Genomic DNA, 56482 nt, shown 5'->3' on the forward strand with positions numbered 1-56482 from the left:
TCAGGTAGCTGGCCATCGGCGACTTCTCCGACCACTTCCAGGTGGTCCACCCGGCCGTGCTGGCCTTGCCGCCGGGAACGCCGTTGCTGACCGCGGTGAGACCGTCGGGAACGGTGATCTCGAAGTCGTACGCGGCCTTGTCGGACGGGTGGTCGTTGACCGGGAACCAGGTGCTGGCCGACTCGGGCTGCCCCAGCGCGATGGCGCCGTCGGGGGTGTGCAGGAATCCACCCGTACCGAGGGTCTCGTTCCGCAGCGGCTTCGGCACGCCCTCGTAGGCGATCTCGGCGACGAACCCGTTGCCGTTGACCAGGCCGGAGGCGGGCTTGATCACCAGCTCGTTCCGCTCCCGGCGGTGTGTGGCCGGCGCACCGTTCACGGTGACCGCGGTGACGGTGAGGCCGGCGAGGTCGAGGTTGAACGTCGACAGGTCCGCCGTCGCGGTGGCCTGCACGCTCGTCGTACCTGTCAGTCGGTCCTTCGCCGGGTCGTAACGCACCTTGACCACGTACCGCGCGACGTCGTAGCCGCCGTTGCCGTAGCTCGGGAAGTAGGCGTCGCCGGCCCCCGGCGCGCCCGCGGTGAACGTCCGCGACGGCGACGGCGACGCGCTCGGTGACGGCGCGGCCCCGGTGCCGGTCGAGTCGCATCCGGACAGTACGAGTGCCCCGGTCGCCAGCAGAGCCGCGCCCATCCGCAGTCTGCGCCGCGTCACCCGCATCCCACACCCTCCCCGTGACGGCCTACGCCGCTCCCCGCGAGCGGGCCGGTCCCCGCCGTCCCCGGGCGGCAGCATATCGACAGGCCATCACCGCCCCGTCACGGCAGTGTGGGCGCCGAACCACCCACCAACCAGGCGTCGAAGAGCGGCCGGAGCTGCCGACCCGCCACCCGCTCGGCAAGCGCGACGAGGTCCGCGGTGGTCGCGTTGGCCGCCGCCCGCTCGGTGGTCCAGGTCCGCAGGATGCGGAAGAACACGTCGTCACCGACGGTCCGGCGCAACGCGTGCACGGCGAGCGCCCCACGCTTGTAGACGGCGGTGCCGAACATCCGCTCCCGGCCCGGCTCGACCGACGGCTGCGACCAGTCGGTCGCCGCGTACTGAAGCTCGAAGTTGCGCTGGGCGGTCCGGCCGCCGTCGTGTTCCTCCCACAGCCACTCGGCGTAGCTGGCGAAGCCCTCGTTCAGCCAGATGTCGCTCCACCTGCCCACCGACACGCTGTCGCCGAACCACTGGTGTGCCAACTCGTGCGCCACGACGCTCGGGTTGGGCCGGTCGCCAGGAAAGAACGCCGGCCCGTAGACCGGGCGGGACTGGGTTTCCAGCGCGTAGGAGATCCGGTCGTCGGCGACCACGATCCCGCCGTACGAGTCGAACGGGTACGGGCCGAAGCGACTGGCCAGGAAGTCGGCGATCGCACCGGTGCGGGCCAGGGAGCTGGCCGCGCCGCCGGTCGGGGGCAGGCTCGCCGCCACCGCGGTGACCATCGGCCGGCCGGCGTGCGTGCCGGTGACCACCCGGTAGTCGCCGATCACAAGCGTGGTCAGGTAGCTGGCCATCGGGGTGCGCTCCGACCAGTGCCAGGTGGTCCAGCCGTCGGCGCTGGTCTTCGGCCCGGGCACTCCGTTGCTCAGCGCGGCCAGGCCGTCCGGGACGGTCACCGCCAGGTCGTAGCTGGCCTTGTCCGACGGGTGGTCGTTGACCGGGAACCAGGTGGCCGCCGAGTCGGGTTGGCCGAGCGCGACCGCGCCGTCGGCGGTGTGCAGGAAGCCGCCGCTGCCCAACGACCCGTCCACGACGGCGGTGGGCACGCCCGCGTAGTCGACGGTCACGGTGAACTGCTGGCCACGCGGGAGGCCGTCGCGCGGGGTCACCACCAACTCGCCGTCGTCGCGGCGGTGGTCGGCCCGCGCGTCGCCCACCCGGACGGCGTTGACGGTCAGGCCGGCCAGGTCCAGATTGAACCGGGACAGGTCCTGGGTGGCCGCGGCGGTGATGACGGCTCGACCGGTCAGCCGATCGGTCGACGGGTCGTAGCGGACGTCCAGGCCGTAGTGGGTGACGTCGTAGCCACCGTTGCCGCGCCCCGGCACGTACGGGTCACCGGCGTCGGCCGCGCCGGGCCGGAAACCGTCCCGCTGCTCGCCCGTACAACCGGCCAACACCAGCCCGATGACGCAGGTCAGCGCGGTGGCCAGCCGGGTGCCGGCGCGCGTCCGTCCGGTCCGGACCATGCTGACTCCTCCCGCCCGGGGTCCCGATCAGGACGAGCGTAGCCAGCGGCGCCGACCGGGCGACCAGCCTTTGTTGGATTCCCGGCGCAACGCACCGAAGGCCGACCCCGCATCACGCCGGGCCGGCCTTCCGGCGTCTGACGAATCGGTCAGCGGTCGAGGACCAGGCCGACCTTCTGGAACTCCTTCAGATCGCGGTAACCGCACTTGGCCATCGCCCGACGCAACCCACCGAACAGGTTGAGCTGGCCGTCGGCCTCGTCCGCCGGACCGAAGAGCAGCTCCTCCATCGACCCGAGCGGGTCACCGGCCACCTCGAACGCGCCCCGGGGCAGCGACGGGTGACTCGCCGCCGAGTGCCACCAGGCGCCACCGGCGGGCGCCTCCTCGCAGAGCGACAGCGGCTCACCGAGCATCACCGCGTCCGCGCCGCAGCCGAGCGCCTTGGCGATGTCGCCGGACGTCTGGATGTCACCGTCGGCGATCAGGTGCACGTACCGGCCGCCGGTCTCGTCGAGGTAGTCGCGACGGGCCGCCGCGGCGTCGGCGATCGCGGAGGCCATCGGCACCCGGATGCCGAGCACCGACTCGGTCGTCGACCACTCGTCGCCACCGATGCCCACGATCACCCCGGCCGCGCCGGTACGCATCAGGTGCAGCGCGGTCTTGTAGTCCGTGCAGCCACCGACGATCACCGGCAGGTCGAGGTCGGCGATGAACTCCTTGAGGTTCAACGGCTCGTCGGTGGTCGACACGTGCTCGGCCGAGACGATGGTGCCCTGGATGACCAGGATGTCCACCCCGGCGTCCAGGATCACCGGGGCCAGCGCCAGCGTGTGCTGCGGAGAGACCCGCACCGCCACCGTGCCACCACCGGCACGCAGCTCACGCACCCGCTCGGCGATCAGGTCCGGACGGATCGGCTCCGCGTACACCTCCTGGAGCCGCTTGGTGGCGCGGGCCTCCTCGTCGAGGCCGGCCAGCTCGTCCAGCACCTTCGTCGGGTTCTCGTAGCGGGTCCACAGACCCTCGACGTTGAGCACGCCGAGACCGCCGAGCTGACCGAGCCGCACCGCCGACGACGGGCTCATGGTGGCGTCGGAGGGGTGGCCGACACACGGAATGCCGAACGGGTACGCGTCGAGCTGCCAGGAGGTCGACACGTCGTCGACGTCCCGGGTGCGGCGGCTCGGCACGATGGCGATGTCGTCCAGGTGGTAGCCGCGCTGCGCGGTCTTGCCCAGCCCGATCTCGACCACGTCACGCATGGGGGACTCCAGGAGGTTGGGGGTGTTGGATCAGCGGGTGTGGTAGTTGGGCGCCTCGACGGTCATCTGGATGTCGTGCGGGTGGCTCTCCTTCAGCCCGGCCGCGGTGATCCGGATGAGCTGGCCTCGGCGGTGCAGATCGGGGATGTTCTCCGCACCGGCGTATCCCATGGCAAGTCGCAACCCGCCGACCAACTGGTGCGCCACCCGGGAGAGCGGCCCCCGGTAGGGCACCTGGCCTTCCACGCCCTCCGGGACCAGCTTGTCGTCGCTGAGCACGTCCTGCTGGAAGTAGCGGTCCTTGCTGTACGACTTGGCCTGGCCCCGGGACTGCATCGCGCCGAGCGACCCCATCCCGCGGTACGTCTTGAACTGCTTGCCGTTGACGAAGATCAGCTCGCCGGGGCTCTCCTCGCAGCCGGCCAGCAGGCTGCCGAGCATCACCGTGTCGGCGCCGGCCACCAGGGCCTTGGCGATGTCGCCGGAATACTGGATGCCGCCGTCGCCGATCACCGGCACGCCGGCCGGGCGGGCGGCCCGAGCCGCCTCCATGATCGCGGTCACCTGCGGCACGCCGACCCCGGCGACGATCCGGGTGGTGCAGATCGCGCCCGGTCCCACGCCCACCTTGACGCCGTCGGCACCGGCGTCGACGAGCGCCTTCGCGCCCGCGTACGTGGCGACGTTGCCGCCCATGATGTCGACCGCGACGTCGGCCTTGAGCCGGCGGACCATGTCCAGCACGGCCCGCTGGTGACCGTGCGCGGTGTCCACGATCAGCACGTCGACGCCGGCGTCGACGAGAGCGCGGGCCCGCTTGTACGCGTCCTCACCCACACCGATGGCGGCGGCGACCCGGAGGCGGCCGGCGTCGTCCTTGCTGGCGTCCGGGTACTGCTCGCTCTTGGTGAAGTCCTTGACGGTGATCAGGCCACGCAGCCGGCCCGAGTCGTCGACGATCGGCAGCTTCTCGACCTTGTGCTGGCGCAGCAGCGCCAGAGCGTCGTCCTTGCTCACGCCGACCCGGGCGGTGATCAGCGGGGTGTGGGTCATGATCTCGCGGACCGGAGTGTTCGGCTCCGAGACGAACCGCATGTCGCGGTTGGTGACGATGCCGACCAACTGACCGTCGCCGTCGACCACCGGAACGCCGGAGATGCGGTAGCGCCCGCACAGCTCGTCGACCTCGCGCAGCGTGTCGTCCGGGCTGGCGGTCACCGGGTTGGTGATCATGCCGGACTCGGACCGCTTGACCAGGTCGACCTGGAGCGCCTGGTCCTCCAGGGAGAGGTTGCGGTGCAACACGCCGATGCCGCCCTGGCGGGCCATGGCGATCGCCATCCGGGCCTCGGTCACCGTGTCCATCGCGCTGGACAGCAGCGGAATGGACAGCTCGATGTTGCGGGTGAGCTTCGTCCGGGTGTTGACCCGGCTGGGCACCACGTCCGACTCGCCCGGCTGCAACAGCACGTCGTCGAAGGTGAGGCCGAGCGGAACCACCCGCGCGGAGCCGGCCGGCAGCTCGGGCAGGTGGCCGCCCAGGTCGGCGTGCTCGCCGCCGGCCGGAAGATCGGTGCTGGGCGAATTTTCCACGATTGCTCCCCTGAGCTGCTCGGATGGGCTTCAGCGAGGTGGCGCGGGCGGGCACCGGAGCGCGCCACGGTGCCGGCACGTCGCCTCATCGTACCCAGTGAGCTGGGCGACCCGTCCGTGGCAGGCCGGGCCGGCGCAAGGCCGGGGGGCGGACGTTCGCGCCGCGTTGGGTCTACGGTGAGGGGGTGCACGACGAGCCCATCGACCCGTTCAACGGCGACCCGGCCGATCCGACCGCGGGTCTGGATGACCCGGGCGATGACGCGACGCCGGATCCGCTGACCGACGTCGAGCGGCAGGATGTGCTGGAAGACCTCGCCGACCTGGAGATATACCAGGCTCTGCTGGCCCCGATCGGGGTTCGCGGCCTGGTGATCGAATGCGAGGACTGCCGGGAGCCGCACTACTTCGACTGGGACCTGCTCCGCGGCAACCTCCGGCACCTGCTCAACTCCGGTCGGCCCCGGGTGCACGAGCCCGCGTACGACCCCGACCCTGATCACTACGTGACCTGGGACTACGCCCGGGGGTACGCCGACGGGGTGCACGACACCCTGACCGAGGGCACCGACGACGAGCCGGGCACCCCCACCGCCACGGAGTGACCGCGGCGATCGCGGAGTGACCGCGGCCCGCCTCAGGCGACCAGGCCGGCTCGGAAACCCGCTGCCACCGCGTGCGCCCGGTCCCGAGCGCCAAGCTTGCGGAACAACCGGCGGGCGTGCGTCTTGACGGTGTCCTCAGACACGAACAGCTCCCGACCGATCTCCGCGTTGCTCTTGCCCTCGGCCATGCCGAGCAGCACCTGAAGCTCGCGCTCGGTGAGGCCGATCGACGCCCGACTGGGCCGGGCGTTCGGAGCGGATCGGGCCGGATCGGCCTGGTCCGCCGACGACTCGCCGTTCGCCGCCTCGGCCTCGTCGTCACCCCGCTGCACCGGCACCGACGGCACACCCGCCTGCCCCTCGCCGGGCGTGGCCGCCCAGCCGGGATCGCCGGAACCACGCGGTGACGGCCCCGAGCGACCGGAGCCACCCACTGCCGCGGCGTCCCGGGCCGGATCGGTGATCCGCTGCCGCGACGCCCGTCCGGGCGCGGTGAGCAGCAGCAACGCCTTCGCCACCGCGCTGGTCAGGTCGTGGTCGACATTCTGGATAAGGCCCCGGGCCCCGGCGCTGATGGTTGCCGCCGCCGCCTCGGACTCCTCGGTGCCGAGCAACAGCACCGCGGCCTGCGGCGCGCGGGCCAGCACCCGCCGGACGAAGCCGGCGCTGTCCGGCCGGGTGAGGGCCGTGTCGGCCAGCACCACGTCAGCCGGTCGCTCGGCGAGCCGCAGCATCACCTCAGGATCGGAGACGGCGGTACGAACGATTGCGGACAACCCCAGGCGCGCGGCAGCAGAAGTAAGGTGCTGGGCCGCGAGTGGTGTCCGAACGCACACAAGAACGGTACGCACTGTGGTCTCCTCTCCGCCAACGAGCAGACCATGACGGGGTCGGCTGGGGAGGGGGTTCCCGGCAATCCTTCGAACTTTTCCGACAGTTGGGGCAAAAGCCGCAATTTCTAGGACGTTTTCGATCACAGACGTGTGAGCCGTCAACAGTCCGGGTACCGGGAGGTCCAGGCCGGGAACGGTGCGCCTGCGCGGCCCGCCGCCCGGATGCCGGCCACATGGATTCTCGCGGAGCCGCGCGGGAGGAGGGGTGCTGATGTCGAACGTACGTAGACTGCCCGGACCCATCGTCGATCTCTGGGACTGGCAGCGACTCGGTGCCTGCCGAGGCCGGGACAGCGCCCAGTTCTTCCACCCCGACGGCGAACGAGGCTCCTCCCGACTGCGCCGCGAGTCGGCCGCCAAGGCAGTCTGTCGCGCCTGCCCGGTCCGAGCGGAGTGCGCCGCGCACGCCCTGTCGGTCCGCGAGCCCTACGGCGTCTGGGGCGGCTTCAGCGAGTCGGAGCGACTCCGACTGCTCGCCGTCGGCTGGGAGGACCTGGCCGACCGCCGGCACGCCCGAGTCGACGTCGCACGACTGGAAGCCCGACTGGGCCGCCCACACAAGTCGACAGTCCCGGCCCAACGCCACGTCGCCTGACCCCACACGTCCCGAACCGCGCCTCCGCCCCGGAGGCGCGGTTTCGTGTCGCGCGGTCAAATCCCACGAGCCACACGCCGGTCCGTGCCGGTGCTCGACCACCGGCGTCGTCGTGCTCGACCACCGGCGCCGTCGCGCTCGTCGCGCTCGACCACCGATGCCGTCGTGCTCGACCACCGGCGCCGTCGTGCTCGACCACCGATGCCGTCGTGCTCGACCACCGGCGCCGTCGCGCTCCACCGGCACCCTGTCGTGACCGACCGCCGGTATCGTCGTGATCAACTCGGGGTCAATGACATCGGGGCATCCCGCCCACCCGGACAGCCCGATGTCAATGACACCGAGTGGATCAAGCCGAGCGCGCGACTCAAGAAGAGGCAAGCGGCAATAAGAGGCTTGGGATGTTTTGTCCGGTCTGGGAGGTTCAGGAGCAGGGTAGAGCTTAGGCTCTGCGTGTATGGGGCGTTCATCCTGTGACCGGTCGCACCCGTGGGTCGGAATCGTGGCCAGGCCAGGGTCGTTACACACTCTGACGATCGCAGCACGACGTGCCGCCCTGTCCCACAGGGTTGGGATGCTGGCCCAGCAGGTTGGAATGCCGACCCGCGCCCGGTCGTTACAGATGGACCCGGCACCACAAGCCCCGCTTGTAGGCGCCGACCCCGACGCCGTGAGCCCCTCTCGGCGCGGTCGTTAAAGACTCCGCCGAGCACCCCACCCCCATCGGGTGCCACGCGATGGGCCACCCCCGGAATGACCCCGGCCCCTCGGTCGTTACAGATGGACCCGGCGCCACGAGCCCTCGCTTGTAGGTCGCCGCCCTCCGGGCGCCGTGAGTCTCCGGGCTTGCCGGTCGCGTACCCCCAAGACTTTCCCCTTTTTGAACGTGCAGCGCCGGACGAGGTGCTCACACCCGTGCCGCCGACCCCCGTTTGGTGGCTGGGTGTTCCTACCCCCGAAGGAGCTACCCCCATGAACACGATCATGCGTAAGAGCGTGCTGTCCGTTGCTGGTCTCGCGTTCGCCGGTGGTGTGTTCGCCGGTCCGATCGCCGCCCACGCCAACCCGGTGGATGCCAAGCCGGTCGCGGTGGCCGTGCAGACCGCTGCGCCGAAGCCGCAGGGCGACCAGTCGCACATCTCCCTGAACGATGAGCAGACCGCGAACGTCAAGGCGATCATCGCCGCGACGAAGAAGGCCGGCCTGCCCGAGCGCGCCGCGGTCATCTCGATCGCGACGAGCCTGCAGGAGTCGAAGCTGGACAACCTGGGCCACCTCGGCGACGCCAACGACCACGACTCGCTGGGCCTGTTCCAACAGCGCCCCAGCTCGGGTTGGGGTACGCCGGAGCAGATCACCAACCCGGAGTACTCCACCACCGCGTTCCTCAAGGGCCTGCGTCAGGTTGACGGCTGGCAGGACATGGCGCTGACCGACGCCGCGCAGACCGTCCAGGTCTCCGCCTACCCCGACGCCTACGCCCAGTGGGAGCAGCAGGCCACCGACCTCGTCAACCAGCACTGGAACAGCTGACCACCGCACGACCACACCACCGCACGACCGCACCGCACCACCGCACGGCACCACCGCACCGCACCATCGCACGGCACCACCGCACGGCCGCACCGCAGCACGACCACATGACACCGACCGCTGGCCGGCGCCCCGTAACTCGGGGTGCCGGCCAGCGGCGTTTCCGGGTCTGGCCGGCATGACGAATGGCGACGCGCCCGCTGCCCGGCACTACCCCGCCCGATTGGCGACTGCGAGGAGATCTTGGACAGTTTCCGTTACGGCGGCGGGCCGGCGTAACGGAAACTGTCCAAGATCTCCGGTAATGCGCGGGCGCCATGCGCGCGAAGCGCGAAGGCGGCGCGCGAAGCCCGGCGCACGGGGCGCAGGGCGCGGGGCGCGAGGCCCGGCGCGCGAAGCCCGGCGCACGGGGCGCAGGGCGCGGGGCGCGGGGCGCGAAGCCCGGCCCGCAGCGCGCGGGGCACGAAGCCCGGCCCGCAGCGCGCGGGGCACGAAGCCCGGCCCACGCGGCACGAAGCCCGGCCCGCGAAGCCCGGCCCGCGGCGCGCGGGGCGACTCAGCGGTCAGAAGAGGACCACGGCAAGGGAGCGGCTGGGGCGGCCGGCGTCGGGCGGCCCGCACGTTCGCGCAGGGGACGGGTGAAGGCGGATGGTTCCGAGCTGGTGCCGTTGGCGCACCGAGGTTCGTCGAGCCGCCCACGTCGCCCTGATGAGGTGACAAACGACCTCAGCGAGTGACCCCGGGCCGGCCGGAGCGGTGGCGCTGAGGCGTCCGACGGGCGGCGTTTGTGGCGAGCGCCCCGGCGACAAGCGCGGTCAGCACCCCGATCAGTTGGATCAATTGTCCGGTCGCCACGTCGGCCCCGTGCCGCCCGAGCAGGTTGTCCACCCCGGTCGGGCTGATCGCGAACCCGACGGCCACGAACAGACCCAGCAGTGCGCCCACCGCCGGCGCCAAGCGCCACGGTGCGAGCGCGACGAAGAGGGCGCCAGCCAACAGGATGATCATCCCCGGCGGTACGGCGACGGGAAACTCGACCCCGGCGGCCCACAGCACGCCGATGCCCGCGGCGCCGACGACGAGGCCGGCGATGGTGAAGGTCCGTGCGGTAACAGTCATGGCTTCACCCTGTCCCGGTACGGCCCGGTCCGCGTCCGCCCGGCGACGTCATCGGGGGTACGGCAGCCTGCGTACTCCGGTCGCCCACGGCGTACCGCGCCCGAGGAACGACCCCGGCCGCTCAGCGAACGGTGACGGTGACGGTGTGCCAGCCGGTTGCGCCGTCCGGTGCGACGTCCTGCGTACGCTCGGTCTGGGTTTGGCCGGTCGCGTCCGTCGCGCGGACCTGGAGTCGGTGCTCGCCCGGCGTGGCGTCCCAACGCCAGGACCACTGCACCCAGGTGTCCACCGACACGGTCGGGGCCAGCTCCGCCTGCTGCCAGCCTCCGCCGTCGACGCGTACCTCGACCCGGCTGATGCCCCGGTGCTGCGCCCAGGCCACGCCGGCGACGGTGACCGGGCCGGCGGTCAGCCGGTTTCGTCCCCGGGGCGCGTCGATCCGCGACTGGGTCTTGATCGGCCCCTGGGCGGACCAGCCGCGGGGCACCCAGTACGCGTCGAAGTCGGCGAACCTGGTCAGTTCCAGCTCGGTCACCCACTTGCACGCCGACACGTAACCGTAGAGTCCGGGCACCACCATCCGGACCGGGAAGCCGTGCTCGACCGGCAGTGGCTCACCGTTCATGCCGACGGCCAGCAGCGCGTCCCGCCCGTCGCGCAGCGCCGCGGTGGGGGTGCCGCAGGTCCAGCCGTCGACCGACCGGCCGACGACCTGGTCGGCATCGTCGTCCGGGTCGACCTCGTCCAGCAACTCCCGAAGGGGTACGCCGAGCCAGCGGGCGTTGCCGATCAGGTCCCCGCCCACCTCGTTGGAGACGCAGGCCAGCGTGACGTACCGCTCGACGAGCGGACGGGCCAGCAGGTCCGCGTAGCTGTAGGTGCGCTCGGTGCCGACCCGCCCGTGGATACGCAGCCGCCAGGTGTCCGGATCCACCTGGGGCACCACAAGCGCGGTGTCGATCCGGTAGAACCCGAAGTTCGGGGTGACGTACGGCGCGAGCTGTGCCACCGCGAGGTCCGCGCCGGCCGGCACGGCCGGTGCGGGGGCGACCGGCGCGGGTAGGCGGATCGCCTCCCGGGCGGCGGACACTCCGCGCCGGCCGGAGAGCCAGCGCCCACCGAGACCGGCCACCACGGCCGTGCCGAGCAGCACCCCGCTCCCGGTGAGGAACCGTCGCCGCGACTCGGGGTCAACGTCGGCACGCCCGACCGGCGCGTTCGCCGTCACGGATAGCCCGCCCGGAGGCACCGGGGCGGCGGGCGCCACCGGACCAACCGGCGAACCACCAGGTGACACCGGGGCGGCAGGCGAGACCGGCGCAGCGGGCGACACGGTCGGCGTGGGTGGTGACCAGGGCCAGGGGTTCAGCTCGAACGGGCCGGCGATGAACAACCACAGCACCAGGGCGCCGAGGCCGGCACCGACGAGCGACGGCAGCGCGTCGGCCGCGTCCGCACCGGGGCGGGTCACGGCGGCGGCCACGCCGATGGCGCCGAACGCGGCGATGCCGGCAAGGCCGAATGCCAGCCGGCGGACCGCCAGCATGCCGAACAGTGCGGCGAACGCTCCCAGCAGCAGGCCGGTGCCGACCAGCAGTGCGATCTTGTCGGCGGTGCCGAAGAGGTCGATGGCGAGTTGCTTCAGCGACTCGGGGACGGCGTCGACGACCACCCCGCCGACCGCGACCAGAGGCGCCGACCGGGGGCCGGTCAGCACTGCCACCGGCTCGGCGATTCCGATCGCGACGGCGGCGGCCGTCACTCCGGCCAGCGCGGCGTAGCGCCGCGACGTGGTGCTCATCGGCCCAGTGTGCGCGATCATCCTGCCCGGTAGCCAACTACGTCAGCGTTCGGTAATGATCAGCGCAGACGAACGGGGCGCACCGTCGTACGACGGTGCGCCCCGCAACGGGTGTCGCTCTACCGGATCAGAAGCCCGGGCCGTGCTGGTGGCCGTGACCGTGGCCGTGGCCGCCGCCGGCGGCCGGCTCGGCCTGCTCCGGCTTCTCCACCACGAGGCTCTCCGTGGTGAGCAGCAGGCCGGCGATCGAGGCGGCGTTGGTGACCGCGTTGCGGGTCACCTTCACCGGGTCGATGATGCCGGCCTTGACCAGGTCGACGTACTCGCCCTTGGCGGCGTCGAGGCCGTTGCCCCACTTCAGGTCGGCGACCTTCTGCGTCACGACGTAGCCGTCGTGACCGGCGTTCTGCGCGATCCAGCGCAGCGGCTCGACGAGCGCCTTGCGCACGACCGAGACACCGATCTTCTCGTCACCGGTGAAGCCCAGGTCGTCGTCGAGCACCGAGCGGATCTGCACCAGGGCGGCGCCGCCGCCGGGGACGGTGCCCTCCTCGACCGCAGCCTTGGTCGCCGCGATGGCGTCCTCGATGCGGTGCTTGCGCTCCTTCATCTCGACCTCGGTGGCCGCGCCCGCCTTGATGACGGCGATGCCACCGGAGAGCTTCGCCAGCCGCTCGGCCAGCTTCTCCCGGTCCCAGTCGGAGTCGGAGGCCTCGATCTCCTTGCGGATCTGGGAAACCCGGTCGGCGAGGTCGGCCTTCTGGCCGCCGCCGTCGACGATCGTGGTGTTCTCCTTGTCGACCACGACGCGCCGAGCGGTGCCGAGCACCTCGAGGCCGACCTGGTCGATCTTGTAGCCCAGCTCCGGGGCGACCAGCTCGGCGCCCGTGGAGATCGCGATGTCCTGGAGCATCGCCTTGCGCCGGTCACCGAAGCCCGGGGCCTTGACCGCGCAGACCTTGAGGGTCTTGCGCAGCGAGTTGACCACCAGGGTGGAGAGCGCCTGGCCGTCCACGTCCTCAGCGATGATCAGCAGGGGCTTGCTGTTCTGCAGGACCTTCTCCAGCAGCGGCAGCAGCTCTTCGATCGCCGAGATCTTCTGGGTGGTGACCAGGATGTACGCGTCCTCGAGGACGGACTCCTGGCTCTCCAGGTCGGTGACGAAGTTCGGCGAGATGAAGCCCTTGTCGAACTGGAGACCCTCGGTCACGTCCAGCTCGGTGGTGAGCATGGAGCCTTCCTCGACGGTGATGACACCGTCGCGGCCGACCCGCTCCATCGCCTCGGCGATCAGGTCGCCGATCGTGGCGTCCTGCGCGGAGATCGTCGCCACGTTCGCGATCGACTCCTTGCTGGTGACCTCGGCTGCCTTGCCGAGCAGCGCCTCGGAAACCTTGGTGGCCGCCGCGTCGATGCCCCGCTTGAGGCCGGCCGGGTTGGTCCCGGCGGTCACGTTGCGCAGGCCCTCGCGAACCATCGCCTGGGCCAGCACGGTCGCGGTGGTGGTCCCGTCGCCGGCGACGTCGTTGGTCTTGGTCGCCACCTCCTTGACCAGCTGCGCGCCAAGGTTCTCGTACGGGTTGGTGAGCTCGATCTCCTTGGCGATGGTCACACCATCGTTGGTGATCGTCGGCGCACCGAATTTCTTGTCCAGGACGACGTTGCGCCCGCGCGGGCCGAGGGTGACCTTGACCACGTCCGCGAGGGCGTTGACACCGTGCTCCAGCAGGTGCCGGGCGTCGTCCGAGAAGCTCAGGATCTTCGCCATTAATGTCCCTTCGAAGCGCCATTGCCCCGGCCCGGCGAGCCGGACCGGGGCAGTGGCACTGATCGGTTGCTTACTTCTCGATGACCGCGAGGACGTCGCGGGCGGAGAGCACCAGGTACTCCTCGCCGGCGTACTTGACCTCGGTGCCGCCGTACTTCGAGTAAAGGACGGTGTCGCCGACCTGCACGTCAACCGGAACCCGGTTGCCGTTGTCGTCGACGCGCCCCGGGCCCACAGCGAGGACAGTGCCCTCCTGCGGCTTCTCCTTGGCGGTGTCGGGGATCACGATGCCCGACGCCGTGGTGGTCTCAGCCTCGTTCGCCTGGACCACGATGCGGTCCTCGAGCGGCTTGATCGCAACCTTGGTCGCGGTAGTCACGGGCATACCCTCCTGGGGTACTGGTTTCGTTGCTGGCCGGCGGGGCCAACCAGCGTCAATCTGCCTCATGCCACCGGGCGGGACCGTCGTCGCGGGTGCCGGTCCGCCTGGCGTGCGCACCCGGGTCGCGAGACCCGGAAGCTGGCACCCTCAGGGTGAGAGTGCTAATCGCAGGTTATTCCGTGGCTAGCACTCCGTCAAGGAGAGTGCCAGCGAGTCGCGCCCCGCCAGCCCGGATTTCCGGGTCCACCCGGACAATGACCGGGTGGATCTCGATCAGCTGGCGGCGCTGCGTACCCCCGAGGGGTCGGCCGCGCTCACGGCGGCGGCCGGGCTGGCCGGCGGTGATCCGCTGGCCGCGGCGTCGGCGCTGCGCGCGGCCGGGGTGCCACCGACGTTGGCCGCGGCGGCGCTCACCCAGGCCGAGCTGCGGCACCGCGCGGTCGGCAAGTTCGGCCCGGCCGCCGCCGGGATGTTCCTCACCCGCCCCGGGCTGGAGCAGGCCACCCGCCGGGTGGTCGCCGATCGTCGGGCCGCCCGGCTGTCCGCGGCCGGCGTCCGCACCCTGGCCGACCTGGGCTGCGGCCTCGGCGCGGACGCGCTGGCCGCCGCCCGCGCCGGCATCCGGGTGTACGGGGTGGAGGCCGACCCGGTGACCGCCGCGATGGCTGCCGCCAACGCCGCGGCGGCCGGGCTGGCCGAGTTGTTCACCGTCGAGTGCGGCGATGCCACCGCGTTCGACGTCTCCCGCGTCGACGGGGTCTTCTGCGATCCGGCCCGCCGCACGACCGGCACCGGTCGACGGATCTTCGACCCGCGCGCCTACTCGCCGCCGTGGGACTTCGTCACCGGGCTGGCCGAGCGGGTGCCGCGCACGGTGGTGAAGGTGGCCCCGGGCCTGGACCACGCGCTCATTCCGGCCGGCGCGGAGGCGGAGTGGGTAGGCGTGGACGGCGACCTGGTGGAGGCCGCGCTCTGGTGCGGTGAGCTGGCGGAGGTGCCCCGCCGCGCCACGCTCTACCGCGCGGAGACCCAGCGCCACCAGCTCACCGGCTCGGGTGCCGACGAGGCCCCGGTCGGGCCGCCCCGGCGTTACCTGTACGACCCGGACCCGGCGGTCATCCGCGCGCACCTCGTCGCCGAGTTGGCCGCCGAACTGGACGCCACCCTCGGCGACCCGAGCATCGCCTACCTCTACGCGGACCTGCCGACCCGCACCCCGTACGCGCGCTGCCTGGAGATCACCGACGTGCTGCCGTTCTCGCTCAAGCGCCTGCGGGCGTTGCTGCGCGAGCGCCGGGTGGGCCGGGTGGAGATCCTCAAGCGGGGTTCGGCGCTCACCCCGGAGCAGCTCCGACGGGACCTGCGGCTTTCCGGCGACGCGGCGGCGAGCCTGGTGCTCACCCGGGTCGCGGGCGCACCGACCGTGCTGATCGGTCGGCCGGTCGACTAGGCCTGCGTCAAGCCCTCGGTCGGCATGTCCACTAACGTCGCCGGTGTGGCAGGACAGGGCACACCGGCGACGGCACTGTTGGTCAAGCGCGGGGTCGCGCATCGCACGCATCCCTATCGGGTGTCGCCGGACGCCCCGAACTACGGCGCGCTGGTCGCGGTGGCGCTGGGCGTGGCACCGGAGCGCGTCTTCAAGTCGTTGGTGACCGCTGTCGACGGCACGCTCACCGTGGCGGTCGTCCCGGTCACCGGCGAGCTGGATCTCAAGGCGCTCGCGGCGGCGGTCGGTGGGAAGCGGGCGGCGCTTGCCGACCGGGCGGTCGCCGAGCGGGCCACCGGATACGTACGCGGTGGGATCAGCCCGCTCGGGCAGCGGAAGAGGTTGCCCACGGTGCTCGACGACTCCGCGTCGGACTTCCCGACGATCTATGTCTCGGCTGGTCGACGCGGCCTGCAACTCGAGTTGGCCGCGGCGGATCTGGTGGCGTTGACGGACGCCCGCACCGCGCCGCTCCAGGCCCGCTGACGACAGTCGTTACGTCGACGCCCCGGTGGGATACCCACGGAGTAACAGTCGCGTTGCTGAATTGTTATCGCCCCCAACAAACTAGGCACCTGCGCGGTCTTGTGGAGCCGGTGTGACGCGAAATACGTTGCCGGACACAACAAAACAACACCTCCCCCACCACGAAAGGACCCTGCACATGCGTAAGGGGATCCTCACCATCGCCGCCGTGGGCCTGCTGACGACCGGCGGGCTGACCGCCTGTAGCGACGACTCCGGCACCGGCTCGACCGACTCCAAAAAGACTCCCAAGATCGGCGTGATCCTTCCGGACAGCAAGTCCTCCCCCCGCTGGGAGACGGCCGACCGCCGCTTCCTGGAGGAGGCGTTCAAGGCCGCCAACGTCAAGTACGACATCCAGAACGCCCAGAACGACAAGGCCGCCTTCCAGACCATCGCCGACCAGATGATCACCAGCGGCGTCACCGCCCTGATGATCGTCAACCTGGACTCCGGCACCGGCAAGGCCGTGCTCGACAAGGCCAAGTCGCAGGGCGTCGCCACCATCGACTACGACCGGCTCACCCTCGGCGGCTCCGCCCAGTACTACGTCAGCTTCGACAACGAGACCGTCGGCAAGCTCCAGGGCGAGGGTCTGGCGAAGTGCCTGACCGAGAAGAACGCCAAGAACCCGGTCGTGGCGTACCTGAACGGCTCCCCCACCGACAACAACGCCACCCTGTTCAAGGCGGGCTACGACTCGGTGCTCAAGCCGAAGTTCGACTCCAAGGAATACACCAAGGGCCCGGACGACGCCGTGCCGGGCTGGGACGGCCCCACCGCCGCGACCATCTTCGAGCAGCAGCTCACCGCGACCAAGGGCAAGATCGACGGCGTGCTGGCCGCCAACGACACTCTCGGCAACGCCGCCATCTCGATCCTGAAGAAGAACAAGATCAATGGCAAGGTGCCGGTGACCGGGCAGGACGCCAGCGTGGAGGGCCTGCAGAACATCCTCGCCGGTGACCAGTGCATGACCGTCTACAAGGCGGTTCGGGAAGAGGCCAAGGCCGCCGCGGACCTGGCCATCGCGCTGGCCAAGGGCGAGAAGAAGGACACCGGCAAGTCGGTGAAGGACGGTGACCGCGACGTCCCCTCGGTGCTGCTCACCCCGAAGGCCATCTACAAGGACAACGTCAAGGACGTCATCGCCGACGGCTACGCGACCAAGGAGCAGGTCTGCACCGCGGCGTACGCCAAGTTCTGCACCGAAGCCGGCATCAGCTGACGGACGTCGCAGTACCCGCCGGGACGACAATCGCCGCCCGGCACGGGAGCACCCTCCCGTGCCGGGCGGCGCCCGCCGGACGGGCCCCGACCCTCCCTTGAGAAGGAGACCCCCGTGTCCGCGACCCCTCTGCTGGAACTCCGCGGGATCGACAAGAGCTTCGGTCCCGTCCAGGTGCTCCGCGACGTCGCCCTGACCGTCCACCCGGGCGAAGTGACAGCACTTGTCGGCGACAACGGCGCCGGCAAGTCGACCCTGGTGAAGTGCATCAGCGGCATCCACCCCACCGACTCCGGCGAGTTCCTGTTCGACGGCGAACCGGTGCACATCGGCAGCCCCCGCGACGCCGCCACGCTCGGCATCGAGGTCGTCTACCAGGACCTCGCGCTCTGCGACAACCTGGACATCGTGCAGAACATGTTCCTCGGCCGGGAGCGGCGCAGCGGCATCGTCCTGGACGAGCCGACGATGGAACAGCTCGCCGCCGAAACCCTGGCGGGGCTCTCCATCCGCACCGTCACCTCACTGCGCCAGCACGTGTCAAGCCTCTCCGGTGGCCAGCGCCAGACCGTGGCCATCGCCAAGGCCGTGCTGTGGAACAGCAAGCTGGTCATCCTGGACGAGCCGACCGCCGCGCTGGGCGTGGCACAGACCGCCCAGGTGCTCGAACTGGTCCGCCGCCTCGCCGACAACGGCCTGGCCGTGGTGCTCATCTCGCACAACATGAACGACGTCTTCGCCGTCTCCGACCGGATCGCCGCGCTGTACCTCGGCCAGATGGTCGCCCAGGTGAAGACCACCGACATCACCCACGCCCAGGTGGTCGAGCTGATCACCGCCGGGCGCTCGGGCGGGCTCGGCCTCGCCACCGACCCGGGCAGCAACGGCGACGGCCCGCAGCCGGCCGACTCGACCTCAGGAGGCGTCCGATGACCACCACCGCCGTGCGGAAGGACGGCCCGGCGGCCGTCACACCGGCGCCGACCGTCGGAGGCCACGTCCGCAACTACCTGAGTCGGGTACGCGGTGGCGACGTCGGCGCGCTACCGGCGGTGCTCGGCCTGATCGTGCTCTGCACCGTCTTCGCGATCATGCGGCCGTCGTCGTTCCTGTCGGCCGGCAACTTCGCGAACCTCTTCACCCAGGGCGCGGCGGTCACGCTGATCGCGATGGGCCTGGTCTTCGTGCTGCTGCTCGGCGAGATCGACCTCTCCGCCGGCTTCGCCAGCGGCGTCTGCGCGGCGGTGCTGGCCAATGTGGTCACCGTGCTCGGCTACCCCTGGTGGGTCGCCGTGCTCGCCGCGGTCGCCACCGGCGTGGTCATCGGCACCACGCTCGGGATGCTGGTCGCGAAGATCGGCATCCCGTCCTTTGTGGTCACCCTCGCCGGCTTCCTCGCCTTCCAGGGCGTCGTGCTGCTGCTCGTGCAGGAGGGCACCAACATCTCCGTGCGTGACGAGGTGCTGGTCGCCATCGCCAACCGCAACCTGGCCCCCACGCTGGGCTGGGCGCTGACCGCCCTCGCGATCATCGGCTACGCGGCTGTGCAACTGCTGCGCCACCGCAACCGGGCGGCCCGTGGCCTGATCACCGACCCGATCGCGGTGGTGGCGCTGCGGATCGCCGGGCTCGCCGTCATCCTCGGCACCGCCGTCTACGTGCTCAACCTGGAGCGCAGCCGCAACGTCCTGATCGTCTCGCTCAAGGGCGTGCCGATCGTGGTGCCGATCATCGCGGTGCTGCTGGTCATCTGGACCTTCGTGCTCCAACGCACCAGCTACGGCCGGCACATCTACGCCGTGGGCGGCAACCGGGAAGCGGCCCGCCGGGCCGGCATCGGAGTCGACCGGATCCGGATCTCCGTCTTCGTGATCTGCTCGTCCATGGCCGCCATCGGGGGCATCGTGGCGGCCAGCCGGGCCAACTCGGTCGACCCGAACACCGGGGGCAGTAACGTACTGCTCTACGCGGTCGGCGCAGCCGTCATCGGCGGCACCAGCCTCTTCGGTGGCAAGGGCCGCGTCCTCGACGCCGTGCTCGGCGGCGCGGTGGTCGCGGTCATCGAAAATGGAATGGGCCTGATGGGGTACAGCGCGGGAATCAAGTACGTGGTCACCGGCGTCGTACTGCTGCTCGCCGCCAGCGTCGACGCTCTCTCCCGCCGCCGCGCGGCAGCAACCGGCACCCGCTGACCACGCGGGAGGTAGCACCACAATGCGCCCAGGACCGAGCCAGGACCACGTCCGACGGCAGAACCTCGGGGCTCTGCTGCGACACGTACACGTCCACGGTGCGACCACGCGGGCCGAACTGACCACCACGCTGGGCCTCAACCGCAGCACCATCGGCGCGCTCACCTCCGATCTGTCCGCTGTGGGACTTGTCAGCGAGGGGGCGCCGAAGGAGACCGGCCGGGCCGGACGACCGTCACTCGTCGTCCGGCCCGAGTCGGCCCGGGTCTACGCGTACGCGTACTCCGTGGAGGTGGACCGGTTGCGCGCCGCCCGGATCGGGCTGGGTGGCGCGGTCCTGGACCGCCGGGACCTGGACCGACCACGTGGCCTGCTGGCCGCGGAGGCCGCGCCGATGCTGGCCGGCGCGGTCAAGGAGATGCAGCAGACCGTGCCGGCCGACGCGATCTGCGTCGGCGCCGGTGTCGCCGTCTGCGGCATGGTCCGCCGGGACGACGGCCTGGTACGGCTCGGCCCGACCACCGGCTGGGTGGACGAGCCCATCGGCGCGGCGCTCGCCGCCGAGCTGGGCGTCAACGTGCCGGTCACGGTCGGAAACGTGGCCGACGTGGCCGCGTTCGCCGAGCACGCGCGGGGCGTGGCGGCCGGCTGCGACAACGTCCTCTACCTGTACGGCGACGTCGGCGTGGGCGCCGGCATCATCGCCGGTGGCCGCCGGCTGACCGGCCACGGCGGGTACGGCGGCGAGGTCGGCCACATGAAGGTGGTCCTCGACGGCCGGCCCTGTGAGTGCGGTTCCCGGGGCTGCTGGGAAACCGAGATCGGCGAGCATGGTCTGCTCCGCGCCGCCGGACGCTCCGACGCCCGAGGCCCCGACGCGCTACTGGCCGTCTTCGACGCCGCCGACCGCGGCGACGCCCGGGCCCAGACCGCGGTCCGCCAGGCCGGTGACTGGCTCGGCTTCGGACTGGCCAACCTGGTGAACGTCTTCAACCCGGAAATGGTCATCTTCGGCGGCACCATGCGCGACCTCTACCTCGCGTCGGCCGCCCAGGTCCGCAGCCGACTCAACTCCAACGCGCTCGCCGCCTGCCTGGAGCACGTCCGGTTGCGTACGCCGAAGTTGGGCGAGGACGCCCCCCTGATCGGGGCCGCCGAGTTGGCCTTCGAACGGCTCCTCGCCGATCCCCTCGACGTGGGCTGATCCGCGTACGCTGTCCAGCGTGGATGTCGAGCTGCGCGCTTCCGACGACGACCGCAACCGGGTGGTCGCCGAGCTGCACCGGCACACCGCGGCGGGCCGACTGACCCTCGACGAGTTTTCCGATCGGGCCGGTGCGGTGTGGACGGCACGCACCCTCGGCGACCTGGCCGCGCTGACCCGCGACCTGCCGGTCCTGCCCCACCCGACCGTCGACGGCGACCCCGTCGAGCACGGGCGTCGCGAGCTGCTGATGCTCTTCGCCGCGGCCGCGCTCACCCTGCTGCTGCTCGGCGGCTTCCTCGCCGTCACCCGCTGATCCGCCTGACCCGCTGATCCGCGTCGGCCGCTGATCGGCGTCGCCCGCGTCCCGCCGATCCGCGTCGCCCTTCAGGTGAACTGATCGCGCGGTCAGTCCGTACCAGTGGTCGGACGGGCAGTCGGCAGGATGTGGCTGCCCGGTCCAGACGCGTTTCGGTCCGGACCGAGGAGGCCCCACAGACATGGCACCGCTGAGATCCGCCCATCGCCGAGTGGGCAACCGGACCCACCGAGCGGCGCTGCTGCTCATCGCGATCATCGCGGCGGTCGGTGTCCTGCCCGGCGTGGCCGTCGCCGCGCCCGCCGGTGGTCAGCAGCTCAACGCCGCGGACATGACGCTGCTCAACGGGGTCCGGTTGGCCGGGCTGTGGGAGATGCCCGCCGGCCAGATGGCCGCCGAGAAGGGCCAGTCGGCCAAGGTACGGGAGATCGGCGCCGGCATCGCCAGCGAGCACCAGCGGCTCGACCAGCTCACGGTGGACGCGGCGAACAAGTTGGGCGCGAGCATCCCCAGCGAGCCGACGGCCGAGCAGAAGGGCTGGCTGGCCGAGATGCAGAAGGCCTCCGGCGCCCGCTTCGACCAGATCTTCGTCACCCGGCTCCGGGTCGCCCACGGCAAGATCTTCCCGGTGATCGGCGCGGTCCGCGCCAGCACCCGGGACGCCACCGTCCGCAAGCTCTGCGAGGACGCCAACACGTTCGTCCAGCACCACATGCAGATGCTGGAGAGCACCGGGCTGGTCCGCTGGCCGGAGCTGCCGCCGGCCGCGCTGCCCGCCCCCGGTGAGGACGGGCTGCTGGCCGCCGCCAAGGCGAACGCCGGCCCCCAGGTAGGGGTCAGCAGCACGGTCGTCTGGCTGGTCTTCCTCGCCGCGCTGGGCACCGGTGGAATCGCCACGTACCGGATGCTGCGCCGCAGCTGAGGATCGCTCGTTGGTGGCTCGCGTCAGCGGTCGACCTGGGTGAAGTCCCAGGAGTGCGGCGCGCGGGCCACCAGCAGGGCGGGCGGATCGGGCAGCGGGCGCGGGTTGCTGCGCCACTTGGAGATGACCACCACGCGGTGGTCGGTGGAGGAGAAGACCTCGCTGGACACGTACAGCGGGTCGTGCTCCAACTCGGGCAGGGCGGTGTCACACACCCAGGTGATGAGGTCGGCGACGCCGTACGCCTCGGCGCGCGCCTCCCACATTCGTACGATCATGTCCGGCGCTCCCGTCACACGCTGACCGTGGTCAACGGCAGTGCCGAGTCGGCCGGCAGGTCCAGTCGGCTGGGCGCCACCCCCGCGGCGACCAGGTGCGACCCGAGCGCCGCCACCATCGCCCCGTTGTCGGTGCACAGCTTCGGCCGGGGCACCCGGACCCGGATGCCGTACTTCTCGGCCCGCTGCTCGGCCATCGCCCGCAGGCGCGAATTCGCCGCCACTCCCCCGCCGATCACCAGGGTATCGATGCCCTGCGCACGGCAGGCGGCGAGCGCCTTGCTGGTCAGCACGTCACAGACCGCCTCCTGGAAGGAAGCGGACACGTCGGCTACCGGCACCGGCTCACCGGCTCGCTCCCGCGCCTCGACCCACCGGGCCACCGCGGTCTTCAGGCCGGAGAACGAGAAGTCGTACCTGTGGGCGGCGAGGTCCTTCGCGGCGGTCAGGCCGCGCGGGAAGGCGATCGCGGCGGCGTCACCGGCCCGCGCCTCCCGGTCGATCGGCGGGCCGCCCGGAAACGGCAACCCGAGCAGGCGGGCGACCTTGTCGAACGCCTCGCCGGCCGCGTCGTCGATGGTGGCGCCCAGCGGGGTGACACCCCGGGCCAGGTCGTCGACGAGCAGCAGGGACGAGTGCCCGCCGGACACCAGCAGCGCGATGGCGGGTTCGGGCAGCGGGCCGTGTTCGAGGGTGTCCACCGCGACGTGGGCGGCAAGATGGTTCACGCCGTACACGGGCTTCTCGGCGGCGAGCGCGTACCCCTTCGCGGCGGCGACACCGACGAGCAGCGCGCCGGCCAGCCCTGGCCCGGAGGTGACCGCGATCGCGTCGATGTCGGCCAGGGTGACGCCGGCCTCGGTCAGCGCCCGGTCCATGGTCGGCACGATGGCCTCCAGGTGTGCCCGACTGGCCACCTCGGGCACCACACCCCCGAACCGGGCGTGCTCCTCGACGCTGGAGGCGAGCGCGTCGGCCAGCAGGGTGTGCCCCCGCACGATGCCGACGCCGGTCTCGTCGCAGGAGGTCTCGATCCCCAGGATCAGCGGTTCGTCAGCCATTGTGGTGTGGTCCGTCCCCGGTCGGCTCGGCGTCGCGCCGCATCACCAGCGCGTCGGTGTTGCTCGGTTGGTAGTAGCCGCGCCGCACCCCGACCGGCTCGAACCCGTACGTCGCGTAGAGCCGCTGGGCCGCGGCGTTGTCCACGGCGACCTCCAACAGGGTGCTGCGGGCGTCGCGTCGGGCCGCCTCGGCGAGCAGTTCCTCAAGCAGGGCACGGCCCACACCGCGCCGCTGGGCGTCCCGGCGGACGGCGATGTTCTGGACCCACACCTCGCCCGGCGGAACACCGGCAAGCCCGGCGTAACCGAGCACCGCACCGTCCGCGTCGACGGCGACCCGGTAGTGGTGCCCGTTTGCCAACTCGTTCCAGAACATGGCCGGCGACCACTGCTCGGCGCCGAAGAGGTCAGCCTCGATCGGCAGCACGTCGTCGATGTGCCACCAGCGGAACGGAACGAGTCGTACGGCCGTCATGGCAGGACCGGTTTGCGGCCGGTCGCCGCCACCGCGTCGGGCCGGCGCAGGTAGAGCGGGGTGAGCCGCTCAGTGGCGGCACCCGCCCGGATCCGTTCGGCGGCGAGCAGCGCCAGCACGGTGGCGTCCGGGTACCGCGGCTCGACCCGGACGGGCAGGTCCAGTGTCTCGGCGTACCGGTGCGCCCCGTCGCCCACCGCGATCGTCGCGCCCAACTCCCGGGCGCGCGCGGCGGCGACCGCCGGCGTGGACACCTCGGGGCCGACGATCCGCTCGCCGGCACCGTCGTAGACGGCCCAGTACAGCTCCTTGCGCCGGGCGTCGCTGGCGGCCAACACCGGCTCACCGGACGCCGCCGGGTAGCCGATGCCGTCGAGCGAGCAGACGCCGTACGTGGGGATGCCGAGCACCTGACCCATCGTCGCGGCCGTGACCAGGCCGACCCGCAGCCCGGTGAACGGCCCCGGGCCGAGCCCGGCGACGATGGCCCCCAGGTCACGCGGACGCGCGCCGACGTCGGCGAGGGCCGCGTCCACCTGGGGCGCGAGCAGTTCGCCGTGCGCGCGGGCGTCGACCGTGCACCGGTGCGCGCGCGGCGCCACACCATCCGCCGAGACGTCCACCAGCGCCGCGGTCACCGCGGGGGTCGAGCTGTCCACCACGAGTACGAGCACGGTAAGCCAGCCTAGCGGCCTCGCCCCGAGCCCCGGTCACGCCCCGCCCCGCCAGCACCCACGGAACCACACCACCCGGCCGCGCGCGCAGCCAGGTGTCAGCTCAGCCGGCGGTGCGCGGCCGGCGGTGTCAGCTCAGCCGGCGGTGCGCTCCCAGTCGATGGTGGGCAGGCCGGCGTCGGCGAGCGCCTTGTTGGCCGCGCTGAACGGACGGCTGCCGAGGAAGCCGCGCGGGTTCATCGGGCTCGGGTGGCCCGCCTCCAACACCACGTGCTGCGGGTTGGAGACCAGGGCCGCCTTCTTGCGGGCGTAGCCACCCCAGAGCAGGAAGACCACCCGGTCCGGCGAGGCGTCAAGTGCCCGGATCGTCGCGTCGGTGAACTCCTCCCACCCGGCGTTGGCGTGCGAGCCCGGGGTGGCCTGGCGGACGGTCAGCACCGCGTTGAGCAGCAGCACACCCTGGGCGGCCCAACCGTCGAGGTTGCCGCTGCGCGGCTTGGGAACGCCGACGTCCTCGCCCAACTCCTTGAAGACGTTGCGCAGCGACGGCGGCACCGTCACACCGTCGCGGACGCTGAAGCTCAACCCGTGTGCCTGCCCGGCCCGGTGGTAGGGGTCCTGCCCGAGGATCAACACCCGGGTGCCCTGCGGCGGGCAGAGCCGGTAGGCCGAGAACAGATCCTCCAGCGGCGGGAAGACGGTCTGCGTCGCGTATTCCCGGGAGACGAACTCGGCCAACGCGGCGGTGCGGGCCGCGTCCAGGTGCGGGGTGAGCACGGCACGCCACTGCTCCGGCAGCAGGGCCAGCAGGTCGAGGGCGGGGGCATCGTCGGGCATCAGGAACCTCTCACAGCGCGGGTCGGTCCCCCGCACTCTAGGCATCCGGTACGACAGCGGGACGGCCTGCGGCCTGATTCCGGAGGCCGGCCAGTCCTGGTGAAACAGGCCTCAACCCAGGTCGGCGAGCCGTCGGGCCCAGTCGCCACCGATCGGGTCCAGCTCGACGATCCGGGTGTCGTCGTCGCGGCGGTCGATGCGGACCCGTAGGTGCGCGTCGACCAACTGCTCCACCAGTCCCTCGCCCCACTCCACCACCGTGACCGAGTCGTCCACCGAGGCGTCGAGGTCCAGGTCGTCGATCTCGGCGCGCGGATCGGTGGCGTCTCCCAACCGGTACGCGTCGGCGTGCACCAGGGCGACCCGGCCGCCCCGGGACGGATCGGGGCGATGCACCCGGGCGATCACGAAGGTCGGCGAGGTGATGTCGCCGACCACGCCGAGCCCGGCGCCGACGCCCTGCGTGAGCGCGGTCTTACCGGCGCCCAGCGGACCGGTCAACAGCACCAGGTCACCGGCCCGCAGCAGCCCGGCCAGGCGCCGGCCGAACTCCCGCGTGTCCTCGACGGTCGGCAGCTTGACGACGTGACTCACCGTTCCTCCGACTTCCCAAGTGATTCGAGGAACCGCGCGAGCGCGGCGTTCACCTCGTCAGCATGCTCCAACATCACCACGTGACCGCTGTCTTTGATCTTGACGAACTCGGCGTGCGGCAGCCGCCGGACGATCTCCTCGGAGTGGACCACCGGAGTGATCATGTCCTTGTCGCCGACCACCACGAGCACCGGCGTCGCGGCCAACGCCGCGAGGGCCGGGAAGCGGGAGTGGGTGGCCAGGGTCCGCAGGTAGCGGGTCACCGTGTCGGCCGACGTCCGGGAGTTCATCGCCTCCACGTAGGAGACCAGAGCCGGGCTGGGCTTACGGGTGCCGAAGCCGTACTTGCGGGTCAACAGCCAGGCCACGTTCGACGTCGACTTGCGGGCCTTGTCGATCACCGGCCCGCCGTAGCGGGTGGCGTTGCTGACCATGTACAGCACCGGACCGCCGACCCGGCCGAGCAGCGCGGGCGCGACCAGCTTGGTCTCCGCGACGAGCCCGCCCGACGTGGCCATCAGGACGGTACCCACCACCCGGTCGCCGAACAGCTCCGGAAACAACTCGGCGAACGCCATGATGGTCATGCCACCCATCGAGTGGCCGACGAGCACCAGCGGCCCGTCCGGGGCGGTGCGGTCGATCACCTGGCGCAACGTCCGGCCGAGCACCGCGAGGTCGTACTCGCCTGTCTCCAACCGGCCGGACCGGCCGTGACCGGGCTGGTCGTACGCGACGACCCGGTAGTCACCGCGGGCGGCGAGCATCTGGCGCTGGAAGTGGAACGTCCCCATGTCCAGGCAGAAGCCGTGCACCAGCACCACAGTGGGATGCCCCGGCACCGGCCTGGTCGGCTCGACCACCTCGACGTGGATGTCCGTGCCGTCCGGCAGCTCCAGGCGGAACGCCTCGTCGTACCGCTGCTCGCCGAACATCTCGTGCGCGTAGCGGTCGGCCGGGTCCGCCTTGAGCCGGCGGACCAGGGTGCGCTCGGTCGCGACCCCGGCCGCCAGGCCCGCGGCGGCCACCCCCACCGCGGCGCCGACGATCCCCGCGACCCGGCCCACCGCGGTCCGCGGACGCGGAATGCGGTAACTCACGGCACCTCGCCGTCGTAGACCCGCGGCACCCTGGTGCTGCCGAACCGGGTCACGATCTCGTAGTTGATCGTGCCGGCCGCCTCGGCCCAGTCGTCGGCGGTGGGCTCGCCGTCCGCGCCGCTGCCGAAGAGCGTCGCCACGTCGCCGTCGGCCACCGGGTCGTCGCCGCAGTCGAGCACGAACTGGTCCATGCAGACCCGCCCCGAGATCGTCCGCCGTACGCCGCCGAGCTGCACCGGCCCGGTGTTGGAGGCGTGCCGGGGAACCCCGTCGGCGTACCCGAGGGGCACCACGGCCAGGTTCGCGTCGGACTCGGTGGTGTAGGTGTGCCCGTAGGAGACCCCGGTGCCGGCGGGAACCCGCTTGGTGAGCATCACCCGGGCGCGCGCGGTCATCGCCGGCCGCAGCCCGTACGTCTCGCCGGCCACCGGGGAGAGCCCGTAGATGGCCAGACCGGGACGGACCAGGTCGAAGTGGGTGTCCGGGCGGGTCAGGGTGGCCGCCGAGTTGGCGAGGTGCCGCCAGCGCGGTCGGAGCCCGGCCCGCTCGACCATGCCCAGCCCCTCGTGGAAGACGGCCAACTGACGGTCGATGGTGGGGTGGCCGGGCAGGTCCGCGTACACGAAGTGGCTCCACACGCCGACCACCTCGACCAGGCCGTCGGCCTGCGCCTTCGCGGCGGCGTCCAGCAGCGCCGGCCAGTCGGCGACTGTCGCCCCACCCCGGGACAGCCCGGTGTCGATCTTCAGGTGCAGGCGGACGGGACGCCCGGCGAGCCGGCTCGCCCCGATCATCTCGTCCAGTTGGGACAGGCTGGCCGCGCTCAGGTCCACCCCGGCGCTGACCCCCTCGTGCAGCGGCAGGCCGGGCGCGAGCAGCCAGGCCAACACCGGCTCGGTCACTCCGGCCCGGCGCAGGGTGAGCGCCTCGTCGAGGGTGCAGACACCGAGCCAGTCCGCACCGGCGTCGAGCGCCGCGCGAGCGGCCGGGAGCATCCCGTGGCCGTACCCGTCGCCCTTGACCACCGCCATCAGCTCGGCGGTGGTGCCGGCGCGGAGCCTGCTCACGTTCTCGCGGATCGCGTCAAGATCGACGCGCACCTCGGCCTGCCACATACGCCCAGCCTACTTTCCGTGGAGATCAGCGCGGGCGGCGACGCACGTCCCGGGCGGCCCATCCGGTCGTTCCGCCCGGAACCGGACCGATCAGCCCAGGCGGGCGACGACCGGGCGCAGCGCGGTCACCACGTCGGGCGCGGTCACCGGCCCGCTCCGGGCCGCCTCCCGGCCGGCGAGCCCGTGCAGGTACGCGGCCGCGGCCGCGGCCCGATCGGCGGGCACCCCGGCCGCCAGCAGTGATCCCAGCAGCCCGGCCAGCACGTCGCCGGTGCCGCCGGTGGCCAGTGCCGGGGAGCCGGTCGGGTTGACGTACGCCCGGCCGTCAGGCGTCCCGATCACCGTGCGGTCGCCCTTGAGCAGCACCACCGCCTTCATCCAGGCGGCCAGCCGCAGCGCGGCGCCGACCCGGTCCGCGCCGGGCGCCTCACCGCAGAGTCGGGCGAACTCACGGTCGTGCGGGGTGACCACGATCGGCGCGTCCCGCCCGCGGAGCCGGTCGGCGAGCGAACCGTCCACCAGCAGGGTCAACGCGTCGGCGTCGAGCACCACGGGCACCGGGGCGGCCAGCACGGCGCGCAGCTCGGCCGCCGCGTCGGCGCCGGTGCCCAGCCCCGAGCCGCAGACCCACGCCTGCACCCGACCCGCGTCGGCGACCCGCCCACTGGCGATCACCGAGGGGTGCTGGCGCAGCACCTCGTCGCGGGCGCCGCCGGCGTAGCGGACCAGGCCGGTCGGCCCGGCCAGCGCACCGCCCACGGAGAGCACCGCCGCACCCGGGTAGGTGGCCGAGCCGGTGGCCACCCCCACCACACCCCGCGTGTACTTCTCCGACGCCGGACCCAGCTTCGGCCACCAGTCGACCACGTCGGACCACTCGGTGACCCGCAGCGCCGGGGTGCCTCGCAACCAGGGCCGCAGCCCGATGTCGACGATCTCCACCTGCCCGGCCAGTGCGGCGGCCGGCCCGACCACCAGGGCGGGCTTCAGCGCGCCGAACGCCACGGTCACGTCGGCGTGGACCGCGTCCGGCCGGCCGGAGGAGGTCAGCGGCACGTCCCCGGTGTCCACCGCGACCCCGCTCGGCACGTCCACCGCCAGCACGGTGGCCCGGCCACCGTCACGTCCACGCAGCTCACCGAGCCGCCGCACCACCGCGTCCGCGCCGGCCCGCAGCCCGCCGGTGCCACCGATGCCGACGATGCCGTCGAGCACCAGGTCGATCGGGCCGGTGGGCTGGTCCACAAGGCGACCGCCGGCAGCGCGCAGCGCGGCCAGCCCCGCCGCGTGCGCACGCCCGGGAGTGAGGAGCAGGGCGGACACGTGCACACCTCGGCGGGCCAGTCGCTCCCCGGCGTACAACGCGTCGCCGCCGTTGTCGCCGGAACCGACGAGCAGCAGCACCCGGCCGCCGTAGACGCCGCCGCGCTCGGCGAGCAGCAGCGCGGCCCGGCGGGCCAGCCCGGCGGCGGCCCGCTGCATGAGCGTCCCCTCCGGCAGCGTGCCCATCAGCCCCGCCTCGGCCGCCCGTACGTCGGCCACCCGCCACACCGCTCTCATGCCACCGTCTCCCCATCCGTTCGCCTGCGGACCCGGCCGGCCCGCCGGGTCGACGTCACCGTTCCGCGACCACCATGGCCGACGCGATCCCCCCGTCGTGCGACAACGAGAGATGCCAGTGGTTGACCCCGCGCGCCTCGGCCGCCGCCGCGACGGTGCCGGCGACCGCCAGCCAGGGACGGCCGTCCGGGTCGGCCCTGATCTCGCAGTCGTGCCAGCTCAGCCCGGCCGGGGCGCCGAGCGCCTTGGCCACGGCCTCCTTGGCGGCGAACCGGGCGGCGAGCGACTCGGTGGGGCGCGGGTTGCCGGAGCGGGTGTGCCGCTCGGCGGTGGTGAAGAGTCGGTCGGCGAGCAGCGGCGTCCGTGCCAGCGCCCGGGCAAACCGGTCGACCAGGACCACGTCGATGCCGACAGCGACGATCACCACCACACCCTACCGGCGGCCGGGGCCGGAGATTAGCCGTCCGGCCCGCGGTGGGCAACGCCTGTGGACAAGCCGGGGTACGGCCCACCGCCCGTTGTCCACAGGGCATTCCGGTGCCCGCCGCGCCCGCCTAGCGTCGGCGCGTCGATGCCGATCGTCCACGGGGGTGTGGTCATGACCGATGAGCTGTTCGCCGTCCGGCCGGAGGAGTTGCGGGCGGTCGCCGGCTCCCTCGACGACGAGGCGTACGGGCTGGCGTGGGGCCTCGCGAGGGTGCCCGGGCTGCTGGTGGTCGCACCCGAGTGGCGTGCCGGCGCGGCTCTGGCCGGGCTGGAGGCGGCCGGGCACCCCTGGTTCTGCCGGCTGGGCGCCCAGGTCGCGGCGACCTCCGGTGGGATCCGCTCGGCGGCCGAGGCGTACGAGACGGCGGACGACCGGGCCGCCGGCCGGTTCGCCGCGCTGCCCCGGTGAGCGGTGTCGGCTACCGGCAGCTCTGGGCTGCCGATCCGGGCGGCTGGCGGTCCGCCGGGGTGGCCTGGGCCGGGCTGACCGGGCCGGTCGAGGCACGGGTCGGCGAGTTGGGGGCGGCCGGGGCGCGCCTGCGCGGCGGTTGGTCCGGTGCGGCGTCCACCGCGGCGGACGCCCGGCTCGCCGGTCTCGGTGCCGAGCTGGCCTCGATCATCCCCGCGCTGATCGAGGTCGACCAGGTGCTGGCCGAGCTGGCGGGGCGACTGACTGTCGCGAAGGCCCGGCTCGCGGAGGCGGTCGCCCAGGCGGACGCTTCCGGGCTGGTGGTGGATCGCGCGGGCCTGGTGCACGTCGACCCCGCGCGGCTCCGGCCCACCGAACGGGCCGGCGTGGCGGCGGCTCGGGTGACGGCGGCCCTGCGCGACGCGCTCGACGGGGCCGGTGCGGCAGATCGGGTCGCCGCGGACCGTCTGGACGAGCTGGCCCGGGCCGCCGGTTCGGGTTGGGCGTCGCCGCCACCGCCGGGTCGGCCGGCGGCCGATGCCGCGCCGACGCTCGTCCGCGCCTGGTGGTCCGGGTTGACGTCGGCGCAGCGCCGGTGGCTGATCGGGCACGAGGGCGCCCTTGTCGGCCGGTTGGACGGGGTTCCGGTGGCCGCCCGGGACCAGGCCAACCGGCTGCGGCTCGGGGTCTGGCGCGCGGAGTTGCTGGCCGAGCGGCGGCGGTTGCTGGCCCGGGTGCCGCCGGGGTCACTGAGGTCGCTCCGCCTGCACGGGTTGGCCGGGCGGTTGTCCGGCCTGGACGCGTTGGCCGGGCGGCTGGCGGCGGGCGGGGAGCCGCGGGCGTACCTGCTCGGGCTGGACGCGGCCGGTGAGGGCCGGGCGGTGGTGGCGCTCGGCGACCCGGACCACGCCGATCGGATCCTCACCTACGTGCCGGGGATGGGTTCCGGGCTGGACGACGCCCCCGGTGAGCTGGGCAGGGCAGCCCGGGTGCTGGACCGGTGCGTCACGCTCGCCCCGGCCGAACGCAGCGCGGCGGTGCTCTGGTTGGACTACGACGCCCCGGATTTCGTGACCGACGCGGCCTCGGCAGGCCTGGCCCGCGACGCCGGCCCGGCGCTGCACCGTTTCCAGGAGGGGCTGCGGGCCAGCCACGAGGGGCCGCCGGCCCGGCAGACGGTGCTCGGGCACAGCTACGGGTCGTTGGTGGTGGGGACGGCCGCCCGGGAGCACGGGCTGGCCGCCGACGCGCTGGTCTTCGTCGGCTCGCCCGGGGTCGGCGCGTCGCACGCCGCCGAGCTGGGCGTGCCACCCGGGGAGGTCTGGGCCAGCCGTGCCCCGGACGACGTGATCCGGGCAGCCCGCCCACTGGACGAGTTCGGCCGGCGCGCCCTGCTCGGCTCGGCTCCGCTGGCCGCCGCGCTGGGCTGGCCCGACCGGACCGGGCACGAGCTGTGGTTCGGTCACGACCCGTCGGACCCGGGGTTCGGCGGTCGGGTCTTCGGCAGTGGGCGAGGCGGGCACACCGGGTACTGGGACCAGGGCAATCCCGCCGTGGACGGGATGGCCCGGGTCGTGCTGGGGCGTTGAGGGGCCCACTCGACGACGACCGACGTGGCCAGGTCACGAGGCTGGTCCACGTCGTGTCCACGAGCGGCGGCGAACGATCGGGGCCCGGCGGCCGCAACGGGACGAGCATCGCGGGCGGCTCGCTCCGGATGGCGGGGTTGCGGCACGCCAACGGGTGCGAAAGTCTCTCGGCGGGTTTGGCGCTCCCGCCCACGGCCCGTTCGTCCCCTGCCCACCCCGCCCGGAGCAGCCATGACCGACGCGCCCCCGCCCGACCCGTCGCCCTCACCCGCACCGGAGCCGGCCTCCTCCGCGCCCCCGCCCGATCCGACGGCGTCGCCCTCCTCGACCCCGTACCCGACTCTCGACCCGCTGGCCCCGGCCCAGCCGTGGGCGCCGCCAACCCCATGGACACCGTCGCCATGGGCACCGTCGCCGTGGTCGCCCTCTCCGCCGGCCCCGCCCGCCACCCAGTGGACGCCCCAGCCGCCCGCGGCGCCCTGGACCCCCGAAGCCCCGCCATCCACCTGGTCGCCGACCCCGGCCGACGCCTCAGGCCCGCCGTCGACCGGATCGCCGCCGCCGGCGGGCTGGCCCACGCCCGCAGGCTGGCCCACACCGGACGGGCAGCCACCGACAGCGGGCTGGCCCACACCGGACGGACAGCCGACACCCGCGGGCTGGCCGCCGCCCGGGTATCCGCCGTCCGGCGCCGGCTGGCCGCCGCCCGGGTACCCGCCGCCCGGCGCCGGCTGGCCGCCGCCGGGGTACCCGCCGCCGTACGCCTACCCCGGCTATCCACAGTTCCCCGGCAAGCCGGCCTCCAGCGGTGGACGGGTGGTCGGGATCGTCGTCGCGGTCTTCGTGGTGTTGGTCCTGACCATGTGCGGCTGCCTCTGCGCGAGCGGTCTGTGGCTCGGGGAGACCGGCCCGGACCCGGTCGCCGAGGAGCCGTGGGTCACCGACGACGACTGGACCCCACCGAGCGCCGGGCCACTCACCCCGGAGCGACCCACCCCCACCAAACAGCCGATCACCCGCCCCACGTCGGGGCCGGCCCCGGTGACGGTGGTCTACGAGGTGACCGGGGAGGGCACGGCGGACCTCGCGTACTTCGACGCCGAGAGTGACCTCATCCACGTCGACGCCCAGAAACTGCCCTGGCGCACCACAATCCGGACCAACGGCAAGAGCCGGATTCTGGTGGAGGCCAGATGGGCCGACGACGAGGGCGGGAAGCCCCTCGACTGCACCGTCACGGTCACCGGCGCCGGCAAGCCGGCCGTCGACCGGGCTCGGGGATACGCGGCCACCAGTTGCGCGCCCGCCTGAGGCTGGGGCTCGGCCGGGAGCACCCGTAGGGCCTAGGCTGGCGCAGGTGACGAGCACCGATGTCGACCCGCTGGTGGCCCGGATGCGGCCGTTCGGCACGACGATCTTCGCCGAGATGTCCGCCCTCGCCGTGCGGACCGGCGCGGTAAACCTCGGCCAGGGCTTCCCCGACACCGACGGCCCCCCGGAGATGCTGGCCGCCGCCGTCGAGGCGCTGCGCGGCGGGCAGAACCAGTACCCGCCCGGCCCGGGGATTCCCGCCCTGCGCGCGGCGGTCGCGGCCCATCAACTGCGGTTCCACGACCTGTCGTACGACCCGGACGGCGAGATCGTGATCACCGCTGGCGCGACGGAGGCGGTCGCGGCCAGCATCCTCGCCCTCTGCGAACCGGGTGACGAGGTGGTCTGCTTCGAGCCGTACTACGACTCGTACGCCGCCTCGATCGCGTTGGCCGGCGCGGTCCGGCGGCCGGTGACCCTGCGCCCGGCGGCCGACGGCCGGTACTCCTTCGACCCGGCGGCGCTCCGCGCGGCGTTCGGCCCGCGGACCCGGCTGCTCCTGCTCAACTCGCCGCACAACCCGACCGGCAAGGTCTTCACCCCGGCCGAGCTGGCACTGATCGCCGAGCTGTGCCAGGAGCACGACACGTACGCGGTCACCGACGAGGTGTACGAGCACCTGGTCTTCACCGACGCGGCGCACCCGCACGTGCCGCTGGCCACCCTGCCCGGGATGTGGGAGCGGACGCTGCGCATCTCGTCGGCGGGCAAGACGTTCTCCTGCACGGGTTGGAAGATCGGCTGGGCGAGTGGCCCGGCGGCCCTGGTCTCCGCGGTGCTGCGGGTGAAGCAGTTCCTCACCTACGTCAACGCGGCCCCGCTGCAACCGGCGGTCGCCGTGGCGCTGGCGCTGCCGGACGACTACTACACCGGCTTCCGGGACAGCCTCCAACAGCGGCGTGACCAGCTCGTCGACGGTCTCACCACCGCCGGGTTCGAGGTGCTCGACTCGGAGGGCACCTACTTCGTCACCGCCGACATCACCGCCCTCGGCGGGTCCGACGGGGTGGAGTTCTGCCGCTCACTGCCGGAGCGGTGCGGCGTGGTGGCGGTGCCGACGCAGGTCTTCTACGACGACGTCGAGGCGGGCCGACGGCTGGTCCGGTTCGCCTTCTGCAAGCGGCCCGAGGTGTTGACCGAGGCGGTCACCCGACTGCGCGCCCTGCGCCCGAGCCACTGACCGGCGGGGAGCCGGTCGACCCTGCCTCGTCCGACGACTGATCCGAAGTCGATGCCGCCAGCCCGGCGAGCAGTCGACCCCCGTCACCGAGCAGTACCGCCTCGGCATCGTCCACGAACGACAGGTCCGCCGTCACGTGCCGGCTGGCCGCGGTGAGCAGCAGCCCGACCACCGGGTCGTCGGCAGCGCGGCGAAGACCGTCCAGATTGCGCAGCTCGCGCAGCAGGTGCCCACGCTGGTTGCTGAGCACCGCGCGCACGGTGGCCGTCGAGCCGGACCGAGCGGCGGCCGTGACCTTGAGGAAGAAGTCGTCCCGGAATCCGCCGCTGCGTGGGCTCGGCTCGGCCAACCACCGGGCCAGCTCGGCGCGGCCGTCCGGGGTGATCTCGTAGACCACCCGGTCCGGCTTGATCGGCTGTGGTTGTCGTTCGGCGACGACCAACTCGTCTCGGGAGAGCCGGTCGAGAATCTGATAGAGGTGGCCGATGTTGAGCGGGCCCCACTGCGGGCCGACGGCGGCCTCGAAAGCGCCCTTCAGCTGGTAGCCGTGGCTGGGGCCACCAGCGAGTAGGGCGAGGACGGCGTGCTGGATCGCCATGTCACCTCCAGTTCGAGCCTTGCATTGTCACAATGTATCGCGCAGAGTGGGGGACAGCACACGGGGAGGCGCGACATGTTCGGCTTCATCTGGCGACAACTGCGCGGTCGTGCGGGGCGGTCGGTGGCGCTGCTGGTGGGCGTGCTGGTGGCAACCACCGGCTTCGTCGTTCTGACCGGCGCCACCACCACCTCCCACCTGGACGTCATCGGCACGGTCGAGCGCAACACCCAGGTCGCCTACGAAATCCTGGTCCGCCCGGACGGGACCCGCACGCCGCTGGAAGCCGAACGCGGCCTGGTCCGCCCCAACTATCTCTCCGGGCTCTTCGGCGGCATCACGAGCCAGCAGTACGAGCAGGTGAAGTCGGTCCCCGGCATCGAGGTGGCGGCCCCGATCGCGATGCTCGGCTACTCGACCACCTCGCTACCGACACCGCTCGACCTCACCGACGCCGTCGACCGCTCGCTGGACAGCCAGGTCATCCGGGTCGACCCGACCTTCCACGCCGAACGGGGTCTCTCCAGCGCGCCGGGCAAGCCCCGGTACGTGTACGTGACCAAGAAGCCGCTGATCTACCCCCGGATCGACGGGGAGTTCGACAGCGCTGCCACCCCGTACTCCGATGGGCGGTCGTACCCCTGGTCGGACACCTGTGGGCCCGCTGTCCGGGAGGTGCAGCCGGACGGGCGGAGCCTTCTCGTCTGCGATCCGCAATTCGCCCTGCTCGGAAACCCGGGCACCTACTCCGAGCGCGATGGCTGGTCCCTGGACGCGGTGCAACTGCTGCCCGACGGCCGGTTCCAAGGCCCGCCCCACGTGTTGGCGACCGATCGGGACGGCACGTCGGCACCCGCCGACCATCTGGTGATGGCGTACGACCTGACCGTGCCGTTCCTCCTGGCGGCGGTGGACCCGGCGGCCGAGGAACAACTCGTCGGCCTCAACGGTGCCGTCATCACCGGCCGGGCCCTCCGCCCGGACGACACGGTCACCGTCGAACGGCGCGGCACCGCGGACAACGTGTCGGTGCCGGTCCTCGTCACCAACCGCCCCTTCATCGACGAGTCGCTGTCAGCCACATTCACGCGGCGAGCGATCAGTCCCGCCGGCGTGGAGGCGATCGACCTGGAGAAGACGTTGAGCCGCCCTGGCGGAACGCCGGCCGGGTCCGGCCGGTACGACCTCACCGCTGGGCACCAGGCGATGCTGACCGAGAAGCTCTCCCCCGCCGGGTGCTGTGGCGGTCAACTGCAGACCGTCGTGCAGTCGGCCGAAGTGCAGTACGACCGCCTGCCCGACGGCAGCCTCCGCGCCCGCCCGCAGCCGCCGGTCAACCCCAAGGTGTACGGCGACAAGGAAACGTTCAACCCACTGCCCCGACCGTGGCTCACCGACGACAGTGGTTCGCGATCGGTACGGGCGCTGCCGCTACCCACCGGCGTGAACGCCGCCAATCGCTTCTGGCAGGCCACCGGTGTCTTCGACCCGGGCAGGCTGACCGGGTTCAGCGACCTCGGCCAGGTGCCGTTGGAGACCTACCAGGCACCGCTGGCGCAGGGTGCCGACGACCGCAGCCGAGCAGCCCTGGGCGGCCAGCCACTGGCACCGAGCGGCAACCCCGCCGGCTACCTCTCCGCCCCGCCGCTGCTGCTCACCAACCTCGGCAGCCTGCCGAAACTCTTGGAAGGTGGCGGGCCACAGGCGACGGCCCCGATCAGCGCGATCCGGGTACGGGTGGCGGACGTGGGCGGCTACAACGAGCAGTCCGCCGAGCGGGTCCGGCTGGTCGCCCAACAGATCGCCGCGCGCACCGGGCTGGACGTCGACATCACCCTCGGCTCGTCGGCCGCACCGCAGACCGTCGAGCTGCCCGCCGGCTCGTTCGGACGGCCGACGCTGCGGCTGACCGAGAACTGGTCGGCGCTCGGCGTGGCATCGGTCATCACACAGGCGGTGGACCGTAAGAGCGTGGTGCTCTTCGTGCTGGTGCTGGTGGTCTGCGTGCTGTTCCTCGGCAACGCGGTCAGCGCCGCGGTCCGCGACCGGCGCTCCGAGTTGGCGGTGCTCTCCTGTCTCGGCTGGCCGGTACGTCGGATCGCGGCGCTGATCCTGGGCGAGGTCGCCCTGCTCGGGCTCATCGCCGGTGTGCTCTCGTTGGCCCTCGCGGTGCCGCTCGGGATCGCGCTCGGCATCGACCTCGACTGGCGGCGAGCCGCCCTGGCCGTACCCATCGCCCTGTTGCTCGCGCTCGCCGCGGGCCTGGTGCCGGCGCTGCGGGCGGCGCGTGCCCACCCGGCCGGCGCCCTCCGCCCGATGGTGGCTCCCGCCCATTGGGTACGCCGACCACGCACCCTGTTCGGGCTGGCCCTGGTCAACCTTGCCCGGACGCCCGGTCGCACGTTCCTTGGCGCCGGTGCGCTGGCGATCGGGGTGGCCGCGCTGACGCTGGTCGCCGCCGCCGCGTGGGCCTTTCGGGGCGCGCTCGTCGGCAGTCTGCTCGGTGACGTGGTGTCGCTCAGCGTGCGCGGCGCGGACACGGTGGCCGCTGCCGCCACGGTGCTGCTCGGTGCCGCTGCGGTCGCGGACGTGCTCTACCTGAACATCCGTGACCGAGCCGCCGAGTTGGCCACCCTGCGGGCGATCGGCTGGACCGACACCGAGTTGGGCCGGCTGGTCGGCTACGAAGGGCTGGCGCTGGGGATCGTGGGTGCGACGACCGGAGCGACGGTCGGCCTGGTCAGCGCGGGTTGGTTGATCGGCGAACTGCCCGGCGCGCTGGTCCTGGTGGCCGCGCTGGCGGCGTTGGCAGGCGCGCTGGTCAGTGCTGTGGCCGCCCTGGTGCCGGCCGCCCTGTTGCCACGCCTACGGCCCGCCCGACTTCTGGCAGAGGAGTAGCAGTCATGAGCGAGCAGATCAGCAGCGCGGTCTCGGTCGACCACCTGGTACGACGATTCGGCACCGGCGCGGACCGGTTGACGGCGGTCGACGAGGTGTCCCTGACCATCCCGGCCGGTTCGGTGGTGGCGCTTACCGGGCCGAGCGGGTCGGGGAAGTCGACGCTGCTGCACCTGATCGGGGCGATCGAGCAGCCCGACGAGGGGACCGTCACCGTCGACGGCGTGGTCGTCAGTGGCCTGCGCCGTGCCGCGCTGGCCCGCTTCCGGCAGGGCGTCGGGTTCGTGTTCCAGCGTTATCACCTGTTGCCCGCGCTCACCGTGCTGGACAACGTGATCGCGCCGGTCCTCCCCCGCCGGGGCCGGGCCGACCACGCGTCCCGAGCCCGGGAGTTACTCGACGCGGTCGGCCTGGCCGGGCGGGAGCGGGCCCTGCCGGCGCAGCTCTCCGGTGGCCAGCAGCAGCGGGTCGCCATCGCCCGCGCGCTGATGGGCGCACCGGGCCTGCTGCTGGCCGACGAGCCCACCGGCAACCTCGACTCCACCACCGGCGGGCAGATCCTGGACCTGCTGCTCGACCTTCGGGACCGGCACGGCATGACCATCCTGCTGGCCACCCACGAACAGGCCATCGCCGCCCGCTGCGACCGGCTGGTCCGGCTCGCCGACGGCCGGGTGGTCGAGGACCTCGACCTCACCGACGGCGAGGACCCCGCCGACACGTACGAGCGAGCGGCCCAACTGCGGTTGTGAAGCCGCCCAGGGGCGGTCTCAGGCGACGGGGCTGGCGGTGCGGACCAGTTCGGCGATGCGCTCGGCGACCTCGCGGGCGGTCTGCTCGGTGGCGGCCTCGACCATCACCCGGACCAGCGGCTCGGTCCCCGACGGGCGCAGCAGCACCCGCCCGGTCTCGCCCAGCTCCGCCTCGGCCCGCTCGACCTCGGCACGGACGGCCGGTGCGGCGGCGCCGACGGTCCGGTCGCCGACCGGCACGTTGATCAGCACCTGGGGCAGTTTGGTGACCACCGAGGCCAACTCGGCGAGGGACTGGCCGGTGGCGGCCATCCGGGCCATCAGGTGCAGGCCGGTGAGCACCCCGTCGCCGGTGGTGGCGTGCGCGGGCATGACGATGTGACCGCTCTGCTCACCGCCGAGCGCCAGCCCGGACGCGCGCAGGGCCTCCAGGACGTACCGGTCGCCGACCTTTGTCTCGATCAGCCGGATGCCCTGCGCGGACATGGCCAGCCGCAGGCCGAGGTTGCTCATCACGGTCGCGACCAGGGTGTCCTGGGTGAGCGTGCCGGCGTCCCGCATGGCCAGCGCGAGGATCGCCATCACCTGGTCGCCGTCGACCTCCTCGCCGTCGGCGCTGACCGCCACGATCCGGTCGGCGTCGCCGTCGTGGGCGATGCCCAGGTGGGCGCCGTGCTCGACGACCGCCTCGCGCAGCGCCTCGATGTGGTTGGAGCCGCACTCGTCGTTGATGTTCAGGCCGTTCGGCTCGGCGTGGATCGCGACGACCTCCGCGCCGGCTTCCCGGTAGGCGACCGGGGCGACCTCGGCGGCGGCGCCGTTGGCGCAGTCGACGACGACCTTGATCCCGTCCAGCCGGTGCGGCACGGCTCCGACCAGGTGCTGGACGTAGTGGTCGGCGCCGTCGAGCAGGTCGTGGACCCGGCCGATGCCGGCACCTGTCGGCCGGTCCCAGGCGGTGGTGGCGTTGGCCTCCACGGCGGCCTCGATCCGCATCTCGATCTCGTCGGGCAACTTGTGCCCGCCGGCGGCGAAGAGCTTGATGCCGTTGTCGGGCATCGGGTTGTGCGACGCGGAGAGCACCACGCCGAGGTCGGCCTTGGCCTCGGCGGTGAGGAACGCCACCGCGGGGGTGGGCAGGACGCCGACCCGCACCACGTTGGCGCCGGCGCTGGTCAGGCCGGCGACCACCGCGGCCTCCAGCATCTCGCCACTGGCCCGGGTGTCCCGGCCGACGACGGCCAGCGGCGGGTGGCTGCGGTCCGTCTCGGCGAGCGTGTGCGCGGCGGCCACCGCGAGCGCCAGCGCCAACTCCGGGGTGAGATCCGCGTTTGCCCGCCCGCGTACGCCGTCCGTGCCGAACAACCGACCCATACCCGCCAACCTCCGTGGTGCGTTGCCGAAGTGCAGAAAGCGGAACGGCCGGTCGCCTCTCCCGAGTCGGGGAGAGGCGAACCGGCCGTCCGTCAGAAGTACAACGCGCTGGAAAAGATCAGCGCTTCGAGTACTGGGGAGCCTTACGGGCCTTCTTGAGGCCGTACTTCTTGCTCTCCTTGACCCGGGCGTCCCGGGTCAGGAAGCCGGCCTTCTTGAGGGCCGGGCGGTCGTCGGGCTCGTTGATGATCAGCGCCCGGGCGATGCCCAGCCGGAGCGCACCGGCCTGGCCGGTGGTGCCGCCGCCACGCAGGTTGGCGATGACGTCGAACTGCTCGGTCTTCTCGGCGGTGACCAGCGGGTCCTTGATGAGCTGCTGGTGCACCTTGCTCGGGAAGTACGCCTCGAGGTCCTGGCCGTTGCAGGTGATCTTGCCGGTGCCCGGGACGATACGGACCCGGACGATGGCCTCCTTGCGGCGGCCCACGGTCTGGATCGGCCGGTCACCACGAGGCGCGCGGGCGACGGGCGCCGGCGCCTCGGTGGCCTCGGGAGCTTCCGGGGCGACCTCGGTCTCGGTGGTGATGTCGGTCATGCTGCTTCCTTCGCCCGCGCTCACTGCGCGATCTGCTTGATCTCGAACGGCACCGGCTGCTGCGCGAGGTGCGGGTGCTCGGCACCGGCGTACACCTTCAGCTTCTTGATCAGCTGACGGCCGAGCTTGTTGTGCGGGAGCATCCCCTTCACAGCCAGCTCGATGGCCCGCTCGGGGCGCTTGGTCAGCAGCTCGTCGTAGCCGATCTGCTTCAGACCACCCGGGTAACCGGAGTGGCGGTAAGCAACCTTGGTCTGGCGCTTGTTGCCGGTCAACGCAACCTTGCCCGCGTTCACGATGACGACGAAGTCGCCCGTGTCGACGTGCGGCGCGAAAGTCGGCTTGTGCTTACCACGCAGCAACGTGGCGGCGTGGGTGGCCAGGCGGCCCAGCACGACATCAGAGGCGTCGATGACGTGCCACTGACGCTCGATCTCACCCGGCTTCGGGCTGTACGTACGCACAGGTCTACCTTGTCTCGTCGTCGGTCTGGGGTCGCGCGCCGAGGTGACCAGATCTTGCAGGCCGGACCAGCGCGCACGAACGACCAAGCGTACCTGATAGGGCACGCCTCTGGATGTCGTACAACAGCAGGCAACGATACCCGGCGCGGTGTCCGCAGGTCAAAACGGGGGTGCCGTTCCGCGCCGCGACCCGCCGAGGGTGGCTCAGCTCACACGCCGGCGAGCCGATCGACGCCCGGACGACGGTAGACGACCCAGGTGACCACGAAGCAGAGCGCGTACCAGCCGATGAAGGCCAGGTAGGCGGCGTCGGCATTGCCGGAGCCGAGGAACGACTGCCGGAACGCGACGTTGACGAGCACCCCACCGGAGGCGCCGATCGCACCGGCGATCCCGATCAACGCGCCGGTCATCCGCCGTGCCCAGCGGGCGGCGGCCTCCGGATCGCGGCGCCCGGCGGCCACCGCGTCCGCCGCCCGGGCCCGGAAGATCGCCGGGATCATCTTGTACGTGGAGCCGTTGCCGATGCCGGAGAACACGAAGAGGGCGATGAACCCGGCCAGGTAGAGCCCGAACGAGCGCTCCCGGGCCGCGTACAGCACGATGCCCGCGCCGGCCGCCATCGCGACGAAGTTCCAGAAGGTCACCCGGGAGCCGCCCAGCCGGTCGGCGAGGTGCCCGCCCAGCGGCCGGATCAGCGAACCGACGAGCGGGCCGAGGAAGGTCAACCAGGCGGCGTCGACAGGGGTGGGGAACCGCTCGGCGAACTGGAGCTGGAGCACCTGCCCGAAGGCGAACCCGAAGCCGATGAACGACCCGAAGGTGCCGATGTAGAGCAGCGACATGACCCAGGTGTGCGGGTCGCGGGCCGCCTCGCGCAGCGCGCCCGGCTCGTTGCGCGCCCCGGGCACGGTGTCCAACCACCGGGCCGCGGCCAGCGCGGCCAGCACGATCAGCGGCAGGTAGACCGCCGGGACCAACCGGGGGTACGCGGCGCCGGCGGTGGCGAGGACCGCCAGCCCGACCAACTGCACCGCGGGTACGCCGAGATTGCCGCCGCCGGCGTTGAGCCCGAGGGCCCGTCCCTTGAGCCGAGACGGGTAGAACAGGTTGATGTTGGCCATCGAGGAGGCGAAGTTGCCGCCACCGACACCGGTGAGACAGGCGAGCACCATGAGTGTGGAGTAGGACACCCCGGGCTCCAGCAGCACGGTCATCGGCACCGTGGGCACCAGCAGCAGCAGGGCGCTGATGGTCGTCCAGCGCCGCCCCCCGAAGCGGGCCACCGCCAGCGTGTACGGCAGCCGCAACACCGCCCCCAGCGCCGCCGGCACGGCGGTGAGCAGGAACTTCCCGGCCGGGTCGATGCCGTACGCGGGGCCGAGGAAGAGCACGGTCACCGACCAGAGGCTCCACACCGAGAAGCCGACGTGCTCGGCGAAGATCGAGACCCAGAGGTTGCGCCTGGCGATCGGCGCGCCCGTCGCCTCCCAGAACTCGGGGTCCTCGGGACGCCAGTCGTCGAGCCGGCGCCCACGCGCGGTGGCGGCCGGCGGCGCGGCGGTGACTGCGGTGCTGGTGAGCGTGCTCACGGCGGCTCCTTCTCGTCGATGTGACGAGGAGAAACGCTAGGAACGCCTGATTACCTGGCAGTGCCCGTCCTGGGTCGGCCCGGATACGCCTACCGCACGACGGGCCGGTGGCGATGGTGAGCACGTGCCGTCCGGCGCGTGCTCAGAGCTGTTGGAGGATGCGCAGCGCGCGGCCGACCCGGAGCATGGTGTCGATGTCGGCGACGTCCACGCAGTCGGTGAACCACTTCTTCATCGGCGAGGAGATGCGGTCGGGCATCACCACGTACCGGCCCATCGAGACGGCGAGCGGCGAGTCGCGCAGCAGTGACTCCTCGACCACCTCGACCACGATCACGATGGGCACGTCAGTGGAGTTGTAGACGTCCGAGCTGATCACGAGACCGAGGCGTTCCCGGGCGCCCTCGATGCGCCAGACCTCTCCCCTACGCAGCACGCGGTCGTCCGCCGGAGAGCAGGTCGTTGACCATGCCCACCTCGCGGGCGTCGGCGAGAGCCGCGGACTCCAGGTCCAGGCCGGCGCGGCCCACGGCGGCGGCGTGCGCGGTGAAGACCTCGCGCAGCGCCTTCTCGCGGGCGGCCTGGTCCATCCACGCGGAGAGCGACAGCCCCTCGCGCTTGGCGAACCGCCGCGCCTCCTCGATCGTCTCGTCGGTAAACGACAGAGTCACCTTGGCAGTCATGCCGCTGAGACTACCCAGCGGTATGACCACCAGTCATCCCCGCGCCGACCGACTCGCGTACCGGCGTCGAAACGCCCATTCCGGCGACCGTCACCGGGCCCGGCCACCGAACACCGCGAAGCGCCACTCCTTGAAGTAACAGTCGACGTCGACCAGGCCGGCCTCGGCGAGCCACCCGCACTGGTCGGCCACTGTCGCCGGCAGGTCGTGACGCATCCGGCCCCGGGAGCCGGCGATCTCCTCGGTGGACGCGCCCAACTCGGCGATCCGCCGCATCCACACCTCGTCGTAGCGCCGCTCCAGCTCCGGGGTCGGCCCGGCGACCTGCTCGGCGTTGACGAACACCCCGCCGGGTGCCAGCACTGCGGCGGCCCGCCGGTAGAGCGCCCGCTTGCCGGGGTCGTCCAGGTGGTGGATGGCAAGCGCGCTGACCACCGCGTCGTACCGGCCCGGCGGCAGCTCGTCGGACAGATCGGCCAGCACCGGCCGGTGCGGCACGTCCCGGTCGCGCAACTGCTCGGTGGCGCGGGCGAGCATCGCCGGCGCCCCGTCGACGAGGGTCAGCCGAACTCCGGGCACCGCCGCCGCGAGCAGCAGCGAGAGCAGGCCGGTGCCGGCGCCGAGATCCAACACCTCGGGGGTACGACCGGCCGCCAGCGCGGCGCGCAGTGGAGGCGCGGCCACCTCGACCGCCGTGCCGTAGAAGGCGTCGAAGCAGGGGATCAGCCGTCGGCGGGCCTCGTCGTAGCTGCCGGCCACCGCGTCGAAGACGTCCGTCACGCTCATCCGCCACTCCCAAACTTTGAGACAGTTTTCCCATATTATAGACACGCCACGCGTGACCTGCCCAGCTCCCGAACGGAAACAGTCCAAGATCTGCACGGGCCACCGCTCACGGTGGCCGGCCGTCCCGATGCCCGGCTGCGGTGTGAGCCCCACTTGACAGGACCGAAACAGAAGGGACCCGGACTGGAAACTGCCCGGCGGCACGCTTTGCCGACATGACAGACGGTGCATGGTCGGCGACTCGACCGGGGCGCACGCTCCGGCAGGTGGCGACGCACTGCCCGTACTGCGCTCTTCAGTGCGGCATGGTGCTACGCGAGGACGACACCGGGGTGTCGGTCCACCCCCGCCAGTTCCCCACCAACCGGGGCGGGCTCTGCCAGAAGGGTTGGACAGCCGCCGAGCTGCTCGACCACCCGGAGCGGCTGACCACTCCCCTGGTGCGGGACAGCGCCACCGGTGCGCTGCGCCCGGCGAGCTGGGACGTCGCCCTCGATCGGATCGTCGACGGCATCCGCGCCGTCCAGGACGACGCCGGCCGGGACGCGGTCGCCGTCTTCGGTGGCGGCGGGCTGACAAACGAGAAGGCGTACGCGCTGGGGAAGTTCGCCCGCATCGGGCTCCGCACCCGCCACATCGACTACAACGGACGGTTCTGCATGTCCTCGGCGGCAGCCGCCGGGATGCGCGCCTTCGGCATCGACCGAGGGCTGCCGTTCCCGCTCAGCGACCTGGGCCGGGCCGACACGTTGCTGCTGGTCGGAGCGAACCCGGCGGAGACCATGCCGCCGCTGGTGCGCTGGCTCACCGAGCAGCGGAGCAACGGGGGCCAGCTGATCGTCGTGGACCCCCGGGTCACCGCCACCGCCCGCCAGGCCGACCTGCACCTGCAACCACTGCCCGGCACCGACCTCGCGGTGGCCAACGCACTGCTGCACATCGCGCTCATCGAGGGTTGGGTCGACCGGGCGTACGTGGCCGACCGCACCTCCGGGTTCGAGGCGGTCCGCCGCGGCGTCGCCGCCTGGTGGCCGGCCCGCGCCGAGCAGCTCTCCGGCGTGCCGGTGGCCGACCTGGAGGCGACCGCCCGCGCGCTGGGCACCGGTGGTCGGGTGATCATCCTTACCGCTCGTGGCGCCGAGCAGCACGCCAAGGGCGTGGACACGGTCAGCGCGTACGTCAATCTCGCTCTCGCCCTCGGTCTGCCCGGCCGCGACGGTTCGGGGTACGGCTGCCTCACCGGCCAGGGCAACGGCCAGGGCGGGCGGGAGCACGGGCAGAAGGCCGACCAACTCCCCGGCTACCGGCGGATCGACGACCCGGTGGCCCGCGAGCACGTGGCCGGCGTCTGGGGGGTGCCGGCGGACGAGCTGCCCGGCCCGGGTGTGCCGGCCTACCAGCTACTCGACTCGCTCGGCACACCTGACGGCCCCCGCGCGTTGCTGGTGTTCGGCTCGAACCCGGTGATCTCCGCTCCCCGGGCGGCGCGGATCGAGAGCCGGCTGCGCGACCTCGACCTGCTTGTCGTCGCCGACCTCCTGCTCTCCGAGACGGCCGCGCTGGCGGACGTGGTGCTGCCCACGGCGCAGTGGGCCGAGGAGGACGGCACCATGACCAACCTGGAGGGTCGGGTGCTGCGTCGGCGCGCGCTCCGCCCACCCCCGGCGGACGTCCGGACCGACCTGGCCATCATCTCGGCCCTCGCGGCCCGGCTGGCGACCGCCGAGGCGACCGCCGCCGGCGCGGGCGACACGACCACCACCGAGGCGACCGGCACCGGCACGGGCGGGACCGACGCGACCGGCACCGGGCGAACCGGCACCGGCACGGGCGGGACCGACGCGACCGGCACCGGCGCGGGCGTCGAGCCGGGCATCGCGCTACCGGGTGCCGTCGCGGCGGCGCGGTTCCCCGCCGACCCGGCCGCCGTGTTCGCCGAGCTACGCCGCGCCTCGGCCGGTGGGGCCGCCGACTACGCGGGCATCAGCTGGGCCCGGATCGACGCCGACGACGGCGTCTACTGGCCCTGCCCGACCGAGGACGGGCCGGACACCCCACGGCTCTTCGCCGACCGGTTCGCCACCCCGGACGGCCGAGCCCGGTTCCACCCCGTCGACCACCGACCGGCCGCCGAGGAGGTCAGCGCCGCGTACCCGCTGCACTTCACCACCGGCCGGGTGCTCGCGCAGTACCAGTCCGGCACTCAGACCCGCCGGGTGGCCGCGCTGCGCCGCGCCGCCGGTGAGGCATTCGTCGAGCTGCACCCCGACCTGGCCGCCCGGCTCGGCGTCGACGACGGAGACCCGGTGCGGGTCACCTCGCGCCGAGGTGAGTTGTGCGCCCCCGCCCGACTCAGCGCCGGGATCCGACCGGACACGGTGTTCGCTCCGTTCCACTACGCCGGGGCCGGGCGGGCCAACTCGGTGACGAACGACGCCGTGGACCCGATCTCCGGGATGCCCGAATTCAAGATCTGCGCGGTCCGGGTGGAGAAGGCATGACCGCCCGGGTGGTCATCATCGGCAACGGGATGGCGGGTGCCCGCCTCGCCGGCGAGCTGCACGCCCGCGAAGGCGACCGGAAGGTCACCGTGCTCGGGGCGGAACCGCACCGGGCGTACAACCGGATCATGCTCTCCACCCTGTTGGCCGGCCGGGTCGACGAGCCGGACGTGGAGCTGACCGAGGCCGCCGGGCACGGCATCGACCTGCGCACCGGCGTGACGGTGACAGCGCTCGACAGGTCCGCCCGGGAGGTCCGCACCGCCGACGGCGAACGGATCGCCTACGACCACCTGGTGCTGGCCACCGGCGCTCGGGCGGTGGTGCCGCCACTGCCCGGCCTCGACCCGGCCGACCTGCCGGAGCGGGTGGTCCCCTTCCGCACCCTCGACGACTGTCGGCGGATCCTCGCCGCCGCGGACGGCGCGCGTAGCGCCCTCGTGCTCGGTGGTGGCCTGCTCGGGTTGGAGGCCGCCCGTGGGCTGGCCAACCGAGGGTTGACCACGACCGTGGTGCACCCGCGTGGGCACCTGATGGAACGACAGCTCGACCCGGCGGCGGGTGCGGTGCTCGCCGGCACGCTCGCCGGCCTCGGCGTCACCAGCCAACTGGCGGTGCCGGCGATCGGCGTGGCCACGGACGCCACGGGCGTACGCCTCGACCTGGCCGACGGCCAGACGCTGCACGCCGACCTGCTGGTGCTCTCCTGCGGCGTGCGCCCGGACACCGCCCTCGCGCGGGCGGCCGGGCTGGACGTCGGGCGTGGCGTCCTGGTGGACGACCGGCTCCGCACCAGCGACCGGTCCATCTCGGCGATCGGCGACTGCGCCGAGCACGACGGCGTGCTCACCGGGCTCGTCGCACCCGCCTGGGCCCAGGCCCGGGTGCTCGCCGACGTGCTGACCGGGACTGACCCGCTGGCCCGGTACCGGCCCCGGCCGGTGGTGACCCGGCTCAAGGCCGCCGGGATCGACCTGGCCTCGATGGGCGACCCGGTGGGCGGCGGGCCGGGCGAGGAGCTGACCTTCACCGACCCGAGCCGGGGCACGTACGCCCGGTTGCGGATCCGCGACGAGCGGCTGGTCGGCGCGATCCTGCTCGGCGACAACCCGGCCGTCGGCACGGTGATCCAACTCTTCGACCGCGGCCACCCGGTGCCGACCGACCGGCGGGCGCTGCTGCTGGGCCGGGCGCTCGGCACGGCTGCCGCGGCACCGGCCTCGTCACCGGCACTGATGCCGGACGGGGTCACGGTCTGTCAGTGCAACTCGGTGAGCAAGGGCGCGCTGGTGCGCAGTTGGCGCTCCGGGGCCCGAACTGTCGACGCGGTGGTGGCCGCGACCCGGGCCGGCACCGGCTGCGGCGGTTGCCGCGACGCGGTGGGCGGCATCGTCGACTGGCTGAGCCAAGCGGAATCGGTGGAGGTGACGCGATGAACGGCGGCGAACTGGTCGTCATCGGCAACGGCATGGTCGGGCAGCGTTTCGTCGACGCGCTGCGCGCCCGCGACCCGCACGGGCACTGGCGGGTGACCGTGTTGGCCGAGGAGGGGCGTCCGGCGTACGACCGGGTGCGGCTCTCGGCGTACTTCGACGGGGTGAGCGAGGACGAGCTCAACGTGCACACCCCGCACGAGGGGGTGCGGTTGCGCCTCGGTGAGCCGGTCACCGCCCTCGACCGGGAACGGCAGGTGGTGACCACCGCCGTGGGCGAGTACCACTACGACGCGCTGGTGCTGGCCACCGGGTCGTACCCCTTCGTGCCGCCGGTGCCCGGCGCCGAGCTGCCCGGGGTGTTCGTCTACCGGACCCTCGACGACCTGGCGGCGATCCGGGCGTACGCGCAGGGCCGGCGGGTCGGCGCGGTGATCGGCGGTGGTCTGCTCGGCCTGGAGGCGGCGAACGCCCTGCGGCTGCTCGGCCTGAGCACCGACGTGGTCGAGTTCGCGCCCCGGCTGATGCCCGTGCAGGTGGACCAGGCGGGCGGTGCGATGCTCCGCCGCTACGTCGACGACCTGGGTGTCCGAACCCATCTCGGGGTGGCCACCACGGCGATCCGGTCCGGCCCGGACGGCGCGGTCGCCGCCCTGGAACTCTCCGACGGCAGCGCTGTCGACGCCGAGTTGGTGGTGGTGGCCGCCGGCATCCGACCGCGCGACGAGCTGGCCCGCACGGCCGGGCTCCCGATCGGTCCGCGCGGCGGGGTGCTCGTCGACGAGACGTGCCGCAGCGTCGACGAGCGGATCTGGGCGGTGGGTGAGTGCGCGGCGGTCGACGGCACCTGCCACGGTCTGGTCGCGCCCGGGTACGCGACGGCCGAGGTGGTGGCCGACCGGCTGGTCGGTGGCGCGGCGACCTTCCCGGGCGCGGACACCGCCACCAAGCTCAAGCTGCTCGGTGTCGACGTGGCCTCGTTCGGTGACGCCCACGGCACGACCCCGGGTTGCCTGGACGTCACGTTCACCGACCCGGCCACCCGGGTCTACGCGAAGCTGGTCCTCTCCGACGACGCGCACACCCTGCTCGGCGGGGTGCTGGTCGGCGATGCCAGCGCGTACCCGACGCTGCGGGCCAGCGTCGGCGGTCCGCTGCCGGCCGCGCCACTGGCGCTGCTCGCCCCGGAGGGCGGCGGCGCGGACGCCGGCGCGTTGCCCGCCACCGCCCAGGTCTGCTCCTGCAACGCGGTGACCCGTGGCGACGTGGACGCCGCCATCGCCGACGGCTGCGCGGACGTGCCGGCGTTGAAGGCGTGCACCAGGGCCGGCACCAGTTGCGGCTCCTGCGTGCCGATGCTCAAGCAGCTCCTGGACGCGGCCGGGGTGGTGCAGTCCCGCGCGCTCTGCGAGCACTTCGACGTCAGCCGGCGGGAGCTGTTCGAGATCGTCCGCGTACGCGGCATCCGCACCTTCTCCCAGCTCATCGCCGAGCACGGGCGGGGGCGCGGCTGCGACATCTGCAAGCCGGTGGTGGCGTCGATCCTCGCGTCGCTGGGCAGCGGGCACGTGCTCGACGGTGAGCAGGCGTCCCTGCAGGACACCAACGACCACTTCCTGGCCAACCTGCAACGCGACGGCAGCTACTCCGTGGTGCCCCGGATTCCGGGCGGTGAGATCACCCCGGAGAAGCTGATCGTGATCGGCGAGGTCGCCCGGGACTTCCGGCTCTACACGAAGATCACCGGTGGGCAGCGCATCGACCTGTTCGGGGCGCGGGTGGAGCAGTTGCCGCAGATCTGGCAGCGGCTGGTGGACGCCGGCTTCGAGTCCGGCCACGCGTACGGCAAGGCGCTGCGGACCGTGAAGTCGTGCGTGGGCGAGACCTGGTGCCGGTACGGGGTGCAGGACTCGGTGGGGCTGGCTGTGGCGCTGGAGCTGCGTTACCGGGGCCTACGCGCACCCCACAAGCTCAAGTCGGCGGTCTCCGGTTGTGCCCGCGAGTGCGCCGAGGCCCGCAGCAAGGACTTCGGCATCATCGCCACCGAGACCGGCTGGAATCTCTACGTCGGCGGCAACGGCGGCTTCCGGCCCCGGCACGCCGACCTGTTCGCCACCGACCTGTCCACGGAAGCGCTGATCACGCTCATCGACAGGTTCCTGATCTACTACATCCGCACCGCCGACCGGCTGCAACGCACCGCCGGCTGGATCGAGGCGATGGAAGGCGGCCTCGACCACCTCCGCTCGGTGATCGTGGACGACGCGCTGGGCCTCTGCGCCGACCTCGACGCGGCCATGGCCCGGCACGTGTCGTCGTACTCCGACGAGTGGCGCGACGTCCTGAACGACCCGGACCGGCTGCGCCGCTACACCTCGTTCGTCAACGCTCCGGACGTGCCCGACCCGTCGATCACCTTCGCACTGGAACGCGGCCAGCCGGTACCCGTACGCGATAACCCCCCGACCGGATCCGAGCCGACGAACGGTCGCCGTCGGCAACCGGTCACCCTCGGCCTACCGGAGGTACGGCGATGACCCAGACCATCACGCTGACCTGGACCACCGTCTGTCTCCTCGACCGGTTGGAACCGGACCGGGGCGTCGCCGCACTTGTCGACGGCGTGCAGGTGGCCCTCTTCCGGACCGGGGACGAGCTGTTCGCGATCGACAACCGCGATCCGGTCTCCGGGGCGTACGTGCTGTCGCGGGGCATCGTGGGCAGCCGTGGCGGGGTGCCGACGGTCGCCTCACCGCTGCACAAGCAGGTGTACGACCTGCGCAGCGGGCAGTGCCTCGACCTGCCGGGGGTGACCGTGGGCCGGCACGACGCGCGCTGCCGTAACGGGCTGGTCGAGGTGCGGCTGCGACAGGAGGGTTGATGCGCGAAGAACTGGCGGGCTTCACCATCGGGGTGACCGCCGACCGGCGGCGCGACGAGTTGGCGGCGCTGCTCGAACGGCGGGGCGCCCGGGTGGTGCTCGCCCCGGCGTTGCGGATCGTGCCGCTGTCCGACGACACCGAGCTGCGGGAGGCGACCCGCGCCTGCCTCAGCCAGCCGCCGGACATCCTGATGGCCAACACCGGCATCGGCATGCGCGGGTGGCTGGAGGCGGCCGAGGGCTGGGGGCTGGCCGAGCCGCTGCGCTCGGTGCTGGCCAGCTCGTACGTGGTGGCCCGCGGCCCGAAGGCACGCGGCGCGATTCGGGCGGCCGGGCTGCACGACCAGTGGTCGCCGGCCTCGGAGAGCTGCGACGAGGTCGTCGACCACCTGCGCCGGCGCGGCGTGGCCGGGCAGGTGATCGCCATGCAGTTGCACGGTGAGCGACAGCCCGAGTGCACGCTCGCGCTGGAGGCGGCCGGCGCCACGGTGATCGAGGTGCCGGTCTACCGGTGGGCGCCGCCGACCGACCCGACACCGCTGCACCGGTTGATCGACCTGATCACCGGCCGGTTGGTGGACGCGGTGACCTTCACCTCGGCGCCCGCGGTGGAGGCCCTGCTGCGCGCGGCCGGGGACCGTACCGACGCGGTGCTGTCCGCGTTCCGCGGTGACGTCCTGGCCAGTTGCGTCGGCGCGGTGACCGCCGAGCCGCTGCTGCGGTACGGGGTGCCGGTGAGCGCGCCGGCCCGGGCCCGGCTGGGCGCGCTGGTGCGGACCATCGTCGACGAGTTGCCCCGCCGGACCGTGACGTTCAAGGCCGCCGGGCACCTGCTCACGTTGCGCGGGCACGCCGCCGTGATCGACGGCGAGTTGCGGCCGCTCGCCCCCGCCCCGATGGCGGTGTTGCGGGCGCTCGCCCAGTCGCCCGGCCGAGTGCTGTCCCGCACGGCGTTGCTGCGGACGCTGCCCCGGGGCGCGGACGAGCACGCGGTGGAGATGGCGGTGGCCCGCCTCCGGGCCGGCCTCCACGCGCCGCGCGTGGTGCAGACAGTCGTGAAGCGCGGCTACCGGCTCCGGGTCGACTGACGCGTCACGGCCGGCCGGTGGCGCCGGCCGTGACGCGACGGATCAGCCGACCGGCGTGGGGAAGCCCCGCCCCTGCTCGGCCTGGAGCCGCAGCATGGCGTGCTCGACGACCGTCACCAACACCTGCTTGACCGAGTCCCGGTGCCGGGCGTCGGTCATCACCAACGGCACCTGCGGCGAGATGGCCAACGCCTCGCGGATCTCCTCCAGCTCGTACTGGGGAGCGCCGTCGAACCGGTTCAGCGCCACCACGTACGGCAGGTTGCGGTTCTCGAAGTAGTCGAGCGGGGCGAACGCGTCGGTGATCCGGCGCGTGTCCACGAGCACGGCGGCGCCCACCGCACCTCGGATGATCTCGTCCCACATGAACCAGAACCGGGTCTGACCGGGTGTACCGAAGAGGTACAGGATCAGGTCCTGGGCCATCGTGATCCGGCCGAAGTCCATGGCGACCGTTGTGGTCTCCTTGCCCGGGACCTTGGACGGGTCGTCGATGCCGACACCCGCCGCGGTCATCAACGCCTCTGTGGTCAGCGGTGTGATCTCGGAGATCGCCCCGACCAGTGTCGTCTTGCCGACGCCGAAGCCGCCCGCGACGACGATCTTCGCGGAGACGATTCCCCGGCCTGGCCGCCCCCCTGCGGGGTCATAGCCTGCGAAGTCCACTTAGCACCCTTCCAAGCAGTTCCATCCGCTCCTCGAACCCCTCGGCGGGAGCAGCAGTGTGTAACGTCAGCAGGCTCTCGGCCACCATGTCGGCGACCAACACCCGGGCGACGCCAAGCGGCATCCGGGTGTACGCGGCGATTTCCGCCAACGACTGTGCTCGGCCCTCACAGACCGTGGCGATGCGGTGCTTGTCGTGCCCGGCGAAGCGGGACTCGGCGACCTGGGTGAGAGACGCGGTGAGGACTGCCTCGAGAGCGATGTCCTGACGAGGCTCGGTCCGACCACGGGTGACCGCGTACGGACGTACCAGTGCGCCGCGCGGGTCAGCGCGTCGTTGGTCCATCCCTGATCACCTCCTCGTTGCCGGTGGAGCCGGTGTGTGCCGTCTCCCGTCCCTGACTCGGCGCAGTCCGGGCGCCGTTTCGTGCTACGAGCGCACCGCGTCCCGCGGCAGCGGCACCAGCGCGGCGCCCACCCGCTCGACCAGCAGCGCCATCTCGTAGCCGACCTGGCCCACGTCGCAACTGCGCGCGGCCAGCACGGCCATCGACGAACCGTCACTGATCGACATCAGGAAGAGATACCCGCTGTCCATCTCGATGACTGTCTGCAACACCCCACCCGCGCTGAACATCCGGGCAGCGCCCTCGGTCAGGCTCACCACGCCGGAGGTGATCGCGGCGAGCTGGTCGGCCCGGTCCCCCGGGAGATCCCGGGAGGACGCGAGCAGGAGCCCGTCGGCGGACACCGCCACCACGTGGGCGATGCCCGCCACGCTGTCGGCGAAGTTGGTGAGCAGCCAACCCATGTCCTGCATGGCAGCTGGCCTGTTCATCGGCTCTCCTTGGTCGAGGTGCTGTTCAGGTCCGTTCCGGCCGTCCGACCACGTTGTACACCGCGGTGGTAGGCCGACAACAGACCGCGTACTTCATCGGGGGTCCGCCGGCTGCGGTCCCGACCGCTCTTCGGTTCGATGCCGCCCGGCACGAGCTGCGCCTGCGGCACCCGCTTGGGCAGCCCGGATCGGGTGGTCCCGGCCGGAGCCGGCTCGGCGGCCCGGCTGGCCCGGGACCAGCCCTCGTCCGCGGCCGTCCGCCAGGCGTCCGGGTCCACGGGTGGGGCGGCGGGCGCGGCAGGGGCGGTGGGCGCGGCGGGTGCGGCCGACCGGGCGGCCGGAGGCGGGGAGTACGACGGCGGTGTGCCGAACCCACCGGCGGTCGCGCCGCCCCGGCCCGGGGTGCCCGGCGTGGTGACGCTGTCGGTGTTGGAGCTGCCCGGGGTGCGGGTCGGCAGGGGCGGTCGGGCCGGTGCCGCGGTCGGCCTGGGGGCGGCACCCGGCTGGGCGCGCAGCCCGGCGTCGGCCGGAGCGGCGGTGGCGGGCGGTGGCGGCTCGTCGAACTTCGGCCGGGTGAAGATCGCGGTGGCGTCGTCACCGTGCGACCGGAACCAGACCGCCTCCATCTCCCGGAAGATCGGCGCCTCGGCGGGGAACTCGGGGCGGGTGCTGACCGGCGCGGCGGGTACCGACGGGGCGGGGGGCGGTGCCACCGCGCCGGCGCCGGCGACCGGCCCGACCGGCAGACCCGGTGCGTTGCGCCCGTCCGCGGCGTCCGCGGTCGAGCCGCGCCGGGGCAGCGGGTCGATCGTCGGATAGGCCACCGTCGGGCCGCCCGACGAGGTGCCCGCGCTGTTGCTGTACGCGGGCCGCGCCGGCAGGGTCGGGGGGACGGGCGCCGGGGCGGCCGGGGGCGGCGCCGTCGAGCGGGCACCGCTGTAGCCACCCGCGTGTACGGCCGGGGTGGTGTCCCGCGAGTCCAGCGGCGACTGCCACTGGGTGGGAGCGGGAGTGTTGGTGCGCCACTGGTCGGGCAGCGTCGCCGCCGAGGTCGCGGCACCGGCGAACTGTTCGCTGTGACCGGCCGGGGTGAGCGGCGTCTGCTCCACCGCCATCGGCTGACGCGGACGGGTGAGCACCTGCTCACGGCCTCGGTTGGTGGGCAGCACCACGGTGGCGGCGGGCAACGTCACCTGGGCGACGGTGCCGCCCTCGACGTTGCGACGCAGCTCCACCCGGATGCCGTACCGGGAGGCGAGCCGGCTGACCACGGCCAGACCCATCAGCCGGAACGCGGCGACGTCGACGCTCGGCGGGGCGGCCAGCCGGCGGTTGAGCGAGTCGAGCTGCTCGTCGGTGAGGCCGAGCCCGCGGTCCTCGATCTGGATCAGGACGTAGTCGCGGATCCGGCGACCGTCGGCGACCACCGTGGTGTTCGGCGGCGAGAACCGGGTGGCGTTGTCGAGCAGTTCGGCGACGAGACGGACCACGTCGTTGACGGCGTGCGCGGCGACCGAGACGTCGGTGTCCACGGTGCCGAACTCGATGCGGTTGTAGAGCTCCACCTCGGACTGGGCGGCACGCAGCACGTCCACGACCAGGGCGTCGTCGCGACGCGGCACGGCGGAGTCGGCGCCGGCCAGGACCAGCAGGTTCTCGTCGTTGCGGCGCATTCGAGTGGCCAGGTGGTCGAGCTCGAAGAGCTGCGCGAGCCGCTTCGGGTCCTCCTCGCCGCGCTCGATCGCGTCCAGCTCGCCGATCATCCGGTCGACCAGGGTCTGACTACGACGTGCCAGGTTGAGGAACATCGCCGAGACGCTGGTCCGCAGCGCGGCCTGCTCGGCGGCGACCCGGACCGCCTCCCGGTGGACGACGTTGAAGGCCAACGCCACCTGGCCGACCTCATCGCGGCTGTTGAGCTGGATCGGGTCCCGAACCTGGCGGACGATCTCGTCCGCCCCGCCGTCGCCCACGCTGCCCATGTTCTGCAGCCGCCGCACGGCGTCGGGCAGGTCGTGGTTGGCCACCGAGAGGGCGCCCTCACGCAGCCGGCGCAGCGAGTGGTTGAGCGAGCGGGCCAGCACCACGGCCAGCGACACGGCGATGATCAGGGTCAGCAGCACCAGGATCGACTCGATCACGGCCTGCCGGATGACGTTCGAGCGCGCCGTCTCGGCCTGCTGGAGCAGTCGGTCCTGCAGTTGGATCTCGGCCCAGCGCATCAGGTCGTTCACGGCGCCGATGGCGGCGGTGGCGTCCTGCGCGGTGACAAGCGGGCGCTGCCCGACCGATCGGCTGATGTCGGTGGCGACCCGGTCGGCCAGGCCGACCGCGTCACCGGAGACGGTGCTGTCGACCAGGGAACGCTGCACCGGGTCGGCGGCCAGCGAGAAGGAGACGAGGGCCTCCTGCTGGCTGGTGAGCGTCGCCACGAAGGAGGAGAACTGCTCGGAGTCGAGTTGGCCCGCCGTCAGAGCGGTGAACGCGACGGCCTCCTCCTCGGCGACGGACGCCTTGGCACGGGCGAAGGCGGAGACGGCGCGGCGGCTGTCCGCGAGGCTCTCGTCGCCGGGCAGCTGAGCCAGGCCGTCACCGTAGGAGACCAGGTCGGTGAGGATGACGCCGTAGCGGAGCACGACCTCGGCCACCGCCATCTGCCGGCCGTCCAGCACCTCTTTACGGGTGTCGTCCAGGGTGGCCAGGTGCTCGTCGATGGCCTTGAGGCGGTCTCGCAGGGCCGCCGGCACCTCGCCGATCCGGCCGCGCTCGGCGCGGTACCTGTCCACCTGCTGCTGCGTCTCACGGACCCGCAGGTTGTACGCGTCGGCCGGCTGCTGTGGATTGGCCAGGTAGGCAGCCGCGGCCATCCGCTCGACCTGGAGGTCCTGGGTCAGCGCGCTGACGTCGATGGAGAGGGCCGTCAGTGACCGGGC

The 56482-nt window shown here is 72.6% G+C and carries 53 protein-coding genes (2 of these 53 running past the window's edge); 22 read left to right on the forward strand and 31 right to left on the reverse strand.

All coding sequences use genetic code 11. The features are described 5' to 3' along the window. The 4 genes from ACPXBU_RS18645 to guaB form a co-directional block, all read right to left on the reverse strand. Positions 1–721: the start of a M1 family metallopeptidase gene (locus tag ACPXBU_RS18645; protein ID WP_393372400.1), read on the reverse strand. 734 nt of this gene lie to the left of the window's left edge; the window shows 721 of its 1455 coding nt (coding positions 1–721); it begins with the start codon at positions 719–721; the stop codon falls past the left edge of the window. 98 nt (positions 722–819) lie between these two features. Continuing rightward, positions 820–2235 carry a M1 family metallopeptidase gene (locus ACPXBU_RS18650; RefSeq protein ID WP_425758973.1) on the reverse strand — a complete coding sequence of 472 codons (1416 nt, stop codon included), beginning with the start codon at positions 2233–2235 and terminating at the stop codon, positions 820–822. Positions 2236–2384: 149 nt separating this feature from the next. Next, entirely contained in the window at positions 2385–3503 is a 1119-nt protein-coding gene (locus tag ACPXBU_RS18655; RefSeq protein ID WP_393372404.1) for a GuaB3 family IMP dehydrogenase-related protein, read from the reverse strand. 30 nt (positions 3504–3533) lie between these two features. After that, a complete protein-coding gene (guaB, locus tag ACPXBU_RS18660; RefSeq protein ID WP_393372407.1) occupies positions 3534–5096 on the reverse strand; it encodes an IMP dehydrogenase in 1563 nt (520 codons plus the stop codon). 185 nt (positions 5097–5281) lie between these two features. On the opposite strand from guaB, the gene ACPXBU_RS18665 reads away from it, so the two are divergent. Continuing rightward, entirely contained in the window at positions 5282–5701 is a 420-nt protein-coding gene (locus ACPXBU_RS18665) for a DUF5319 domain-containing protein (protein ID WP_393372409.1), read from the forward strand. A 32-nt stretch (positions 5702–5733) separates the two neighbouring features. Here ACPXBU_RS18665 and ACPXBU_RS18670 read toward each other — a convergent pair whose 3' ends face one another. Beyond that, positions 5734–6552 carry a response regulator transcription factor gene (locus ACPXBU_RS18670; RefSeq protein WP_425758974.1) on the reverse strand — a complete coding sequence of 273 codons (819 nt, stop codon included), beginning with the start codon at positions 6550–6552 and terminating at the stop codon, positions 5734–5736. A 253-nt stretch (positions 6553–6805) separates the two neighbouring features. Here ACPXBU_RS18670 and ACPXBU_RS18675 point away from each other — a divergent pair, with 253 nt between their 5' ends. Together ACPXBU_RS18675 and ACPXBU_RS18680 are read left to right on the forward strand one after the other, a co-directional pair. Beyond that, positions 6806–7189, forward strand: coding sequence for a WhiB family transcriptional regulator (locus ACPXBU_RS18675; RefSeq protein ID WP_355032435.1), 384 nt, complete (start codon positions 6806–6808; stop codon positions 7187–7189). 972 nt (positions 7190–8161) lie between these two features. Beyond that, a complete protein-coding gene (locus ACPXBU_RS18680) occupies positions 8162–8722 on the forward strand; it encodes a hypothetical protein (protein WP_425758975.1) in 561 nt (186 codons plus the stop codon). Between the two features lie 726 nt (positions 8723–9448). On the opposite strand, the gene ACPXBU_RS18685 is transcribed toward ACPXBU_RS18680, so the two are convergent. From ACPXBU_RS18685 to groES, 4 genes are all read right to left on the reverse strand, one after another. Further along, a complete protein-coding gene (locus tag ACPXBU_RS18685) occupies positions 9449–9841 on the reverse strand; it encodes a hypothetical protein (protein ID WP_425758976.1) in 393 nt (130 codons plus the stop codon). A 121-nt stretch (positions 9842–9962) separates the two neighbouring features. Beyond that, the gene (locus ACPXBU_RS18690; protein ID WP_425758977.1) at positions 9963–11642 is read right to left on the reverse strand and encodes a molybdopterin-dependent oxidoreductase; all 1680 of its coding nucleotides are present in this window, start codon (positions 11640–11642) and stop codon (positions 9963–9965) included. A 127-nt stretch (positions 11643–11769) separates the two neighbouring features. Then, positions 11770–13410 (reverse strand): chaperonin GroEL, encoded by a 1641-nt coding sequence (gene groL, locus ACPXBU_RS18695; protein ID WP_393370412.1) that lies wholly within the window; start codon positions 13408–13410, stop codon positions 11770–11772. A gap of 70 nt (positions 13411–13480) precedes the next feature. Then, entirely contained in the window at positions 13481–13795 is a 315-nt protein-coding gene (groES, locus tag ACPXBU_RS18700) for a co-chaperone GroES (RefSeq protein WP_030330046.1), read from the reverse strand. Between the two features lie 259 nt (positions 13796–14054). Between groES and ACPXBU_RS18705 the strand changes: the two genes are divergently transcribed. The 8 genes from ACPXBU_RS18705 to ACPXBU_RS18740 all read left to right on the forward strand — a co-directional run bounded on the left by ACPXBU_RS18705 (position 14055) and on the right by ACPXBU_RS18740 (position 21671). Beyond that, on the forward strand, positions 14055–15242 hold the full coding sequence (locus ACPXBU_RS18705; protein WP_425758978.1) for a THUMP-like domain-containing protein: 1188 nt from the start codon (positions 14055–14057) through the stop codon (positions 15240–15242). 45 nt (positions 15243–15287) lie between these two features. After that, positions 15288–15767: a Cys-tRNA(Pro) deacylase gene (ybaK, locus tag ACPXBU_RS18710; protein ID WP_425758980.1), complete on the forward strand. Its 480-nt coding sequence runs from the start codon at positions 15288–15290 to the stop codon at positions 15765–15767. A 178-nt stretch (positions 15768–15945) separates the two neighbouring features. After that, positions 15946–17034 (forward strand): sugar ABC transporter substrate-binding protein, encoded by a 1089-nt coding sequence (locus tag ACPXBU_RS18715; protein WP_425758981.1) that lies wholly within the window; start codon positions 15946–15948, stop codon positions 17032–17034. A 114-nt stretch (positions 17035–17148) separates the two neighbouring features. Beyond that, on the forward strand, positions 17149–17967 hold the full coding sequence (locus tag ACPXBU_RS18720; RefSeq protein WP_393370401.1) for an ATP-binding cassette domain-containing protein: 819 nt from the start codon (positions 17149–17151) through the stop codon (positions 17965–17967). After that, a complete protein-coding gene (locus ACPXBU_RS18725; RefSeq protein WP_393370398.1) occupies positions 17964–19226 on the forward strand; it encodes a sugar ABC transporter permease in 1263 nt (420 codons plus the stop codon). Before ACPXBU_RS18720 ends, ACPXBU_RS18725 begins: the two co-directional genes overlap by 4 nt. Positions 19227–19248: 22 nt before the next feature. After that, positions 19249–20430: an ROK family protein gene (locus ACPXBU_RS18730; RefSeq protein WP_393370397.1), complete on the forward strand. Its 1182-nt coding sequence runs from the start codon at positions 19249–19251 to the stop codon at positions 20428–20430. Positions 20431–20449: 19 nt separating this feature from the next. Continuing rightward, positions 20450–20746, forward strand: a complete 297-nt coding sequence (locus tag ACPXBU_RS18735) for a DUF1707 SHOCT-like domain-containing protein (RefSeq protein WP_393370395.1) — start codon at positions 20450–20452, stop codon at positions 20744–20746. Between the two features lie 184 nt (positions 20747–20930). Continuing rightward, complete coding sequence (locus ACPXBU_RS18740; protein WP_425758982.1) at positions 20931–21671, forward strand: DUF4142 domain-containing protein; 741 nt, start codon at positions 20931–20933, stop codon at positions 21669–21671. A 23-nt stretch (positions 21672–21694) separates the two neighbouring features. Here ACPXBU_RS18740 and ACPXBU_RS18745 read toward each other — a convergent pair whose 3' ends face one another. The 10 genes from ACPXBU_RS18745 to ACPXBU_RS18790 all read right to left on the reverse strand — a co-directional run bounded on the left by ACPXBU_RS18745 (position 21695) and on the right by ACPXBU_RS18790 (position 29789). Further along, the gene (locus ACPXBU_RS18745; RefSeq protein ID WP_088987640.1) at positions 21695–21949 is read right to left on the reverse strand and encodes a hypothetical protein; all 255 of its coding nucleotides are present in this window, start codon (positions 21947–21949) and stop codon (positions 21695–21697) included. A 14-nt stretch (positions 21950–21963) separates the two neighbouring features. Beyond that, the gene (gene tsaD / locus ACPXBU_RS18750; RefSeq protein ID WP_393370389.1) at positions 21964–23010 is read right to left on the reverse strand and encodes a tRNA (adenosine(37)-N6)-threonylcarbamoyltransferase complex transferase subunit TsaD; all 1047 of its coding nucleotides are present in this window, start codon (positions 23008–23010) and stop codon (positions 21964–21966) included. Then, on the reverse strand, positions 23003–23485 hold the full coding sequence (gene rimI, locus ACPXBU_RS18755; RefSeq protein WP_393370386.1) for a ribosomal protein S18-alanine N-acetyltransferase: 483 nt from the start codon (positions 23483–23485) through the stop codon (positions 23003–23005). The genes tsaD and rimI overlap by 8 nt, the downstream gene beginning before the upstream one ends. Next, the gene (tsaB, locus tag ACPXBU_RS18760; protein WP_425758984.1) at positions 23482–24159 is read right to left on the reverse strand and encodes a tRNA (adenosine(37)-N6)-threonylcarbamoyltransferase complex dimerization subunit type 1 TsaB; all 678 of its coding nucleotides are present in this window, start codon (positions 24157–24159) and stop codon (positions 23482–23484) included. The genes rimI and tsaB overlap by 4 nt, the downstream gene beginning before the upstream one ends. Positions 24160–24294: 135 nt before the next feature. Beyond that, complete coding sequence (locus tag ACPXBU_RS18765) at positions 24295–24996, reverse strand: uracil-DNA glycosylase (protein WP_425758985.1); 702 nt, start codon at positions 24994–24996, stop codon at positions 24295–24297. 111 nt (positions 24997–25107) lie between these two features. Continuing rightward, on the reverse strand, positions 25108–25590 hold the full coding sequence (gene tsaE, locus ACPXBU_RS18770; RefSeq protein WP_110563046.1) for a tRNA (adenosine(37)-N6)-threonylcarbamoyltransferase complex ATPase subunit type 1 TsaE: 483 nt from the start codon (positions 25588–25590) through the stop codon (positions 25108–25110). Next, a complete protein-coding gene (locus ACPXBU_RS18775) occupies positions 25587–26690 on the reverse strand; it encodes an alpha/beta fold hydrolase (protein WP_393370379.1) in 1104 nt (367 codons plus the stop codon). The genes tsaE and ACPXBU_RS18775 overlap by 4 nt, the downstream gene beginning before the upstream one ends. Then, a complete protein-coding gene (gene alr / locus ACPXBU_RS18780; protein WP_425758986.1) occupies positions 26687–27805 on the reverse strand; it encodes an alanine racemase in 1119 nt (372 codons plus the stop codon). Before alr ends, ACPXBU_RS18775 begins: the two co-directional genes overlap by 4 nt. A 90-nt stretch (positions 27806–27895) precedes the next feature. Then, positions 27896–29365, reverse strand: a complete 1470-nt coding sequence (locus tag ACPXBU_RS18785) for an NAD(P)H-hydrate dehydratase (RefSeq protein WP_425758987.1) — start codon at positions 29363–29365, stop codon at positions 27896–27898. Positions 29366–29420: 55 nt separating this feature from the next. Then, complete coding sequence (locus ACPXBU_RS18790; RefSeq protein WP_393370371.1) at positions 29421–29789, reverse strand: holo-ACP synthase; 369 nt, start codon at positions 29787–29789, stop codon at positions 29421–29423. A 174-nt stretch (positions 29790–29963) separates the two neighbouring features. On the opposite strand from ACPXBU_RS18790, the gene ACPXBU_RS18795 reads away from it, so the two are divergent. From ACPXBU_RS18795 to ACPXBU_RS18810, 4 genes are all read left to right on the forward strand, one after another. Beyond that, positions 29964–30260 carry a hypothetical protein gene (locus ACPXBU_RS18795; RefSeq protein ID WP_425758988.1) on the forward strand — a complete coding sequence of 99 codons (297 nt, stop codon included), beginning with the start codon at positions 29964–29966 and terminating at the stop codon, positions 30258–30260. Continuing rightward, the gene (locus ACPXBU_RS18800) at positions 30257–31849 is read left to right on the forward strand and encodes an alpha/beta hydrolase (RefSeq protein ID WP_425758989.1); all 1593 of its coding nucleotides are present in this window, start codon (positions 30257–30259) and stop codon (positions 31847–31849) included. Before ACPXBU_RS18795 ends, ACPXBU_RS18800 begins: the two co-directional genes overlap by 4 nt. An 816-nt stretch (positions 31850–32665) precedes the next feature. After that, positions 32666–33160: an MmpS family transport accessory protein gene (locus ACPXBU_RS18805; RefSeq protein WP_425758990.1), complete on the forward strand. Its 495-nt coding sequence runs from the start codon at positions 32666–32668 to the stop codon at positions 33158–33160. A 46-nt stretch (positions 33161–33206) separates the two neighbouring features. Continuing rightward, positions 33207–34400 carry a pyridoxal phosphate-dependent aminotransferase gene (locus ACPXBU_RS18810; RefSeq protein ID WP_393370361.1) on the forward strand — a complete coding sequence of 398 codons (1194 nt, stop codon included), beginning with the start codon at positions 33207–33209 and terminating at the stop codon, positions 34398–34400. Here the strand turns inward: ACPXBU_RS18810 and ACPXBU_RS18815 are convergent. Then, positions 34366–34998 carry a PadR family transcriptional regulator gene (locus ACPXBU_RS18815; protein ID WP_425758991.1) on the reverse strand — a complete coding sequence of 211 codons (633 nt, stop codon included), beginning with the start codon at positions 34996–34998 and terminating at the stop codon, positions 34366–34368. The two genes, ACPXBU_RS18810 and ACPXBU_RS18815, sit on opposite strands and share 35 nt — an antisense overlap. Positions 34999–35073: 75 nt before the next feature. On the opposite strand from ACPXBU_RS18815, the gene ACPXBU_RS18820 reads away from it, so the two are divergent. Next, on the forward strand, positions 35074–37896 hold the full coding sequence (locus ACPXBU_RS18820; RefSeq protein WP_425758992.1) for an FtsX-like permease family protein: 2823 nt from the start codon (positions 35074–35076) through the stop codon (positions 37894–37896). A 5-nt stretch (positions 37897–37901) separates the two neighbouring features. Beyond that, complete coding sequence (locus ACPXBU_RS18825; protein ID WP_393370353.1) at positions 37902–38648, forward strand: ABC transporter ATP-binding protein; 747 nt, start codon at positions 37902–37904, stop codon at positions 38646–38648. 18 nt (positions 38649–38666) lie between these two features. Here the strand turns inward: ACPXBU_RS18825 and glmM are convergent, their stop codons facing one another. The 7 genes from glmM to ACPXBU_RS18860 form a co-directional block, all read right to left on the reverse strand. After that, complete coding sequence (gene glmM, locus ACPXBU_RS18830) at positions 38667–40022, reverse strand: phosphoglucosamine mutase (protein WP_393370351.1); 1356 nt, start codon at positions 40020–40022, stop codon at positions 38667–38669. Between the two features lie 118 nt (positions 40023–40140). After that, the gene (rpsI, locus tag ACPXBU_RS18835) at positions 40141–40617 is read right to left on the reverse strand and encodes a 30S ribosomal protein S9 (RefSeq protein ID WP_393370348.1); all 477 of its coding nucleotides are present in this window, start codon (positions 40615–40617) and stop codon (positions 40141–40143) included. Between the two features lie 20 nt (positions 40618–40637). Continuing rightward, positions 40638–41081: a 50S ribosomal protein L13 gene (rplM, locus tag ACPXBU_RS18840; protein ID WP_053653864.1), complete on the reverse strand. Its 444-nt coding sequence runs from the start codon at positions 41079–41081 to the stop codon at positions 40638–40640. 209 nt (positions 41082–41290) lie between these two features. After that, on the reverse strand, positions 41291–42673 hold the full coding sequence (locus tag ACPXBU_RS18845) for a nitrate/nitrite transporter (protein WP_393370345.1): 1383 nt from the start codon (positions 42671–42673) through the stop codon (positions 41291–41293). A 142-nt stretch (positions 42674–42815) separates the two neighbouring features. Then, positions 42816–43109 (reverse strand): type II toxin-antitoxin system PemK/MazF family toxin, encoded by a 294-nt coding sequence (locus ACPXBU_RS18850; protein WP_425758994.1) that lies wholly within the window; start codon positions 43107–43109, stop codon positions 42816–42818. After that, positions 43099–43356, reverse strand: coding sequence for a DUF6364 family protein (locus ACPXBU_RS18855; protein ID WP_088950199.1), 258 nt, complete (start codon positions 43354–43356; stop codon positions 43099–43101). Before ACPXBU_RS18855 ends, ACPXBU_RS18850 begins: the two co-directional genes overlap by 11 nt. Before the next feature lie 90 nt (positions 43357–43446). Further along, the gene (locus tag ACPXBU_RS18860; protein ID WP_425758995.1) at positions 43447–44142 is read right to left on the reverse strand and encodes a class I SAM-dependent methyltransferase; all 696 of its coding nucleotides are present in this window, start codon (positions 44140–44142) and stop codon (positions 43447–43449) included. Between the two features lie 215 nt (positions 44143–44357). Here ACPXBU_RS18860 and ACPXBU_RS18865 point away from each other — a divergent pair, with 215 nt between their 5' ends. Genes ACPXBU_RS18865 through ACPXBU_RS18885 form a run of 5 tightly spaced genes read left to right on the forward strand, consistent with a single transcriptional unit; the run spans position 44358 to position 52045 of the window. Continuing rightward, positions 44358–46643 (forward strand): molybdopterin oxidoreductase family protein, encoded by a 2286-nt coding sequence (locus ACPXBU_RS18865; RefSeq protein ID WP_425758996.1) that lies wholly within the window; start codon positions 44358–44360, stop codon positions 46641–46643. Next, positions 46640–48079 (forward strand): FAD-dependent oxidoreductase, encoded by a 1440-nt coding sequence (locus ACPXBU_RS18870; RefSeq protein WP_425758997.1) that lies wholly within the window; start codon positions 46640–46642, stop codon positions 48077–48079. Before ACPXBU_RS18865 ends, ACPXBU_RS18870 begins: the two co-directional genes overlap by 4 nt. Continuing rightward, positions 48076–50613: a nitrite reductase large subunit NirB gene (nirB, locus tag ACPXBU_RS18875; protein WP_425758998.1), complete on the forward strand. Its 2538-nt coding sequence runs from the start codon at positions 48076–48078 to the stop codon at positions 50611–50613. Before ACPXBU_RS18870 ends, nirB begins: the two co-directional genes overlap by 4 nt. Then, a complete protein-coding gene (gene nirD / locus ACPXBU_RS18880) occupies positions 50610–50957 on the forward strand; it encodes a nitrite reductase small subunit NirD (protein WP_393370331.1) in 348 nt (115 codons plus the stop codon). Before nirB ends, nirD begins: the two co-directional genes overlap by 4 nt. Next, positions 50957–52045, forward strand: coding sequence for a uroporphyrinogen-III synthase (locus tag ACPXBU_RS18885; protein ID WP_425758999.1), 1089 nt, complete (start codon positions 50957–50959; stop codon positions 52043–52045). The genes nirD and ACPXBU_RS18885 overlap by 1 nt, the downstream gene beginning before the upstream one ends. A 42-nt stretch (positions 52046–52087) precedes the next feature. Here ACPXBU_RS18885 and ACPXBU_RS18890 read toward each other — a convergent pair whose 3' ends face one another. The 4 genes from ACPXBU_RS18890 to ACPXBU_RS18905 all read right to left on the reverse strand — a co-directional run. Continuing rightward, a complete protein-coding gene (locus ACPXBU_RS18890; protein ID WP_425759000.1) occupies positions 52088–52711 on the reverse strand; it encodes a GTP-binding protein in 624 nt (207 codons plus the stop codon). Further along, positions 52692–53057 (reverse strand): DUF742 domain-containing protein, encoded by a 366-nt coding sequence (locus ACPXBU_RS18895; protein WP_124778091.1) that lies wholly within the window; start codon positions 53055–53057, stop codon positions 52692–52694. Before ACPXBU_RS18895 ends, ACPXBU_RS18890 begins: the two co-directional genes overlap by 20 nt. An 84-nt stretch (positions 53058–53141) precedes the next feature. Then, a complete protein-coding gene (locus ACPXBU_RS18900) occupies positions 53142–53549 on the reverse strand; it encodes a roadblock/LC7 domain-containing protein (RefSeq protein WP_007465177.1) in 408 nt (135 codons plus the stop codon). Further along, a protein-coding gene (locus tag ACPXBU_RS18905) for a nitrate- and nitrite sensing domain-containing protein (RefSeq protein ID WP_425759001.1) crosses the window boundary here: on the reverse strand, positions 53546–56482 show its 3' portion. The gene runs 195 nt beyond the window's last position; the window shows 2937 of its 3132 coding nt (coding positions 196–3132); the start codon falls outside the window, past its right edge; the stop codon is at positions 53546–53548. Before ACPXBU_RS18905 ends, ACPXBU_RS18900 begins: the two co-directional genes overlap by 4 nt.

Origin of the sequence: Micromonospora sp. DT231 (genome assembly GCF_049847025.1) — a bacterium.
Lineage (GTDB): Bacteria > Actinomycetota > Actinomycetes > Mycobacteriales > Micromonosporaceae > Micromonospora.

Bases quoted from the DNA above. Each gene is read 5' to 3' on its own strand.
- ACPXBU_RS18650 (WP_425758973.1), bottom strand. From the start codon at position 2,235: ATGGTCCGGACCGGACGGACGCGCGCCGGCACCCGGCTGGCCACCGCG.
- ACPXBU_RS18655 (WP_393372404.1), bottom strand. From the start codon at position 3,503: ATGCGTGACGTGGTCGAGATCGGGCTGGGCAAGACCGCGCAGCGCGGC.
- ACPXBU_RS18675 (WP_355032435.1), top strand. From the start codon at position 6,806: ATGTCGAACGTACGTAGACTGCCCGGACCCATCGTCGATCTCTGGGAC.
- ACPXBU_RS18680 (WP_425758975.1), top strand. From the start codon at position 8,162: ATGAACACGATCATGCGTAAGAGCGTGCTGTCCGTTGCTGGTCTCGCG.
- ACPXBU_RS18685 (WP_425758976.1), bottom strand. From the start codon at position 9,841: ATGACTGTTACCGCACGGACCTTCACCATCGCCGGCCTCGTCGTCGGC.
- ACPXBU_RS18690 (WP_425758977.1), bottom strand. From the start codon at position 11,642: ATGAGCACCACGTCGCGGCGCTACGCCGCGCTGGCCGGAGTGACGGCC.
- groL (WP_393370412.1), bottom strand. From the start codon at position 13,410: ATGGCGAAGATCCTGAGCTTCTCGGACGACGCCCGGCACCTGCTGGAG.
- groES (WP_030330046.1), bottom strand. From the start codon at position 13,795: ATGCCCGTGACTACCGCGACCAAGGTTGCGATCAAGCCGCTCGAGGAC.
- ACPXBU_RS18715 (WP_425758981.1), top strand. From the start codon at position 15,946: ATGCGTAAGGGGATCCTCACCATCGCCGCCGTGGGCCTGCTGACGACC.
- ACPXBU_RS18725 (WP_393370398.1), top strand. From the start codon at position 17,964: ATGACCACCACCGCCGTGCGGAAGGACGGCCCGGCGGCCGTCACACCG.
- ACPXBU_RS18730 (WP_393370397.1), top strand. From the start codon at position 19,249: ATGCGCCCAGGACCGAGCCAGGACCACGTCCGACGGCAGAACCTCGGG.
- ACPXBU_RS18740 (WP_425758982.1), top strand. From the start codon at position 20,931: ATGGCACCGCTGAGATCCGCCCATCGCCGAGTGGGCAACCGGACCCAC.
- ACPXBU_RS18745 (WP_088987640.1), bottom strand. From the start codon at position 21,949: ATGATCGTACGAATGTGGGAGGCGCGCGCCGAGGCGTACGGCGTCGCC.
- tsaD (WP_393370389.1), bottom strand. From the start codon at position 23,010: ATGGCTGACGAACCGCTGATCCTGGGGATCGAGACCTCCTGCGACGAG.
- rimI (WP_393370386.1), bottom strand. From the start codon at position 23,485: ATGACGGCCGTACGACTCGTTCCGTTCCGCTGGTGGCACATCGACGAC.
- ACPXBU_RS18765 (WP_425758985.1), bottom strand. From the start codon at position 24,996: ATGCCCGACGATGCCCCCGCCCTCGACCTGCTGGCCCTGCTGCCGGAG.
- alr (WP_425758986.1), bottom strand. From the start codon at position 27,805: ATGTGGCAGGCCGAGGTGCGCGTCGATCTTGACGCGATCCGCGAGAAC.
- ACPXBU_RS18785 (WP_425758987.1), bottom strand. From the start codon at position 29,365: ATGAGAGCGGTGTGGCGGGTGGCCGACGTACGGGCGGCCGAGGCGGGG.
- ACPXBU_RS18795 (WP_425758988.1), top strand. From the start codon at position 29,964: ATGACCGATGAGCTGTTCGCCGTCCGGCCGGAGGAGTTGCGGGCGGTC.
- ACPXBU_RS18815 (WP_425758991.1), bottom strand. From the start codon at position 34,998: ATGGCGATCCAGCACGCCGTCCTCGCCCTACTCGCTGGTGGCCCCAGC.
- ACPXBU_RS18820 (WP_425758992.1), top strand. From the start codon at position 35,074: ATGTTCGGCTTCATCTGGCGACAACTGCGCGGTCGTGCGGGGCGGTCG.
- ACPXBU_RS18825 (WP_393370353.1), top strand. From the start codon at position 37,902: ATGAGCGAGCAGATCAGCAGCGCGGTCTCGGTCGACCACCTGGTACGA.
- glmM (WP_393370351.1), bottom strand. From the start codon at position 40,022: ATGGGTCGGTTGTTCGGCACGGACGGCGTACGCGGGCGGGCAAACGCG.
- rpsI (WP_393370348.1), bottom strand. From the start codon at position 40,617: ATGACCGACATCACCACCGAGACCGAGGTCGCCCCGGAAGCTCCCGAG.
- ACPXBU_RS18855 (WP_088950199.1), bottom strand. From the start codon at position 43,356: ATGACTGCCAAGGTGACTCTGTCGTTTACCGACGAGACGATCGAGGAG.
- ACPXBU_RS18860 (WP_425758995.1), bottom strand. From the start codon at position 44,142: ATGAGCGTGACGGACGTCTTCGACGCGGTGGCCGGCAGCTACGACGAG.
- ACPXBU_RS18865 (WP_425758996.1), top strand. From the start codon at position 44,358: ATGACAGACGGTGCATGGTCGGCGACTCGACCGGGGCGCACGCTCCGG.
- ACPXBU_RS18870 (WP_425758997.1), top strand. From the start codon at position 46,640: ATGACCGCCCGGGTGGTCATCATCGGCAACGGGATGGCGGGTGCCCGC.
- nirB (WP_425758998.1), top strand. From the start codon at position 48,076: ATGAACGGCGGCGAACTGGTCGTCATCGGCAACGGCATGGTCGGGCAG.
- nirD (WP_393370331.1), top strand. From the start codon at position 50,610: ATGACCCAGACCATCACGCTGACCTGGACCACCGTCTGTCTCCTCGAC.
- ACPXBU_RS18885 (WP_425758999.1), top strand. From the start codon at position 50,957: ATGCGCGAAGAACTGGCGGGCTTCACCATCGGGGTGACCGCCGACCGG.
- ACPXBU_RS18895 (WP_124778091.1), bottom strand. From the start codon at position 53,057: ATGGACCAACGACGCGCTGACCCGCGCGGCGCACTGGTACGTCCGTAC.
- ACPXBU_RS18900 (WP_007465177.1), bottom strand. From the start codon at position 53,549: ATGAACAGGCCAGCTGCCATGCAGGACATGGGTTGGCTGCTCACCAAC.